Source organism: Roseivivax jejudonensis (assembly GCF_900172265.1).
Classification (GTDB): domain Bacteria; phylum Pseudomonadota; class Alphaproteobacteria; order Rhodobacterales; family Rhodobacteraceae; genus Roseivivax; species Roseivivax jejudonensis.
In genome coordinates, this window is record NZ_FWFK01000004.1 from 55835 (window position 1) to 109898 (window position 54064).

The following is a 54064-nucleotide window of genomic DNA, read 5'->3' on the forward strand; positions in this document are numbered from 1 at the left end:
GGCCGATCACCGCGCGCATGGCCGCGACCTCGGCGGGCCGCCCCGCGGCGTCGATCAGCGCGACCTCTGCCCGGCCGTCCTGGCCCGTCGCCGCGACGGTCCAGCCCAGCGCCTCCTGCGCGGCGCGGCGCTCCTCGTAGACCTGGCTTGCCACGTAGGAATTCTTGGTCTCGAGGCCCGGGAACGTGCGCACCGCGTTCACGGCAAGCGCCACGTTGACCGATATGATGGTGCCGAAGCCCAGCGCGAAGATCGCGAAGACATGGCGGCCGGTCAGGATGCGTTGGCTCATCTGTCGTCTCCGTTGAAGGTGGTGTCGACGCGGGTGGTCGCGTCCGAAGTGACGTCTCGCACCTGGATCTCGATATCGGTGCGTTCGGCGGTGGCGGCGGGATCGCCGGGCGCGGCGGTGACGTAGATCCGCTCGAGCCCCTGGGTGTCGGCCGGGACCGTGACAGTGCCGGTCTCGGCGCTCTCCAGCGTCACGGTCAGCCCCGATCCGCCCGACAGCGTCACTTCCATCTCGCGCGCCTCGGCGGCGCGGTTGCGGATGCGCAGGTCGTAGGCGTTGCGGACCGACCCGTCCGACAGCGTCACGAAGGTCGGGTTGCGGATCGGCGCGATCGTCGCCTCGATCTCGGGCCGCAGCAGCAGCGCGGCCAGAAGCGCCACGCCGAAGAGCGACCAGAGCCCGAAATAGATCAGGTTGCGCAGCCTGAGGATGTGCTGCCGCGCCGGCCGCGGCGTCTCGCCCGCACGCTCGCGCGGGGCATCCGACAGCGCGAGATAGTCGATCAAGCCGCGCGGCTTGCCGATCTTCTCCATCACCTCGTCGCAGGCGTCGATGCACAGCGCGCAGGTGATGCAGGCCATCTGCTGGCCGTCGCGGATGTCGATGCCCATCGGGCAGACGTTGACGCACGCGTTGCAATCGATGCAGTCGCCCGGCGCGTCGCCATAGAATTTCGGCCGCTGGATCACCGCCTTCGTCTCGCCGAAATGCATCGGGATCACCGGAGAGCGGCCGCCGATCTTGGGGCCGGCGGCGCGCGTCGTCGCCTCGGGCGCCTCGATCGTCGTGGTGCCTTCGCCCTTGCGCCGCCGCAGCCCCTTGCCGCGCGGCTCTCCGCGCCAGTCGCGGTAGGCGACGGTCAGCGTGTCCTCGTCCATCATCGCGCCCTGGATGCGCGGCCACGGGCACATGTAGATGCACACCTGCTCGCGCATGAAGCCGCCGAAGATGAAGGTCGTCGCCGTCAGCACCCCGATCGAGCCGTAGGCGACCGGGTCGGCACGGAAGGTCACCAGATCGCGCAGAAGCGTCGGCGCGTCGGAGAAGTAGAACACCCAGGCCCCGCCCGTCGCGACCGCGATCAGCAGCCAGATCGCCCACTTGGTGACCCGCAGCCGCGCCTTGTGCGCCGACCACGGCGCCTTGTGCAGCCGCAACCGCGCATTGCGGTCGCCCTCGACCCACCGCTCCACCGCGAGGAAGAGGTCGGTCCAAACCGTCTGCGGGCAGGCATACCCGCACCAGACCCGACCGAGCGCGGCGGTGAACAGGAACAGCCCCAGGCCGGCCATCACCAGCAGGCCGGCGACGAAATAGAACTCGTGCGGCCAGATCTCGATACCGAAGAAGAAGAACCTCCGGTTCGCAAGATCGACCAGAACGGCCTGGTCGGGCAGGTTCGCGCCGCGGTCCCAGCGGATCCAGGGCGTGACGTAGTAGATGCCGAGCGTGACGATCATGATCTGCCACTTGAGCCGGCGGAACGCGCCGGACACGCGGCGCGGAAAGATCGGTTCGCGCGCGGCATAGAGGGAGGTCTGGCTGGAATCGCTCATGTGTCTGGCCTTGTTGTGCTCGGGCCTCTCTCGCACCGGTCCGGCCGCCGGGCCTTGACCTGAATCAAGCACGGCCGGCGCACGCGGCGCCGGCCGTCATGACCTTGCGTCAGGGTCAGTTCGCGGGCGCGTCGGCCGGCGTTTCCTCGCCCCCGCCAAGCTGGTGGACATAGGCCGCGACGGCGCGCACCTCCGCCTCGCCCAGCCGTGCGCCCCAGGGCGGCATGACACCGTAGGGTCCCTCGGAGATCGACTGGCGCACGCTGTCGGCGTCCGAGCCGTAGAGCCAGATCGCGTCGGTCAGGTTCGGCGCCCCGAGCTCGCGCATCCCGCGGCCGTCCTCGCCGTGGCAGGCGGCACAGTTGTCGGCAAAGAGCTGGCCGCCCTCGCCGGCAAGGGGATCGGTGCCGTCCGGCAGGCTCCGGACATGCGCGACGAGCGTGTCGATCTCCTCCTCGCCGAGGATCTCGCCGAAGCCCGGCATCTCGCTGTAGCGCGCATCGGGGTCGTCCTCGTTGCGGATTCCGTGCCGCACCGTGTAGGCGATCTGCTCGATCTGCCCGCCCCAGAGCCACGCGTCGTCAAGAAGGTTGGGATACCCCTCGGCCCCCGCCGCACCCGAGCCGTGGCACTGCGAACAGTTGTTGCGGAAGACCGCGGCGCCGGCGTTCACGGCGAAGTCGTGCAGCTCGGGGGACTCGTGCAGCCGGGCAAGCTCGGTCTCGACGATGCCGGCACGCATGTCGGCGTTGGCGTCCTCCACGGCCTGGATCTCCTGCGCGACCTGATCGCGCGTCGACCAGCCCAGAACGCCGGCCGTCGCGGTCGACACGAGCGGCCATGCCGGGAACAGGATCGTGTAGATCACGCCCCACACGATCGTCGCGTAGAAGGTCCAGAGCCACCAGCGGGGCAACGGGTTGTTGTATTCCTGGATCCCGTCCCACTCGTGGCCGGTGGTTTCCGGCTCGGCGTTTCGGGTCTTGTCGTGCTTGTGGTCCGCCATCACACGGCCTCCTCGCGGGCTTCGTCGCGGCTGGCGTCATGGCCCGAGGGCGCGCCGTCGCGGGGCGGCCGCGCATCGTCCCGCAGGATCGAGCGCGCCGCGGCTTCGTGGATCCTGCGGCTTCCGGGCCGCAGGACGAACAGGATGCTGCCGACAAAGAAGAGGAAGAGCGCAAGAAGGGCCCAGCTGTCGGCGAACTGTCTCAGCAGCGAATAGGTGTCCATGCGTCCTTCTCCCTACCGGCTGGCGTCGGCCACGAAGGTCGAGAAATCGACCGTGGTGCCGAGCATCTGGAGATAGGCGATCAGCGCATCCATCTCGGTCAGCTCGGGCTGGCCGTCGAAGTTGCGCACCTGCGCGCCGGGATAGCGCTCCAGCAGGCCGTCATAGTCGCCGAACGGATCCACCTGGACGTTGAAGTCCGCCTGCGCGACCTCGATCATCTCGTCGGTGTAGGGCACGCCGACAAAGCGGTGCGTGGCCATGACCTCGTCGATGAACTCGGCCGTGATCGGCGCCCGCAGCAGGTAGTCGTATTTCGGCATGACGCTTTCGGGGACCACCGATTGCGGATCGATGAAGTGATCCACGTGCCACTCGTCCGAGTAGCGCCCGCCGACGCGGGCGAGGTCGGGCCCCGTCCGTTTCGAGCCCCACTGGAACGGGTGGTCGTACATCGACTCCGCCGCCAGGCTGTAGTGGCCGTAGCGCTCCACCTCGTCGCGCATCGGCCGGATCATCTGGCTGTGGCAGACGTAGCAGCCCTCGCGGATGTAGATGTCGCGGCCCGCCAGTTCGAGCGGGGAGTACGGGCGCACGCCCTCCACTTCCTCCACCGTGTTCTCGAGCCAGAAGAGCGGCGCGATCTCGACGATGCCGCCGATGGTGACCACGAGGAACGACGCGACCAGCAGAAGCGTGGCGTTCTTTTCCAGGATCGCGTGCTTGTCGATCAGCTTGGTGTGGTGCGGCAGCTCGTTCGGGATGCCGCCGTCACCCGGCTTCACGACGTTCGGGTCCTGGTCGGAGGGTGTGATTTTTTCGTTTGCCATCTGTTTTTACTCCGCAGGCACGGGGGCGTTGACCGGCCGGGCTTCGGGCTGACGGATCGTCATCCACATGTTCCAGACCATGATCAGCGCGCCGCTGAGGTAGAGGACCCCGCCCAGACCGCGCACCACGTACATCGGGAACTTGGCGGCGACGGTGTCGGCGAAGGAGTTGACGAGGAAGCCGTTGGCATCGACCTCGCGCCACATCAGGCCTTCCATGATGCCCGTGACCCACATCGACGCGGCGTAGAGAACGATGCCGATGGTCGCGAGCCAGAAGTGCCAGTTGATCGCGGCCATCGAGTACATCTGCGCCCGGCCCCAGAGCTTCGGCGTCAGGAAGTAGAGGCAGCCGAAGGTGATGAGCCCGTTCCAGCCGAGCGCGCCGGAATGCACGTGCCCGATGGTCCAGTCGGTGTAGTGGCTGAGGCTGTTGACGGCGCGGATCGACATCATCGGGCCTTCGAAGGTCGACATGCCGTAGAAGGCGAGCGACGCGACGAACATCCGGATGATCGGGTCGGTGCGGATCTTGTCCCACGCGCCCTCGAGCGTCATCAGGCCGTTGATCATGCCGCCCCAGCTGGGCATCCACAGCACGACCGAGAACACCATGCCCAGCGTCGCGGCCCAGTCCGGCAGCGCGGTGTAGTGCAGGTGGTGCGGCCCCGCCCAGATGTAGAGGAAGATCAGCGCCCAGAAGTGGATGATCGACAGCTTGTAGCTGTAGATCGGCCGTTCGGCCTGCTTCGGCACGAAGTAGTACATCATGCCGAGGAAGCCCGCCGTCAGGAAGAAGCCGACCGCGTTGTGGCCGTACCACCACTGGGTCATCGCATCCTGAACGCCGGCGAAGACCTGCACGCTCTTGGAGCCCCAGATCGACACCGGGATCGACAGGTTGTTGACCACGTGCAGCATTGCGACGGTCACGATGAACGCGAGGAAGAACCAGTTCGCGACGTAGATGTGCGGCTCGCGGCGCTTGATGATCGTGCCGAGGAACACCGCCAGGTAGGCGACCCAGACGAGCGTCAGCCAGATGTCGACGTACCATTCGGGCTCGGCGTATTCCTTCGACTGGGTCGAGCCCAGAAGGTAGCCGGTCGCGGCCAGCACGATGAAGAGCTGGTAGCCCCAGAACACGAACCACGCGAGGTTGCCGCCCCAGAGCCGCGCCGCGCTGGTGCGCTGCACGACATAGAAGGACGTGGCGATCAGGGCATTGCCGCCGAAGGCGAAGATCACCGCCGAGGTATGCAGCGGCCGCAGCCGCCCGAAGTTGGCGTAGCCCTCGGACCAGTCGAAGTTCAGCACCGGGAAGGCCAGCTGGAACGCGATGAACGTCCCGGCCAGGAACCCAGCGATGCCCCAGAATGCCGTCGCGATGACGCCGGCGCGGATCGGGCCGTCCATGTAGCCCGTCGTGTCGACGGGAACCCTCGCGTCGTCGTAGCTGCGAATTTCCCAAAGGAGCAGTCCGGCCGCGACCACCATGACGATGACCGCGTGGACGCTGTAGGCCAGATCGCGCCCCCAATCCGCCGCGATCGCGGCGAAGAGGACGATCAGCCCGTAAATGACCATGCGCAAGATGTTCATGTCTGTGCTGTCCCCACGTTGAATGACCGCCATGGCTGGCGGGATCTGGGGCCCGTAGACATGATTCAGCGGGGCGCTCGCCTTGATCTGCATCAACTGGGCGCCGTGCAGCCCGGAAAGAGACGTGGCCTGGGCACGCGATTCGCGCGCAAGACCGGATTAACTCTACGGAAACTCGCGCGACGCATACGGATCCCGGTGCATGGGCAGCGATGATTCGGGATGGACCGCAGGCAACTCGATCGGCGGCTTCGGCGGGCGCGCGCGGCGCATGCGCGCTGGCAGGCGGCGCTCACCGGGGCGGCGCAGGCCGGTGCGCCCGAAGAGCGCCTGCTGCGCCTCGTGCGCGCGCCGGCGGACGATGTCGCCTCTCTTCTGTCCGAGGTCACGCAGACCCCGGCGATGGCCGCGACGCCGCCCGCCCGCGCGGCGCTCGCCGCACATGCCGCGCTGCGGTTCGAGGCGTCGCGCATCGCCGGACTGATCGAGCGGAACCAGACCGCGCGCCTGAGGGCCGAGATCATGGGCCCCGGCCTGCAGCGCCCGGCCCACGCGCTCGGCCGCGCCCTGTCGGATTTGCGCATCGCGGCGGTGCCGTCGCACGCCTGAGCCGTGCCGCGCGTTGGCTCAACAAGCCCTCCGCACCGACTGCTTTTCTAAACCAAAACGCGCGACGCGGATCAGTCGATGGCGCTGCGCGCGCAGCCGTCCGCTTGCGGAATGTCAGACGTCAGCGCCGTGCGCGAAGGCTGTCAGCTGATGACGCCGCCGTCATCGTCATCGATCTCGAGCGCGAGGCGCGCGAAATCGGGAATCCGGACCTCCCGCGCGGAGGGCGTCTCGATCAGGCCGTCGCGGCGCAGTGCCGAGAACTGGCGGCTCGTCGTCTCGATCGTCAGCCCGAGGTAGTCCGCGATCGTCTCGCGCGACAGCGGCAGGTGAAGCTGGACGGGACCCTCCGCCACCGTGCCGTCGTGGGCCGCCGCCTCGCGCCGGGCCAGGTTCACGATGAAGTTGATGACTTTCTCCCGCGCGCTCATCCGGCCGAGGACAACGGCCCAGTCGCGCGCGGCGTCGAGTTCGTCGAGCGTCATCACAAGCATGCGGTGCGCGATGTTGGGCGACCGGTCCATCAACTGCTCGAACGTCCGCCGCTCGAACCGGCAGAGCGTGACCTCGCTCGCCGCCTCGATGTTGTAGGGCGACACCGCCCGGCCGGGCCGGCCGATGAAATCGGACGGCAGAAGAAGCCCCACCATCTGCCGCCGGCCGTCGGCAAAGCTGCGCGACATCGTTGCACAGCCGCTTACCACCGACGACAGGTGATCCAGCGGCTCACCGGCCTCGGCCAGCATCGTGCCGCGCTCCACAGTACGGTAGGATTTTGCCTGTTCCAGAATCGCGAGCTCGTCCACTTCGCACTCCGCGCACACGGCGCGGTGTCGAATGGGGCAGGAACTGCAGGAATTCGCACTCAACTGGATGGTCATGCGAAAACAATACAATCGCCCTTGATCTGCATCAAGGCGACAGGCGCGCGCATCGCGCATCTCCACGTCATGACCGATGATCCGCTCCATTCCGCCCTGCTCGACGCTCGGGTTCCGCGCTACACGAGCTATCCGCCGGCCAACCGGTTCTCTGCCGACGTCGGCCCGAACCAGTCTGGAGACTGGCTCGGCGCGGTCGCGACCGACGCGCCGATCTCGGTCTACGTTCACGTGCCCTTCTGCCGCAGGCTCTGCTGGTTCTGCGCCTGCCGGACGCAGGGCACCACCGCCGATGCCCCGCTCGACCGGTTCCTCGATCATCTCGATCTCGAGGCCGCGATGGTCGCCGCGCGCTTGCCGCGCGACGTGACCGCCGGCGCGCTGCATCTCGGCGGCGGAACACCGACCATCCTGTCGCCCGACCGCATCGCGCGCCTGTCGGAACTGCTCCACGGCGCCTTCACCTTCACCAACGACGCGGAAATCTCGGTCGAGATCGACCCTGTCGAATGCGACGAGGCGCGCCTCTCTGCGCTGGCCGCGCTCGGCACGACGCGCGCGTCGCTCGGGGTGCAGGACTTCGACCCCATCGTGCAGGCCGCCATCGGCCGCGAACAGAGCGTCGCCGCCACCCGCGCGGTGGTCGACGGCGCCCGGGCCCGCGGCATCGAAAGCCTCAACGTCGATCTGGTCTACGGCCTGCCGCACCAGACAGAGGCCCGGATCGCCGCCACGCTCGAGACGGTGCTCGATCTGCGGCCCGACCGGCTCGCGCTCTTCGGCTACGCGCACGTGCCTTGGATGGCCCGGCGCCAGCGCATGATCCCCGAAGACGCCCTGCCCCTGCCGGTCGAGCGGATCGCGCTCGCCGCCCGCGCGCGCGAAATGCTCGTCGCCGCGGGATACCGCGAGATCGGCATCGATCACTTCGCTCTGCCGGACGACGCCATGGCGCATGCCGCCGCGGCCGGCACGCTGCGCCGCAATTTCCAGGGCTACACGACCGATCGCGCGCCGACGCTCATCGGGCTCGGCCCCTCGTCGATCTCGCGCTACGCCGAAGGATTCGCGCAGAACGCGCCGGCGACCGGGGCGTGGCAGGCGCGGATCGCCGAGGGCATGCTCGGTACGGTGCGCGGCCATGCCCTCACCCGCGACGAACGCATGACAGCCGATATCATCGAACGGATCATGTGCGACGCGCGCGTGGATCTCGCCGCGATGGCGGAGCGCCACGATCAGCCGCTGGTGCCGCTCCTGACGCTGGCGCGCGCCGCGCTCGCGGACCTGCCGGGGGTCGGCACGCTCGAGGGCGAAGTGCTGCGCGTCGGTCGGCCCGCCGCGCTGCGCCTCGTGGCCGCGCATTTCGATCCGGGCTTCGCGCCGTCCGCGAACCTCTACAGCCAGGCGAGCTGAGCCCGGCTCAGCCGGGCAGCGCGTCGGTCAGCACGTAGCGCAGGATGTCCACGACCTGCGCGGGTTCGCGCGCGACCGCGAGCGCGGCGGCATCGACCTCCTTGAGCGCGTGGTCGTGCTCCTCGGGCTGAAGGATGATCAGCGACTTGCCCAGCGCGCTGGCGTAGCCGGCATCGAAGGCCGCGTTCCACTGCTTGTACTGCGTGCCGAAGCGCACCACCACGATATCGGCATCGGCGATACCCTTGCGTGTGCGCAGCGCGTTGACCATCGCGCCCTTGTGGTCGTGCCAGTATTTCCGGTCCTCGGCACCGAGGATCGCGACCCCGCAATCGTCCGAGGCCGCGTGATCCGTCACCGGCCCCGAGAACGTCACGTCGAGGCCCTGCGCCCCGTCGATGATCTGGTCGCGCCAGTCAGTGTGAATCTCACCGGAGAGGTAGACGTTGAGGCCCATGACAATCCCTTTCGCTGAACGATGCCCCACGAGGTATCGCGGCCGGCCCGCCGGGCCAAGCCGTCAGCGAAACGCGGTGCCGTCCCAACGAGTGGTCCAGCCCTTGCCGCCCTGCCCGAAGCCCGAGATCGTCGGCCGGGCCCCCGTGCCCACCGTGATGCCGCCGCCGAGAAACTCGGTTTCGAGTTCGAGAAGGTCGCCGCGCCGCAGCCAGATCTTCACCGAGCAGACCTGCGCGCCGCAGAAGCCGCTGCGCCTGGTTTGGCCGCAGACGATGCCCTCGTGCGAGATCAGCAGATCCTGCCGCCCGTCCCCGTCGAGATCGCGCTCGACCAGCCCGCCGTCGAGCCGCGCCCGACCATCAATGCCGGTGCAGGCGGCCGACAGTTCCTGTTCGAGAAGGTAGCGCGCCGCGTTCGAGCTTTGGGCAGACGCCCCGGGAGGATCGGCGCAGATGACGACAGCGGCAAGCAGACCAGCAATGACACGCATGGAAAAGGCTCCGGATCAAATCGACCCGGAGCCTAGCAGCTTTCGGTACGCGAGACGAGCCGTCAGCCGCGCAGCGTGGCCCCGGTGGCCTTCGTCACCTTCTCCACGATCTTCGCGGCCACCGCCTCGATCTCCTTTTCCTTCAGGGTCGCCTCGCGCGGCTGAAGCCTCACGGTCAGGGCCAGGGATTTCTTGCCATCGCCGAGGCTGCCGCCGACGAACTCGTCGAACACGCGGACGTCCTCGATCAGGGCCTTGTCGGCCCCCGCCGCGGCGTTGACCAGGTCGAGCGCGGCGACATCGGCATCGACGACGAAGGCGAAATCGCGCTCCACCGGCTGGAAGTCCGACATCTCGAGCGCCGGGCGCGTGGTCCGCTGCGCCTTCGGCATCGGAACCTCGGCGGGATGCACGACAAAGGCGACCGCCGGCCCCTTCACGTCGAAGGCCTGCAGGATCTTCGGATGGACTTCGCCGAAAGTGGCGAGCACCTTCTTCGGCCCGAGGCACAGCCGGCCATGCCGGCCAGGGTGCCACCACGCCTCGGCGCCGCGCTGCACCTGCATCTTGGAGGGCGCGCCCATCGCGGACAGCACCGCCTCGGCATCGGCCTTGGCATCGAAGGTATCGGCCGCGCGCGCGCCGCCATGCACGTCCTTGGGCGCGGTGCGACCGACGACGAGGCCCGCAAGCTCCAGCGCCTGCTCGCCCGGCTCGCCGCCCGAGAACGCGTAGCCCAGCTCGAACAGCGCGAGGTCCGCCGCACCGCGCGCCTGGTTCCGCGCCGCCGCCTGCAAGAGCCCGGGCAGCAGCGACGGCCGCATGTGGCTCATCTCCGAAGAGATCGGGTTGGCGAGCATCGTCGCGTCGCCACCTCCGCCGAACAACTCCGCCGCGCGGCGGTCGATGAACGAGTAGGTCACGCATTCATTGTAGCCGAGCGTGGCGACCGTGCGCCGCGCCACCTGCTCGCGCTTCTGCAGCGGCGACAGGATCGGCCGCGGCACGCCGGTGTCGACGCGCGGCATGGGCTTGCCCTCGAGCTTGGTCAGCGATGCGATCCGCGCCACCTCCTCCACCAGGTCGGCCTCGCCCATCACGTCGGGGCGCCACGGCGGCACCTTCGCCATGTCGCCGTCCATCTCAAACCCGAGCGCGGTCAGCGTCGCACGCTGGGTCTCGGCCGGGATGTCCATCCCGACGAGGCTGGAGCAGCGCCGGGTGTCGAGCCGGTAGGCGCGGGAATGGTCGGGGATCGCGCCTGCAACGATCACGTGGCTCGCCTCGCCCCCGGCATGGTCGAGGATCATGCGGGTCGCGTGCTCGATGCCGTGCGGCGTCCACTCCGGATCGATCCCGCGCTCGAAGCGGTAGCGCGCGTCGGAGTTGATCTTGAGCGCGCGACCCGTATGCGCCGTGCGCACCGGATCGAAATACGCGGCCTCGAGGAACACGTTCACGGTCTCGTCTGTGACGCCGGTCGCCTCGCCGCCCATGATCCCGCCGAGGCTCTCGGGCCCGCTGTCGTCGGAGATGACGACCATCCCGGGCGCGAGCGTGTAGGTCCGTTCGTCGAGCGCGGCGAGCGTCTCGCCCCCCGCGGCGAGATGCACGCGAAGATCGCCGCTCACCTTGTCGGCGTCGAAGACGTGCAGCGGGCGATTCCGGTCGTAGGTGAAGAAGTTGGTCACATCGACGAGGAACGAGATCGGTCGCAGGCCGATCGCCTTCAGCGCCTGCTGCAGCCACGCGGGCGATGGGCCGTTCTTCACGCCTCGGATCAACCGTCCGTAGAAGACCGGGCAGGCGTCGCGTGCATCGTCGTCGATCGTCACGCCGACCGGGCTGTCGAAGGTGCCCGGCACGGGGTCACAGTCACGCGGCTTCATCGTGCCGAGCCCCCGCGCCGCCAGGTCGCGCGCGACGCCGCGCACGCCCAGAGCGTCGGGCCGGTTCGGCGTGATCGCGATCTCGATCACCGGATCGACCTTGGCGGGATCGTTCTGCGCCAGCCAGTCCGAAAACCGCTGCCCGACCTCGCCAGAGGGCAGCTCGATGATGCCGTCATGCTCCTCCGACAGTTCCATCTCGCGCTCGGAGCACATCATGCCGTGACTCTCGACGCCGCGGATCTTGCCGACCTGGATGGTGGTATCGATGCCGGGCACGTAGGTGCCGGGTCTCGCGACGACGACGGTGATCCCGTCGCGCGCGTTGGGCGCGCCGCAGATGATCTGGGTCTCGCCCGTGTCGGTCATCACCCGGCAGACCTTCAGCTTGTCGGCATCCGGATGCTTCTCCGCCGCGATGACCTTGCCGATGGTAAAGTCGCGAAGCCGCTCGCCGGGGTTCTCGACGCCCTCGACCTCGAGCCCGAGATCGGTCAGCGCCTCCGCGATCTCGTCGACGCTCGCGGTCGTGTCGAGGTGATCCTTGAGCCAGGACAATGTGAACTTCATGGGGCGCGCCTCAGGTCGGTCTGGTCGGGTCGCGGCTGTCCTAGCGGATCGGTCCGAGCGGGAAAAGAGCCCGGCGCACGCGCGCTAGTCGAGGCTGTTGCGCTCTGCCTCGGCCAGGTCCTGGATCCGGCCGATCCGGTACATGTGCACCTCGCGCGCCAGCCGCAGGCTTGGCTTCACGCAAAAAAACACCGACCCGAACACGAAACACCAGATCGCCGCGGTTTCGAGCGCGCTCCAGAAGAACAGGACGGAGCCGACGAGAAACAGGATCGCGGCCAGGAAATCGACCAGCGTGTGCGCCAGCTCGTAGCGCGCGTAGAGCCGGCGGGTCCGGGCCGTGCTCTGGCGAGTGGCGTGACGGAAAAGGCGCATGACGTGTCTGTCTCAGGCCGCCGCGGCGCGCGTCAAGCCGGCCGCCCGGGCCCGCCCGCGCTCCCCGCGTCGGCGCGGGCCAGTTCCGCTTCGGCGGCCTCGGCGCGCTGGCGGAACTTGCGCGCGCGCTGCCGGCCCTTGCGGCGCTTCTCTTCGTAAAGCCCGGGGCGCACGAGGCTCGCCGCCTCCGGCGCGATCTCGAACGGCGCGATCCGCTCGGGGACATCCGCGCCGTCGCGGATGAACAGCAGCGTGTTCTGCGCGAACCACGACAGGACCTCCGGGCTCGCCGCAAAGCGCGCCCGGTAGGCGTCGTAGCAGCGGTATCCGGCGGCCGCGAAGTCCTCGGCCCAGTCGCCCTGCCAGCGGCAATTCACGTGCCCGACACCGCCCTGCCCCGGCACCGCGGCCGAAAACAGGATACGGTCCGACAGCGCGCAGAGATCGGCCACCAAGCCCCGCCCGCGCCCGGGCGACAAATGCTCCGCGACTTCGAGACAGGCGCAGAGATCATAGCGCCGATCCTCCGCCAGCGGCTGCTCGAGATCGTGCACGCGATAATCCTCGCGCGGGTGCGCGGTCTCCTCGTTGTCGATCCAGGGCCCCTCGATCCCGCGCACGGCGATTCCGGCATCGGCGAACGCGGCGAGCAGGTACCCCTTGCCGCAGCCCACGTCGACGAGCGACCCGATCTCCATGTCGGCGCACACCACGTCGCGCATCCGACGCGCCGACGCGAGGCGCCGCTCGGTCTGGGCGTCGTGGTTCTTGAACATACCGGAGTAGTCGGTCATCTGCGGGCTCCGCCTGATGCGCATTCGTGCGCAGCATCGCCGAACCGCCCCGAAACGCAAATGTCCCCGCGACGCCACGCTCGCAAGCGTGGCTGAAGCGCCGCGCTTATCAACGCGCCAGTGATGCGCCATAGATCCGCCGACGAGGACAGGGAGCCCCGAACGGGACACGACATGGGCGATACACGAGTGGCAGTGGTGACGATCTGCCGGGACGACGAGGTGCTGCTGCGGCGCTTCGTCGACTATTACGGCGGTCTCTTCGGACGGCGCGCAATCTACATCATCAGCCACGGCGACACCGACATGGTGCGCGACGTCGCCGCCGGCTGCAGCATCGTGCCGGTGCCGGAGTTCGAGACCGACCGCTTCACCATGCTGCACTGGCGCACCAAGAACCACCTGAAGGATGCGCTGCGGCAATGGTATCACCACGTCATCGTCGTCGACGTGGACGAGTTCGTGGTGATCGATCCCGCGACCGGGCTCGACCTGCGCCAGTGGCTCGAGACCGCGCGCCAGCGCACGGTCTATACCGCGTTCGGCTTCGAGATCGTCCACCGCCGGAGCGAGGAGCCCGACGGCATCGCCGACGGCATTCTCGGGCCCCGGCGCCACGCGCAGGTGGCGCTATGGTACGCCAAGCCCTGCATCCTGTCGCGCGGCGTCAAGCTGTCGCGCGGGGGTCACTTCGCCGATCACCCGAAGCTCGACATGCCCGACGAGCTCTACCTCTTCCACATGAAGTACTGCGACTGGTCGCTCTTCGTGGACACCGCAAACCGCCGCAACGCCTTCATCGCCGAGCAGCAGAGGGCCGGCAGCGGTACCGTCCGCACCAACCCCCAGTGGTTCGCCGACAAGCGCCGCGACGAGGAAACGTTCGCCGCGTTCGAGGCCCGGCCGGTGCGCGAGGATTTCGACCTCGCGCCCATCCGCGAGGCGATGCGCGCGAGCTGGCGCGAGCGCTCGCACGGGCTCTATCACTTCGACAGGATCGAGGTGCCGGAGCTCTTCAAGCTGCCCGAGCGGTTTTCCGGCGCCGACGTCGTCTGAGCGGAGCGCAACGGCGGCGCGACGCGCCGCCGGCGAAGGTCAGCCCGACAGCCCGCCATGCAGCGTCGGGACGCTCAGCGCCGAAAAGCCGTAGTGCCGCAGCCAACGCAGGTCGCTGTCGAAGAACGCCCGCAGGTCGGGGATGCCGTATTTCAGCATCGCGATCCGGTCGATCCCCATGCCAAAGGCGAAACCCTGCCACGCGTTCGGATCCACGCCCCCGGCCTCGAGCACCTTGGGGTGGACCATGCCGGAGCCCAGAACCTCGAGCCAGCCGTCGCCCTCGCCGATCTTGAGCTGGCCGCCCTCCCACGAACACTGGATGTCGACCTCGGCCGAAGGTTCGGTGAACGGGAAGTGAGAGGCGCGGAACCGCGTCTTGATGCCGTCCACCTCGAAGAACGCGGCAAAGAACGCCTCCAGCACCCACTTGAGGTTCGCCATCGAGATGTCCTTGTCGAGGGCCAATCCCTCGACCTGGTGGAACATCGGCGTGTGGGTCTGGTCGTAGTCCGCGCGATAGACGCGGCCGGGCGCGATGATCCGGCAGGGCGCGCCGAACTTTTCCATGTGCCGGATCTGCACGGGCGAGGTGTGCGTCCTCAGGACGTGCGGCGGCCGGTTGTCGCCCTCGGCGCGGTGCATGTAGAACGTGTCCATCTCCGCCCGCGCCGGGTGGTGCGAGGGGATGTTCAGCGCGTCGAAATTGTACCAGTCGGTGTCGATCTGCGGCCCTTCCGCCACCGCGAAGCCCATATCGGCAAAGATCGCCGTGACCTCCTCGGTCACCTGGCTGATCGGGTGGATCGTCCCGGTCCGCCGCGGACGCGACGGCAGCGTCACGTCGAGCCACTCCGTCCGCAGGCGCTCGTCGAGCGCCGCGTCGGCCAGCGCTTCCTTCTTGGCGGCCAACGCGGCGTTGATCTCGTCCTTGAGCGCGTTGAGCTTCGGACCCATCACCTGGCGCTCTTCGGGGCTCATCTTGCCCAGTTCGCGCATCTTCAGGCTGACCTCGCCCTTCTTGCCCACGGCCTCAACGCGCAGCGTCTCGAGCTCGCCCTCGTCGCGGGCCTCGGCAATCCGGCCGAGATAAGTGTCGCGCAGGTCGTCCATGGAGCCTCCGGGATGGGTCGTGCGGGTCGGCGTCTAGCTAGCCGCGCCGCGGCGCGGCTGCAAGCGGCGCGGTCCCGGCCGCGGCCGATCAACCGCCGCCGCGCTTTTCCACGGACTCGCGCACCCGCCGCACGAGGAACCAGACGGCCAGGATCACCGGCAGCGTCACCGCCGCCGTCAGCATGCCGCGCGACACGCCCAGCGCCTCGCCCGCCGGGTAGAGAAGGTAAGCCGCCAGCGACACCGCGTAGTAGCTGATGGCCACCGTCGACAGGCCTTCGACCGTCTTCTGCAGGCGCAGCTGCATCTCGGCGCGCTGGTTCATGCCCTCGAGCAGTTGCTGGTTCTGAGCCGAGCGTTCGACCTCGACCCGCGTGCGCAGAAGCTCCGACGTGCGCATCGCCCGGCCCGACATCGTGCCGATGCGCCGCTCGGTCGATTTCACCGTCCGCATCGCCGGATCGTAGCGGCGGGTCATGAACTCCGCGAAGGTCTGGCGGCCCTGCCACCGGGCCTCGCGCAGGACCTCGATGCGCTGGCCCACGATCGCCTCGTAGGCGCCCGTGGCGCCAAGCCGGAACGACGTCTGCGCCGACAGCGCCTCGAGCTCCGCCGACGTGGCGAGCAGCGATTTCAGCGTATCCTCCGCCGACCCGGTGCCGTGTGTCATCACCTCCATCAGCGTCGACAGCTCCTCGTCGAGATACCCGAGCTTCGGTGAGATCTCGCGCACCCGGGTAAAGCCCAGCATCGACATCGTCTTGTAGGTCTCGATCTCGGTCAGTCGCTGGACGATCCGCCCCACCCGGCGCTCACCCACGCCCGGACGCGCGAACACCGCAAAGCGTTGGTGCCCGGCCGGATCGATTCGGAAATCGCCCGCGATGATCGCGTCATCGTCGAGCACCGCGCTCACCGCGATCGACTCGGGTACGAACCAGTCCTCGATGCGCGACTCGATCGTGTCATCGTCCTCGACGCGCTCATCCACGCGAACGAGCGCCGAGGTGACGCGCACGCCCGGCGCCGCGTCGAGCCATTCGGGCGGGAAGACGTCGAAATCCGCCGGATCGAACGGCCGCTCCGACAGCCCCCTGAGAAAGACCGTGTAGGTGACGAACTCGGTGTGCTGTTCCCATTTCAGCACGTGCTGACCGATCGGGCCGGAGAAGTGCGTGGCCCCCGGCTGCGGATGTTGGGTGCCGTAGCGATCGAGCAGGTCGATCAGGTGCTGCAGGTCGAGCGACTTGTCGCGCGATGCCGCCTGGTGCGGCTTCTTGATCGCGAGATAGACGGCGCGGCACGGCACCTGCAGCGAGGGAAACGGCCGCGCATGAAGCTCGTTGGCCAGCCTGTAGCGCAGCGGATGATCCTGAATCGGCGGCATGTCTGTCCCGGTCGTTTGAGGCGTCGCCGGCGACTAGATACCGCCCCGCGCCGCAACGTAAAGGAAATTGCGACCGAAAATCATGGACTTGTCAGGATGCAGCGGTATGCGCAGCGCGGCGGGACCTGCGATTTCAGGCGCTTAGACCGGAGGGGCGGGCGCAGGAGTCCTGCGCCCGTCAGCGATGAAACGACGACTTTTCCGGCAGATGCCGGTCGCGTGCGGACGGACGGTCGAGCATGATGGCAAGCAGCACCGCGCGCAGCAGCAGAAGCGCGGCCAGGATCGCCAGCGGCACCGACCATGTCCCGATCGTGGGGGCGGCCAGCATCGAAATGCCAACCAGCAGTAGCCCGATCGTGGCCATGGCAAAGATGCGCATGGAGCGGGTTTCGTGGGAAATCATATCGGCACCTTCAGGGTCGGACGCGCCCCATCCCCGGGCGCTCGCAATGGCTATCACTCAAATAGGCGTGGCCCGAGACCGGACCAAAGTGCTCGGCAGAGTATGGCCTGAGAGGCGGCAGCATTCAGCCGGCGCTCCGCCGGCTGCGCCATTTTGGCAAGCGTCCTGTGGGATGTGGGCAACAGCCGCGCGAGCACGGCGCGGGCTCGAATCGCGGTGCCGTGTGCGGCCCTGCAAGGCGAGGAAGGGCGCCCATGCCGCGGGTGCAAAACGCAAAACGCCGCCCCCGCGGCATGCGGGAGCGGCGCGATGACCGGCACGGAATGCGGGTGTCAGGCGACCTTCTGCAACAGGTCGTCCAGCGACTTCTTCGCGTCGCCATAGAACATTCGCGTGTTGTCCTTGAAAAAGAGCGGATTCTCGATCCCAGAGTAACCGGTGCCCTGTCCGCGCTTCGACACGAAGACGTTCTTGGCCTTCCAGACCTCGAGAACCGGCATGCCGGCGATGGGCGAGTTCGGATCGTCCTGGGCCGCGGGGTTCACGATGTCGTTCGAGCCGATGACGATCACCACGTCGGTGTCGGGGAAATCGTCGTTGATCTCCTCCATCTCCAGCACGATGTCGTAGGGCACCTTGGCCTCGGCCAGCAGCACGTTCATGTGCCCCGGCAGACGCCCCGCGACGGGGTGGATGGCAAAGCGCACCTCCTTGCCCTGCGCGCGCAGGCGGCGGGTCAGCTCGGCGACGTTGTTCTGCGCCTGCGCCACCGCCATGCCGTAGCCCGGAACGATGACGACCGAGTCGGCCTCGTCCAGCGCCTGGGCGACGCCGTCGGCGTCGATCGCCACCTGCTCGCCCTCGACCTCGGCCGCCGGGCCCTGGCTGCCGCCGAAGCCCCCGAGGATCACCGAGATGAACGAACGGTTCATGGCCTTGCACATGATGTAGGACAGGATCGCACCCGAGGAGCCCACGAGCGCGCCCACCACGATCAGCAGGTCGTTCGACAGAGAGAAGCCGATCGCCGCCGCGGCCCAGCCCGAGTAGCTGTTCAGCATGGAGACCACGACCGGCATGTCCGCCCCGCCGATCCCCATGATCAGGTGATAGCCGATGAACAGCGCCAGTACCGTCATCAGCACGAGCGGGAAGATCCCGCCGGTGCCGAAGTACCAGAACAGGCAAAGGACCGAGACCACGGCCGCCGTGGCATTGAGGATGTGCCCGCCCGGCAGCTTCGTCGCCGCGGAGGTGACCTTCCCGGCAAGCTTGCCGTAGGCGACGACCGACCCGGTGAAGGTCACCGCGCCGATGAACACGCCGAGGAAGAGCTCCAGCCGAAGCACGTTGATCTCGGCCTGCGTCTTGTGCGCGACGATGGCCGCGAAGCCGCGGAACTGCTCGGCCACGGCCTGCGACATCGCCGCGGCCTCCATCTCGGGCCCGAGCGGAAACGGCACGCCCGCCTCCGCGAACGCCGCCGACACGCGCCCGATCTCGATATGGGCGTTGTAGCCCACGAAAACCGCCGCGAGGCCGACGAGCGAGTGCATCGCCGCGACCAGCTGCGGCATCTCGGTCATCTGCACGCGCTTGGCGACGATCACGCCGAGCACGGCGCCGGCCGCGATCAGGATGATCGACAGCCACCAGAGCCCGGCACCCGGGCCGATGAGCGTGGCGAAAACCGCCAGCGCCATGCCGACGACGCCGTACCAGACCGCGCGCTTGGCGCTTTCCTGTCCCGACAGCCCGCCAAGGCTCAGGATGAAGAGAACGGCTGCGACCACGTAGGCCGCGGTGGTGAATCCGAAGTCCATTGACCCTGCCCCTTTAGGATTTCTGGAACATGGCGAGCATGCGCCGCGTCACGAGAAAGCCGCCGAAGATGTTGATCCCGGCCATGAACACCGACAGCGCGGCCAGCAGCACGACGAGGAACGACCCCGAACCGATCTGCATGAGCGCGCCGAGGATGATGATCGACGAGATGGCGTTTGTGACCGCCATGAGCGGCGTGTGCAGCGAATGGCTGACGTTCCAGATCACCTGGAAGCCGACGAAGACCGCCAGCACGAAGACGATGAAGTGCTGCAGGAACGACGGCGGCGCCACCATGCCCACCAGAAGCATCAGGATGCCGCCGATCGCCAGAAGCGTGACCTGCTGGCGCGTCTGCGCCTTGAAGGCCGCCATCTCCTCGGCGCGCTTCTCCTCCGGCGTCTTCTCCTTTTCCTTGGGCTTGGGCTTCTGGGCCGCGATCGCCTGCGTCTTCGGCTTCGGCGGCGGGAAGGTCACCTCGCCGTCATGCGCGATTGTCGCGCCGCGGATGACGTCGTCTTCCATGTCGTGATTGACCGCCCCGTCCTTCTCGGGCGTCAGGTCGGTCATCAGGTGACGGATGTTGGTAGCGTAAAGCGTCGAGGCCTGCGTCGCCATGCGGCTGGGGAAATCGGTGTAGCCGATGATGACCACGCCGTTGTCGGTCACGACGCGCTCGTCCTTGACCGTCATCTTGCAGTTGCCGCCGCGCTCTGCCGCGAGGTCGACGATCACCGAACCGGGCTTCATGGCCTTGACCATGTCCTCGGTCCACAGCTCGGGCGCCTCGCGGTTGGGGATCAGCGCGGTGGTGATGACGATGTCGATGTCGGGCGCGAGCTCGCGGAACTTGGCAAGCTGCGCCTCGCGGAACTCCGGGCTCGACGGCTTGGCGTAGCCGCCGGACTCCGATCCGTCCTCCTGCTCCTCGTCGAAGTCGAGATAGACGAATTCGGCGCCCATCGACTCCACCTGCTCGGCCACTTCGGGCCGCACGTCGAAGGCGAAGGTGATCGCGCCGAGCGAGGTCGAGGTGCCGATCGCGGCCAGACCCGCGACGCCGGCGCCGACCACCAGCACCTTGGCCGGCGGCACCTTGCCCGCGGCGGTGACCTGGCCGGTGAAGAACCGCCCGAAGTTGTTGCCCGCCTCGATGACCGCCCGGTAACCGGCGATGTTGGCCATCGACGACAGGGCGTCCATCTTCTGCGCGCGGGAGATGCGCGGGATCATGTCCATCGCGATGACGGTCGCGCCCTTCGAGGCCGCGAGCTTCATCAGCTCCTCGTTCGAGCCCGGATAAAAGTGCGAAATCAGCGTTTTGCTCTTGTCGAGCCGGCCGATCTCCTCTTCCGACGGGGGCCGCACCATCGCGATGATGTCCGACTGCTCGAACAGCGCCGCGGCCCCGTCGACGACCGTGACGCCGGCCTCGCGGTAGGCATCGTCGAGAAAGCCGGCCTTTTCGCCCGCGCCGGCCTCGATCAGGCATTCGTGGCCGAGCTTCTGCAGCATCTTGGCCGAGTCCGGGGTCATCGCGACCCTGTTCTCGCCGTGCGCGGTTTCCTTTGGCGTGCCTATCTTCACGTCGATCCCTCTCCCGTGTCTCCGTTCCGCCGGACGCGGGCCCGGCGCTGGATGTGCCATTGCGGGCTTAGAGCATAGCCCTCGGACGAGTTAAAGCCATCTATTCGTTTGTTGCGCATACGCCTGAAACTCGGCAACAAACTTATCCCGCATCCGCGCCTCCTCGGGCAGGACGAAGCGGCGCAAAAGCACCGCGGCGAGCACGGGAACGAGGAACAGCGCCGCCGGCGCGTCGAGGATCAGGCAGGCGCCCGCGAGGATCAGCAGATCCGCGAGGTAGATCGGGTTGCGCGAGCGTGCGAAGATCCCGGTGGTGATGAGCCGCTCGGGCGTTTCGCCGGGCATGATCGTGGTGCGATGCCGCCGGAATTCGCGCGCGGCCAGAGCGATCAGACTGACGCCGATCGCCACGAGCGCGCCGCCAAGGATGTCGCCCGGCCCGCCGATCCGGGGCCACGGCACCGCGCCCGAGATCGCGTAGGCCAGCGCGATGCAGCCCAGCAGCCAGACGGGCGGCGTGTCGATCCACTTCATTTCGGGCCTCGGGGTCAGGGGTCGGGGGCACTTTCGGGGCACTGTGACGAACTGCGCCCGCCACGTCCAACACCGGATCCGCACGGTCAGGGTCTTGTTTCCGATCGGAAACCCGTGTCATCTGCGCCCCGCGGCATAGATCGCCCATTCGAAGGCCCAGACGGAGGAACCCGCCATGTCCGACCGCGTAACCCGCCACGATCTGCAGATCGATCCCGTGCTGTTCGACTTCATCGAGACAGAGGCGCTTCCGGGCTCGGGGGTCGAGGCCGACGCGTTCTGGTCGGCGCTGTCGACACTGGCGCACGAATTCGGGCCGCGCAACGCCGAGCTTCTGCGGGTGCGCGACGAGATGCAGGGCAAGATCGACGACTGGCACCTCAAGCGCCGCAACCAGCCGCACGATCACGAGGCCTACAAGGCGTTCCTGGAGGAGATCGGCTACCTGCTGCCCGAGGGCGGGGATTTCGAGATCGATACCGCCAATGTCGACCCCGAGATCGCGACCGTGCCGGGGCCGCAGCTCGTCGTGCCGATCACCAATGCGCGCTACGCGCTCAACGCGGCGAACGCGCGCTGGGGCTCGCTCTACGACGCGTTCTACGGCACCGACGCGATGGGCACGACGCCGCCGCAAGGCGGCTACGACCGTGGCCGGGGCGCCCGCGTGGTGGCCCGCGCCCGCGTCTTCCTCGACCAGGCCGCGCCGATCGAGGGCGGCAGCCACGCCGACGCCCGGCGCTACCACGTGAGCGGCGGGCAGCTCCTCGTCGACGATCTGCCGCTCGTGGATCCGACGAAGTTCGTCGGCTATCGCGGCCACCCCCGCGCGCCCGAGCTGGTGGTGCTGCGCAACAACGGGTTGCACGTGCAGCTGGTGTTCGACCGCACCCACCGCATCGGCGCCCGCGACCAGGCCGGGCTCGCCGACGTGGTGATCGAAAGCGCGGTTTCGGCGATCATGGACTGCGAGGATTCCGTCGCCTGCGTCGACGCCGAGGACAAGACGCTGGCCTACCGCAACTGGCTCGGCCTGATGAAGGGCGACCTGACCGAGACGTTCCGCAAAGGCGACGGCGAGGTCACCCGCGCGCTCGCGCCCGACGTCACGCTGACCGCGCCCGACGGGTCGGGCGAGGTCACGCTGAAGGGCCGCGCGCTGATGCTGGTGCGCAATGTCGGCCACCTGATGACGAATCCCGCGATCCTCACCCGCGACGGCGCCGAGATCTACGAGGGGCTGATGGACGCGATGGTCACCACGCTCGTCGCCCGGCACGACCTCGCCCGGGAGGGCGGCAACTCTACGGCCGGCTCGGTCTACGTGGTCAAGCCGAAGATGCACGGCCCGGCCGAGGTGGCCTTCACCGACGAGATCTTCGGCGTGGTCGAGGACGCGCTCGGCCTCCCGCGCCACACCGTCAAGCTCGGCATCATGGACGAGGAGCGCCGCACCTCGGTCAATCTCAAGGAATGCATCCGCGCCGCGCGCCACCGCTGCGCCTTCATCAATACCGGCTTTCTCGACCGCACCGGCGACGAGATCCACACCTCGATGGAGGCCGGCCCCTTCAGCCGCAAGGGCTTCATCAAGGACAAGGCGTGGATCACCGGCTACGAGAACCGCAACGTGGATATCGGCCTCGAATGCGGGCTGTCGGGCCGCGCGCAGATCGGTAAGGGCATGTGGGCCATGCCCGACCTGATGGCGGCCATGCTGCAGGCCAAGATCGCGCATCCGCAATCAGGGGCCAACTGCGCCTGGGTGCCCTCGCCCACGGCCGCGACGCTGCACGCGCTGCACTACCACCAGGTCGACGTGCTCGCCGTTCAGAAGAAGCTGAAGGCGGGCGGCCGGCGCGCGCGGGTCGACACGCTGCTGCAGATCCCGCTGGCGACGCACGCCAAGTGGTCGCAAGAACAGATCATCCGGGAGGTCGAGAACAACGCCCAGGGCATCCTCGGCTACGTGGTGCGCTGGATCGACCACGGCGTGGGCTGCTCCAAGGTTCCCGACATCAACGACGTGGGCCTGATGGAGGATCGCGCCACCTGCCGCATCTCGGCCCAGCACATCGCCAACTGGCTGCACCACGAGGTGGTGAGCCGAGAGGAGGCGATGGAGATTCTGCGCCGCATGGCCGAGGTCGTCGACCGCCAGAACGCGGACGATCCCGCCTATCGCCCGATGGCGCCGGACTTCGACGGCATCGCCTTCCAGGCGGCCTGCGACCTCGTGTTCAAGGGGCGCGAGCAGCCCTCGGGCTATACCGAGCCGGTGCTGCACCGCCGGCGCCTCGAACTGAAGGCGTCGTGAGGCCGAGAGCGCGGCGTGGGGGCCAGCCCCCACACCCCCGGAGTATTTCGACCAAGAAGAACGAGGAGGACGGACGACGATGGCCACCCTATCGCTGAGACGGGCGCGGACGATGATCCGCAAGGCGTTCGAGCACGCGCGTGGCGCGGAGATGAAACCGATGGCGGCGGTGGTGCTCGACGCGGGCGGCAACATGATCGCCTTCGAGCGCGAGGACGGAGCGAGCCCGGGGCGGTTCGACATCGCGCGCGCCAAGGCGTACGGCGCGGTGATGCTGGGCATGCCCGGCTCCGCACAGATGGCGCGCGCCGAGGCACAGGCCTACTTCATCGCCTGCGCCAACGGCGCGCTCGGCGGCGGGCTCGTGCCGGTGCCGGGTGGCGTTCTCGTCAAGGATTCCAAGGGCGTGGTGCTGGGCGCGGTCGGCGTCTCCGGCGATGCCTCGGACAACGACGCGGCCGCCGCGAAAGCGGGCATCGACGCCACGGGACTGACGGCGGAGGTCTGAGACGCTTTATCCGGCCGGCCGCGCGCACTAGGTTCCGGATGAAACGGATCCGCACGGCAGCCTCGAAAGGACAGACATGACCCGCCCGGTCATCGGCATCGTCACCAACGCGCACATGATCAACGACGAGTACCCGGCCCATGCCAGCGGCACGATGCTCGCCGAGGCGGTGGCGGAGGTGTCCGGCGCGCTGCCGCTGCTGATCCCGTCCGACCCGGCCTACCTCGACATGGACGCGCTGATGGCGCGCTGCGACGGCTTCCTGCTCCCGGGCGGCCGGCCGAACGTGCATCCCGAGGAGTACGGCGAGGCGCCGACCGAGGCGCATGGCAGTTTCGACCGCGAGCGCGACCGGGTGGTGCTGCCGCTGGTGCGGGCCTGCCTCGAGCGGGGGCAGCCGCTGCTGGGGGTCTGCCGCGGGTTCCAGGAGGTGAACGTGGCGATGGGCGGCACGCTGCACCCGGAGATCCGCGAGCTTCCGGGACGGATGAACCACCGGATGCCGCCGGACGGTACGATCGAGGAGAAGTTCGCGCTGCGCCACAAGGTGAGCTTCGTCGAGGGTGGACCGTTTCACCGGATCATGGGCGCGCGCGAGGTGATGACCAACACGCTGCACGGCCAGGGCATCCTGCGCGCCGGCGCGGGCATCGTGATCGACGGCCGCGCCCCCGACGGCACCCCAGAGGCGATCTACGTCGACGGCGCGCCGGGATTTCTGCTGGCGGTGCAGTGGCATCCCGAATACCGCGCTGCCAACGACCCGGTGTCGCGGCCGCTCTTTTCGGCGTTCGGCGCGGCGGTGCGCGACTGGGCGGCCGGGCTGCGCCCGGCGGCGCGGCGCTCGGCGTGACGCCCCGGCCCCGCCGTCAGGCGGCGGCGGTGTCGCGCAAGGCCAGCTCGGGCCGGATCAGTCCCACCTCGTGACGTTTCAGGCAGGGCCGCGCGGTCGGGCCGTAGCTGCCGGTGCGCAGCTCCGGGCAGGCGGAGAAGAGCGCCGCGCGCGCCGCCTCGTCGAGCGTGGCGAGACCGACGGGACCGGGGTGAAAGCTCTCGGTCGGCGCGCCCTCGGCATAGATCACGTGATGGCGGTCGAGCAGCAGGTGCACGTAGGTCTGCCGCGCCGCGGGCACCCGCCGCACGCCGGCCGCGCCGTCGAGATGGGTGGCCGCGACGAAGACCTCGTCGGCGCCGAGGAGAAGGCCGGCACGCCAGTCGGCCAGCAGCAGCCGGTGCCGCGGCGAGACGCGCAGCGCGCCCGTCTGTCCCGGCAGCGTGCCGGGCGCGAGGTCGAGCGGCGCGAGCGGGCCGGTGGCGTCGACCGTGCTCTGGCCGATCCAGCGCACGGGGCGCGGGCCGGCGTCGCGCGTGACGATCCTGTCGCCGGGGCGCAGCGTCTCGATCGCGCGGGGGCCGGTGTCGGTCAGGATGCGGGTGCCGGGGGCGAAGCAGATGATCGCGTCGATGTTGGAGAACGACACCACCGTGCCGTCGTACATCGTGACGGTGCCGGTGAATTCGCCGTCGCCGGTATCGGTGCGCACGAGGGTCGAGCGGTCGGCGAGGCCGGCGAGGTCGAGCGTGTCGCCGGCCGATTGTTCGAGCGTGCCGCCGTCGATGCTGATCGGCCCGCCGCCGGCTTCGCCCAGGTCGACCAGCCGGTAGACGTCGTCGCCATCGCCGCCGACGGCGGTGTCGCCCTGCCCGATGACGAGCGTGTCGTTGCCCGAGCCGCCCTCGAGATAGTCGGCACCGGTGCCGCCGATGATCGAATCGTCGCCGTCGCCGCCGTAGAGGCTGTCGTCCGAGCCGCGGCCGTCGATCGTGTCGTTGCCGCCGCCGCCGTAGATCACGTTGGTCCAGTCCGGTCCGGACTGGTCGTACCCCGCGAGGCTGTCGCCGAAGTCCGAGCCGATGATGCCGTCGATGCCGCCCTGGCTGACGTCGCCGGTGGCGTGCCCGCCGGCGTAGGTCCCGGAGCCGAGATCGACGCTGACCCCGGCATCGGAGCTTTCGTAGCTGACGAAGTCCATGCCGGCGCCGGCATTGAGCGTGTCCGCCCCGGCGCCGCCTTCCAGCGTGTCGTCGCCGTCGCCGCCGACGAGGGAATCCGCGCCGGTGCCGCCCGAGAGCGAATCCGCCCCGGTGCCGCCGTCGAGCGTGTCGCCGCCGGCCTCGCCGTAGAGGCTGTCGTCGCCCGCGCCTCCGAGGAGCGAGTCGTCGCCGCCCGCCTCCGCCACCGGGTCGAAGGTGACGTCGGTCAGCCAGATCCCCTGCGTGCCGCCCTGGGCGTTCGAGTAGGAAATGCTGATCGAATGCACCGGCCCCGCGATCTCGACCAGGACCGAGCCGTCGGCATCGGCGGTGTCGTTGGCCACGGTGTTGGCGGTGATCGTGTTGCCGGCGACGGTGTCGCCGCCCGACGGCGTGAGCGTGACGGTGACCGGGTTGCCGGCCGCATCCGTGGCCGTGACGGTGACGACATCGGTGTGGTTGCCCGAGCCCCAGTCCACGTCGTTGATGCGGAAGGTGACGTTGCGCACCTCGTCGGTGACGCCGGCGCCCGCGGCGCCGTCGAAGTCGATCGTGGTGCGGGACGTGGCACCGCCGCCATTGCCGAACAAGAACAGCGAGGATTGCGGATCAAAGCTCTCGCCCGGCGCGACGTAGTTGGTGGTGCCGGTATCCACCTCGTAGGTGGGGGCGTTGTTGCCGGTATTGGTGAACGACACGCTGACGTCGACGGCGCCGGTGCTCTGGGTGAATCCGCCGGCGAGGTTGGTGCCGTCGGGCCCCTGCTCGGCCCAGTCGAGCCGCCCCGGCGCGGGCTGCGTGCCCTGCCCGCCGTCGTCGCCATAGACGACGTCGTCGCCGTCGCCGCCGATCACGGTGTCGTCGCCGCGCCCGGCATACACGGTGTCGTCGCCGGCCCCGGCATCGATGCGGTCGCTCGGCGCGCCCGGGCGCCCGTCCACCTGCTCCACGTCCGGGTCGAGGTAGTCGGCGTCGATCACGTCGGCGCCGGCGGTGCCGTCGACCGTGCCGTCGGCCTCGATGTAGTCGGTGTAGCGGAAACTCGTGTCGCCCGTGCTCACGTCCGGCAGCGTGTCGCGCGCCAGTACGGTGTAGTCGCGCCCGGCGACGAGCGGTTCCTCCGACAGCGTGTAGTCGCCGGCGGCCGCGCCGCCTTCGACGTCGAACTCGACGATCTGGAACGTCCGGCCGGTGGTCTCGTCGCGTACGGTCCAGACGATCTCGGCGTCGACCGGCGAGTTCGTTGAGGTGGCGCCGCCAACGGTGACCGTGGCGGTCGCGTTCTCTCCGCCGTCGTCGTCGTCGAGGAATTGCCGGTCCGTGCCGGACTGGTTGTCGGTGAGCGTGGCACTGCCGGTATAGGTCGTCGGCCCTGTCCAGCGGAAGCTGGAACCGGGTCCGCCGATCAGGGATTGCGGGTCCACCGCGTAGAACCGCAGGGCGTAAGTGGGCATGTCGGCCGCTCGTTCCGTTCCGGCCCGGGCCGCGCGGTGCGTCCGGGGCGCGCGCCGCTGGTGTCGCGGCGCAATTAACCAAGGTCCGGAATAGCGGCAGCCTGTGGCCGGAATTCGTGGTTAAAGTGCCTTAACCAAGATCAATTGTGACGCGCACCCGAACCGGCGAGGCCGCGGACACGTCAGCGGCGAATATTGGCAGGGGGTGCGTGCGGCGCGGCCCGTGGCACACCGCCACAATTCGATGATTTGACCAGCGGTGCGGCGCCTGCGCCGGGCCCGCGACGGCCTAGATCTCGCCGCCCGCGACCTGGATCGCCTGGCCGTTGATGGACCCCGAGGCCGGCCCGCAGAGCCACATCGCGGCTTCGGCCACTTCCTCGGGAAGTACGAGCCGGCCGTGCGGATTCACACCCTCCATCGTCTTGCGCGCCTCCGCCTCGGACAGCCCGGTGCGCTCCATGATGCGGGCGACGTTCTGCGGCACGATCTCGGTGTCGACGTAGGACGGGCAGAGTGCGTTGAAGGTGATCTGCTTGCCCAGGTAGTCGGCCGCCAGCCCGCGGATCAGGCCGACCATGCCGTGTTTCGAGGCCGTGTAGACCGGCGCGCCCTTCAGGCCGCGAAGCCCCGCAATCGAGGAGACGGCTATGACGCGGCCCCAATCGGTCTGACGCATCGATCCGAGGGATTCGCGGATCGTCAGGAACGCGCCGTCGAGGTTGATCCCCATCGTGCGCCGCCAGAAGGCGAGATCGGTTTTGTGGATGGCCGAAGGCTCCGCGATGCCGGCATTGGCCACGCAGATCTGGATCGGCCCGCGCGCGTCCACCGCCGCGGCGATGCCGTCGACGACGGAGCTTTCGTCGGCGACGTCCATCTGCAACGGGTGAATGCGCGTGTCTCGGGCGGCTTCGAGCACCTCGGCCCGGCGGCCGGTGATGGTGACCTCCGCGCCTTCGGCGGCGAGCGACCGGGCAATGGCGAGACCAATGCCCGTGCCTCCGCCGGTGATCAATGCGTGTCGGCCCTCGTGCTGCATCCGGCTCCTCCCTCTTCTGCCGGGCGGAGCCTAGCCGGACCCGGTCCCGGAACAAGGGACCGATGCGTCCGCGCCGGGCTTGACCGTGCGGCAGCGCGGCGCTTTCAGCGCGCGGCGGCGACCTTCGATCGGCGGCATCGCTCCGAACAGTAGATCACCTCTTCCCAGACGCGGGCCCATTTCTTGCGCCACGCGAAGGGCTTGCCGCAGACCGGACAGGTCTTTGTCGGCAGGTCGCCCTTGCGTCGCATGCCGCTCACGGCCTCACTCCGAGGTCTGCTCCTGCTCGGGCGTCTGGACGGTGCCGGTCGAGTTGCCGCCGGGCTCGTAGGTCTCTTCCTCGAAGCCCTCGAGCGCCTCTTCGGTCTCCTGTCCCTCGGGCACCATCTCGGTGTTGTCGCTGATGCCGACCTCGCCGGTCTCGTCCTCGCCGCTGAACAGCGACCAGAGCACGAGACAGGTCAGCAGCACCGCGCCGTAGACGAGCGAGGCGCGGATGCCGAGCAGGGCGGGACGGTGACGCTTCTCTTCCTTTTCCGTGTTCGTATCAGGGGCGGACATTCGGTTACCTTTCAGTCTTCGTTCGGGCTGCCGGACAGCTCTTGTTCAATACGTTGCGGTGCGGCAGCAGGTTGCATAACAGGATAGGACTGAGCCCGGTGCCGGCAAATCCGCCGGCACCCGCGCGCCGACGCGCCGGAACGCAAGGAGCCCCGCCCGATGAAGGATTCGAGCCCGCAGACAGTCTATCTGAGCGACTACACGCCGTTCGGCTTCGTGGTCGAGCGGGTGGAGCTGACCTTCCGTCTCGCGCCGGAGAGCACGCGCGTGACGAGCCGGATCCGCTTCGCCCCGAACCCCGAGACGACCGATCGCACGTTCTTTCTCCATGGCGAGGAACTGCGGCTCGTCTCGGCGCGGATCGACGGCGCGGAGGTCACGCCCGACGTGACCGAGCGCGGCCTCACCTGCGCGGTCCCGGACGCCGCGTTCACGTGGGAGGCCGAGGTCGAGATCGCGCCGGCGAAGAACACGGCGCTCGAAGGCCTCTACATGTCGAACGGCATGTACTGCACGCAGTGCGAGGCCGAGGGCTTTCGCAAGATCACCTACTATCCCGACCGCCCGGACGTGATGGCGTCCTTCGACGTGCGGATCGAAAGCGACCTTCCCGTGATGCTGTCGAACGGCAATCCCGGCGCCGCGGGCGACGGTTTCGCCGAATGGCACGATCCCTGGCCCAAGCCCGCATATCTCTTCGCGCTCGTCGCGGGCGAACTCGAGGCGCGATCGGACACGTTCACGACGCGCTCGGGCACCCCGGTCGATCTCAATCTCTGGGTGCGGCCCGGCGACCTGCCGAAAACCGAGTGGGGCCTCGAGGCGCTGAAGAAATCCATGCGCTGGGACGAGGAGGTCTATGGCCGCGAATACGATCTGGACGTCTTCAACATCGTCGCCGTCGACGACTTCAACATGGGCGCGATGGAGAACAAGGGATTGAACATCTTCAATTCCTCGGCCGTCCTCGCCTCTCCCGACACCTCGACCGACGCGAATTTCGAGCGCATCGAGGCGATCATCGCGCACGAGTACTTCCACAACTGGACCGGCAACCGCATCACCTGCCGCGACTGGTTCCAGCTCTGCCTGAAGGAAGGGCTCACCGTCTTCCGCGACAGCCAGTTCACCGCCGACATGCGATCCGCACCGGTCAAGCGCATCGGCGACGTGATCGACCTGCGCGCCCGCCAGTTCCCCGAGGACCAGGGCCCGCTGTCGCACCCGGTGCGGCCCGACAGCTTTCAGGAAATCAACAACTTCTACACGGCAACCGTCTACGAGAAGGGCGCCGAGGTCATCGGCATGCTCAAGCGGCTCGTCGGCGATGACGACTATGCCAAGGCGCTCGACCTCTATTTCGAACGTCACGACGGGCAGGCCTGCACGATCGAGGACTGGCTGACCGTGTTCGAAGACGCGACCGGCCGCGACCTGTCCCAGTTCAAGCGCTGGTACACGCAGTCGGGCACGCCGCGCCTGTCGGTCGAGGAACGCTACGAGGGCTCGGATTACACGCTGACCTTCCGCCAGCACACGCCCACCACCCCCGGCCAGGACGAGAAGGCGCCGCAGGTCCTGCCGATCGCGGTCGGCCTGCTGTCTCCGAACGGCGACGAGGTGGTTCCGACCACTCTTCTCGAGATGACCGAGGCCGAGCAGAGCTTCACGTTTCCCAACATGGCCTCGCGCCCGGTGCCGTCGCTCCTGCGCGGCTTCTCGGCGCCCGTCGTGCTGGAGCGCGAGGCGAGCGCCGAGCAACGCGCGTTCCTGCTCGCCCACGACACCGATCCCTTCTGCCGGTGGGAGGCCGGTCGCGGCCTCGCGCGCGCGGCGCTCATGGCCAGCGTGACAGAGGGCGCGGCGCCGGACGTCGCCTATCTCGACGGTCTGCGGCAGGTCGTGGCGGACCCCGCGCTCGACCCCGCTTTCCGTGCGCTGATGTTGCAGATGCCGACGCAGTCCGAACTCGCGCAGGCGCTGGCCGAGGCCGGAACGACCCCGGACCCCGACGCGATCTTCGCGGCGCAGGAGGCGCTGATGCGCGCGATGGCCGAGCGGTGGCAGGATCTCCTGCCCGATCTGGCCGAACAGGCGCGCGTCACCCAGCCCTACGCGCCCGATGCGGCGCAGTCCGGAAAGCGGGCGCTGGGGGCGGCGGTGCTGTCGCTGCAGACACGGCTCGACGGCGGCACCGCGGCGCGCGCCCAGTTCGACAGCGCCGACAACATGACGCTGCGCCTGTCCGCGCTTGGCTGTCTTGTGCGGGCGGACGCCGCCGACGACGCGCTGGCCGCGTTCGAGGCCGCGTGGTCCCACGACCGGCTGGTGATGGACAAGTGGTTCGGCATCCAGATCATGCTGGCCCCGCCCGCCAAGGCCGCCGACCGCGCGGCCGAGCTGACCGGGCATCCCGCCTTCGAGATGACCAATCCCAACCGCTTCCGCGCGGTGATGGGGGCGCTCGCCTCGAACCACGCGGGCTTTCACCGCGCCGACGGCGCGGGCTACGATCTGCTCGCGCACTGGCTCGGAAAACTCGACGCCAAGAACCCGCAGACCGCGGCGCGCATGGCCACGGCGTTCCAGACGTGGCGCCGCTACGATGCCGATCGCCGGGCGCGGATGCAGACGGCGCTGCGCACGCTTCGGGACCGGCCGGGCCTCAGCGGCGACATGTCCGAGATGGTCGGCCGGCTGCTCGGAGACGGATGATGCACAAAGGGCCGATGCGCGTATGCGCCGACCGAAACGGAACCGGTTTCGCGAAACACGCGTTAGACGTTATTGTGGGGTGTGCCTATCGAGGCGCACGAGGAGGAATGCCACGACTTGCCTGCCCCCGGCCCCGGGGACGCGCGTGTCATGGGACTTTTACGAAACCGTGACTTGAGTGCCGGACATGAAAGAACGCATCGACCCGCTCATCTCGGAACGCGCGCCGTGGCTGTTCTCCAACCGCCTCGGCACCGTCCGGGCGCGGCAGGCTCTCAACGCGATGCTCGGCTACGAGCGGACCATCGCGCTGGCCGAGACCTTCCGTCACGCGCCCTCGGCCGAGATCATGTCGACCATGGGCGATCTTCTGGCGCGCGATGTCCAGATCCGCGGGCTGTCGAACATTCCCCGTAACGGCCCGGCGTTGGTGGTCGCAAACCACCCGACCGGCATCGCCGACGGGATCATCCTGCATCACCTGCTGTCGCCGATGCGGCCCGATGCCTACTACTTTGCCAACCACGACATCCTGCGCGTCCTGCCCCAGATGGAGGACATGATCGCGCCGGTCGAATGGCGCCCCGAAAAGCGCAGCCACGGCAAGACGCGCGAGACCATGGCGTATACCCGTCGCGCCGTCGACCAGAACCGCCTCGGCGTGATCTTCCCGGCCGGGCGCCTCGCCAAGCGGCGCGGCCTCAGCCTGCACGAGCGGCCGTGGATGGCGTCGGCGGCGATGATCGCGCGCAAGTTCGAGCTGCCGGTGATCCCGGTCAACATCCGCGCGCGCAACTCGGTGCTGTTCTACCTGTTCGACCTCATCCACCCGAGCCTGCGCGACATCACGCTGTTCCACGAGACGCTGAACAAGGCGCGGCAGCCCTATCGCGTCACCGTGGGCGAGCCGATCTCGGCGGCAGCGCTGCCCAAGACCTCGGAAGAGGGGATCGACCTGCTGCGCCGGGCGACGCTCGCGCTCGGGGGCCGGCGCGCGCCGGCGGTATCGCTGATCGACAATTCCCGTCGCCCGTCCTGGCTCAAGGCGATGTGACCGGCGCGCCCGGCCGGCGCGCGCTTCTCTTGCATTTTCAGGATGTTACACGTGGCTCCCGGCGCGCTCAGCGCGCCGTGATGTGTCCCTGCGTGCTGATGACCGGCACCGATTGGTCCCGCGCGGCATAGATCGCGGCGGCCTCGGGCGGGCGCATCTTCGGTCGCGTGCCGGGCACGTACTGGCAGATCGCCTGGTTGCGGGTGTAGGCCATCATGTCGGCGCGTTTCCGCGACGAATGGAACGGCCCCCAGTCGGCGGCCACGCCACGCATGCCCCGCGACACGACGCCGTCGCGCGCCACCGTCCGGGCCATGATCCGCAGGCCGCAGGCAAGGTTCGCCGGACCGGACTGCAGCGCCGCGCCCGTCGTCGCGCGGCAGCCGTAGAGCCGCGCGGTCGATGGCAGGATCTGCAAGAGCCCGTGCCAGCGCCCGCCACCACCGACGACGGTCGGCCGCCACGTGCTCTCGTGCTTGGCGAGCGAGGAGACGAGCCCGACCCAGAACGCCTCGCGCAGGCGGCGGTCGTTCCGCGCGTAGGCGGGGCACCACTCGTCGATGTCATGGGGAACGATGTCGACCAGCGGGTTGGCATGCCCCCGAAGCGCCGCGACCGTCGCGCGTGTCCATTGCGTGCCGCGGGCGGTTTCGCCCCACCGCGCCTCGGGCAGACGATCGTCCCGCATCCGCGGGCGCGGCGACGACGCCACGGCCTGGGCAGAGATCTCGGGCATGGCCATCGGCCCGCGCGGCGCCACCTCGGCGCCGCCCTGCGCGCTCACCGGCGCGGCCATCGCGGCCAGAAGCCCGAGAGACACGGCCGCTCCGGTCATGCGCCGGCGCAACGCGGAGGCGACAAAAAGACGGTTCGTCATTGACACTGTCCCATGATCCTTTGGCTCGGTCATCTCCGATTCGCCGTGCAGGTGGCAAGCGCACCCCCCGGCAATGCGCGGAAGACTGCCGGTTCCGGCTGCCATCGATGCGGCCGGCGACGCCGCGAAACTGTCCCGCTTCGGCTGGGGACGTGCCGCATTTGTGCCGAGAACTCAGAGCAGTGTCCGCCGCATGATCTCGGCTCGCACCCTCTTCCGGCGGTCTCCGCCACCTGCACTGCCCGACCCCGTTCCGGAGCCGGAACCGGCGCCGCCGCCCATCGCAGACCCCGGCGTGATCGACATTCCCGTCATCATCCAGAGCGCCGAGGATCGCATCGCCGGGCAGGTCTTCGCGCAGGGCCGGCACATGGCCCGGCAGGAGGAATGGTGCGCGATCGGCACGCTCCTGCGCGGCTACGACGCCGCCCGCGCCCAGAGCCCGGCGGGCCGTCCGCTGGCCGAGATCCTCGCCTCCGGCGCGCGGTCCGACGCGGTCGAGGCCGGTATCGCGGCGGCGAATCGCGGCGACGCGGCGGCGGCGCAGTGCCCGCTCGACCAGCTCCGCGCCGAAGTCGACGCGCTGTGCTGCGATCACGGCCTCGCGCTGGTGCTGGCGCGCGCCCATGCCGAGGTCGGGCTCGCCTGGCGCGGCCCGGACCGCCACGGCGACCACACGCCCGAGGCGCGCGCGGCCTTCCACGCCCATTTCGCCGCGGCGCAACGGCTGGTCGACCGGTTCGATGCCTGCGAGGCGGACGCGCCGTCGCTCGCGGCCATGCGATGCACGCTGCTCGAGGCCGCGCCGCGCCCGGCCGCCCGCATCCTCGACGACTACGCAGACCTGATCGAGCTCGACCCCGAGATGCCGGCCTACATGCGCGCGCTCGGTCGCAACCTCCTGCCCTCGGGGTTCGGCACCTACGACATGCTCGAGGACGGCGCACGCCGGATCGGGGCCGAGACCGCGGACGTCTGGGGCGCCGGCGGCTATGCGTGGGTCTACCTCGATGCGCTGGCGCTCGACCGCGGCGCGTTCCTCACGCTCGACGACGAGCACTTCGTCGCGGGGCTGCACGACATCCTCGCAATGCGCCCGGGACAGGAGACGGCGAACCTGCTCGCGGCCTTCACCGGCTTCTCGCTCGCCCCCGCGCCCGACGCGCCCGCGGCCGAACGTCGGGTCGCCAGTGCCTTCGACTGGATCGTGCGCGATCACCTGCGCGAGGTGCACGCCACCGCATGGGCAGCGGCCCCGGCGCGGACCGGCCCGATCGCCGGGCGCGCCTGCATGTCGGGCGACGCGGCCGACCGCGGCGCCGCGCGCGCGCTGTCGAGCCTCGGTCAGCTGTTCGCCGACGACCTCGCCGCGGGGCGGCGCGTCGCGGTCGACGCCACGGGCTGGCGGACCGCCTGACGCGTCCCCTTGCCGCTCGCGGACGCCTGACTTAGAGCAGGTGCAGCCCGAGACGCGTGGAGAGTGCAGATGCTGGATCTGGCCTACGAGCCGCCGAAGCCCAAGGTCATCGCCGGGGCGACCCATGACTGGGAACTGGTCATCGGCATGGAGGTGCATGCCCAGATTTCCAGCCGCGCGAAGCTGTTTTCCGGCGCCTCGACGCAATTCGGCGCCGAGCCCAACTCCAACGTGTCCTTCGTGGACGCGGCGATGCCCGGGATGCTGCCCGTCATCAACGAGTTCTGCATCGAACAGGCGGTCCGCACCGGTCTCGGGCTGAAGGCGCATATCAACCTGCGCTCGGCCTTCGACCGCAAGAACTACTTCTACCCGGACCTGCCGCAGGGCTACCAGATCTCGCAACTCTACCATCCGCTCGTCGGCGAGGGCGAGATCCTCGTGGACATGGAGCCGGGGATCGCCCGTCGCGTGCGCATCGAGCGCATCCACGTCGAGCAGGACGCCGGCAAGTCGATCCACGACATGGACCCGGCGATGTCCTTCGTGGACCTCAACCGCACCGGCGTCGCGCTCATGGAGATCGTGTCCCGCCCGGACATCCGCGGCCCCGAGGAGGCGGCGGCCTACGTCGCCAAACTGCGCCAGATCCTGCGCTATCTTGGCACCTGCGACGGCAACATGCAGAACGGCAACCTGCGCGCCGACGTGAACGTGTCGGTCTGCCGTCCCGGCGCCTACGAGAAGTATCAGGAGACGCAGGACTTCTCGCATCTCGGGACACGCTGCGAGATCAAGAACATGAACTCGATGCGCTTCATCCAGCAGGCCATCGACCACGAGGCGCGGCGCCAGATCCAGATCCTCGAGGGTGGCGGCGCGGTCGTGCAGGAAACGCGCCTCTACGATCCCGACAAGGGCGAGACGCGGTCCATGCGCTCCAAGGAGGAGGCGCACGACTACCGCTACTTCCCCGACCCCGACCTTCTGCCGCTCGAGATCGAGCAGGCGTGGATCGATGGCATCCGCGACACCCTGCCCGAGCTTCCGGACGAGAAGAAGAGCCGCTTCGTCAAGGATTTCGGCCTGTCCGAGTACGACGCCAACGTGCTGACCGCCGAGGTCGCGAACGCCGTCTACTTCGAGGCCGTGGCGGCCGAGTGCGGCGACGGCAAGATGGCCGCCAACTGGGTCATCAACGAACTCTTCGGCCGGCTGAAGAAGGACGACCGCGACATCACCGAAAGCCCCGTCTCTCCGGCGCAGCTTGCCGGGCTGGTCAACCTCATCAAGGCCGGCGACATCTCGGGCAAGATCGCCAAGGACGTGTTCGAAACGGTCTACACCGAAGGCGGCGACCCCGCGGCCATCGTCGAGGAGAAGGGCCTGAAACAGGTCACCGACACCGGCGAGATCGAGGCCGCGGTGGACGAGGTGATCGCGGCCAACCCCGCGCAGGTCGAAAAGGCGCAAGCCAACCCCAAGCTCGCGGGATGGTTCGTCGGTCAGGTGATGAAGGCCACCGGCGGCAAGGCCAATCCGAAGGCCGTGAACGAGATCGTGAGCGCGAAGCTCGGGCTCTGAGCCCACGCCCCCCGGGACGAGGACGCGTCGATGGCCACTTGGGAATACAAGGTCGTGCCGGCCCCGGTGAAGGGGCGCAAGGCCCGCGGCGTGAAGGGCGCCGAGGCGCGCTTCGCGCTGGCCGTCGAGACGCTGATGAACGAGATGGCGGCCGAGGGCTGGGAATTCCGGCGCGCCGAGACGCTACCCTCCGAGGAGCGGCACGGCCTGACCGCCTCGGTCACCGTCTGGCGCACGATGCTCGTGTTCCGTCGCGAGGCAGCCGCGGCGCCGGCCGATGACGCGACGGCCGGGGATCTGCCGTTGCTCGCCGCGCCGGCCGACGTGACGCCCACGGACGACGCCGAGGACCGGGCCACGTCCACGGCCGACGAGACCGAACGCGACGAGCCCGAGCCCGAGCGCGACGACAGCGGGGCCGGTGACGACGACCCCACGGAACCGGCCGGCCGGTTCGAGAGCGTCCGCTCGCGCGTGGAGATCGGCCCGGGCCTGTCGCCGACGAAACCCGACGCGCCCGAGGGCTGGCGCGAGGACACCGCCGAAGGCGATGCCGACGGCGGATCGCCCCGCGCCTTCTCCGCGATCTTCGCCACGCGCCGAAAGACCCCGACGGACGAAACCTGACCGGGTGGCGTGCGCCTCGGCCCGCTTACGGCGTGCCGAGATCCATCGACAACGCGTGGATCGCGCCCATCAGTTCAGGACCGATCGCCGCATGCACCTGACGGTGCCGGGCGATGCGGCTTTGCCCCTCGAAGGCGGCCGATCGGATCACTAGATGATAGTGGCTCTCGCCGCCCTCCTGGTAACCGGCATGACCCCGGTGGGCCTCGCTGTCGTCCCGGACGACCAGCTCGGTGGGTGCCAGCGCCTGTCTCAGGCGCGTCTCGATTTCCTGTGTTCGCGACATTTTTTCCGCGTCCTACCCCTACACTCTGCCGGGGTTTTGTCTAAACTCCGGCGTCCGAGTCGAAAAGAGGTGCCCCTCATGAGCAGACCCGACCCCTTCGGTTTCGACATGTCCGTGTCTTCGGCCAAGAAGCGGAACCCGCGCGGCCGCCGCGGGATGTCGGGCGAGAGCGAGACCTCCACCCGCATCTGCGACCACGAAGGCTGCAACGAACCCGGCAAGTTCCGCGCCCCGAAGGCGCCGGACGTGCTCGATGACTTCTGGTGGTTCTGCAAGGATCACGTGCGCGAATACAACCTCAAGTGGGACTTCTTCCACGGCAAGACCGAAGCCGAGATGAACGCGCAGTCGAGCTCGGACAAGGTGTGGGACCGCCAGACCAAGGACTGGCGCGACCCCGAGGCGCGCGCCTGGGCCCGGCTCGGCATCGAGGATCCGCATCAGGTGCTCGGCGACAACGCGACGCGCAACCCGGGCAAGAAGAACGGCGGCACCGGCCGCCGCCTGCCGCCGACGGAGCGCCGCGCGATCGAGATCCTCGACGTGGGCGAAAACTCCAGCAAGGCGGACGTGCGCAAGGCGTACAAGGCGCTCATCAAGGTGCTGCACCCGGACATGAACGGCGGCGACCGCAGCCAGGAAGAACAGCTTCAGGAAGTCATGTGGGCCTGGGATCAGGTGAAGGACAGCCGCAACTTCCGGTAGCTACGGGATTCCCCTTATAGGGGACAAAATACGCTCGACACACCCCTCACAGGTTGCGTAAGCTTCCCGTGCAGTCCGAATTTATTGGTGGCCTATCCCTACCACCATCGGTCTTGCACTCACGGACTGGCGGATGTCCGGTCGTCCCCTGTCGGACATCCGCCCACCGAAGTCATGGATCGTCGACACGAAAACAGGGCGATGCCGGCCGGCACCGCCCCGTTTTTCGTCATAGCGCACCGACCTTCGGTCAGGCTTCGCGGAAGGTCAGCGAAACGCCGTTGATGCAGTGGCGCAGGCCCGTCGGCTCCGGCCCGTCCTCGAAGATGTGCCCGAGATGCGATCCGCAGCGCGAACAATGCACCTCCGTGCGCACCATGAACAGCGAGCGGTCGGGCTTCGTGCCGACCGCACTGTCCGCCACGGGCTGCGTGAAGCTGGGCCAGCCGGTGCCGGAATCGAACTTGTCCTCGGACGAATAGAGCTCCTGGTCGCAGCCGCGGCACAGATAAGTGCCTTCGGTCTTCAGGTCGTGCAGCGGCGAGGTGTAGGCACGTTCGGTGCCCTCCTCGCGCATCACGCGGAACTCGGCGTCGGTGAGCATCTCGCGCCACTCGGCCTCGGTGCGGGTGACGGGATAGCTGCCGCTGGCGGCATGGGCCGCGGTGCCCCCGGCGCCGGCAAGGCCGAACGCGGCGGCGGTTCTGGACAGGAAGTCACGTCTCATCATCTCGGGCCTCCGGATCTGTCATTCGGTCGCGAACCGCGCCGCCGCCCTGTCCGGGGAACGCGGACGGGCGACGGCCGGGTCGCCGATCTGCCGGGGATATAGGCGTCGGCGCCCCGTTTGTGGAGCCTCGCCCCCTGTCAGCCCGCCTGCCCGGCCGGCAGAAGCACGCGGTCGATCACGTGAATGACACCATTCGACTGGTCGACGTCGGCGATGGTCACGGTGGCGGTGCGCCCGTTCTCGTCGGTCAGCATGATCTCATCGCCGGACATCTCGGCCTGAAGGGTGCAGCCGCCCACGGTCGGCACCGGGTGCACGCCGCCATCGTCGGCGATCATGCCGGCGATCGCGCCGGACATCGCCTCGGTCGCGACCACGTGGCAGGTCAGGATCTGCGCCAGCTGCTCCTGGTTCTCATCCATCATCAGCGCGTTCAGGCTGTCTTCGGACAGCCGCCCGAACGCCTCGTCGGTCGGTGCGAACACGGTGAACGGCCCCGCGGAATTCAGGGTGTCGACAAGCTCCGCCTGCTGCACCGCCGCCACGAGCGTGGTGTGGATGGGCGAGTTCACGGCGTTCTCGACGATCGTGCGGTCGGCGAACATGTCGGCCCCGCCGACCTGCGGGTTGTCCTGCGCGGCGGCCGCGCCGGCCAGAAGGGTCGCACCGGCAAGGGCTGCGGTAACTGTGCGGATCGTCATGGTTTCCTCCGTTGGTTGGCGTCACGTGTCGTGCGCCCCGCCGCGAAACCGGCGGAACATCAGAACCCACGCGTCTCTCCGTGCGGAGGTTTCGGCCCGAAGGCCACGAATTCTCAATAATACGTGATCGGCGCCGTTCCGAGGATCGGGCCCGTCGGGGCGCCGGTGGTCGATCCGCCCGGCGGCTCCTGGCTCACCGCGAGCGTCGCGTCGGGCAGGAGCGATGCCACCGCCTGCGGCAAGGTGTAGCGGATGCGGTCGGTTTCCTCGGGCACGAGGCCAAGCGACACCGGCGGCCCCTCGCCCGCGATCACCCACAGCTCCAGATCGCTGTCCGCCGGGACGTTGCCGGCCTCGCGGATGACCAGCAGCTCGCCGGCCTCCTCGAACCAGCCGGCATGGATCGCCAGCGGCTGATCCTCAACGGCGATGTCGGCGACCAGCAGCGGCGTGTCGCCCTCGGGGCCGAGCGGCCCGAAGGTGAACGCCACCCACGCCAGCAGCGCCGCCGCGACGGCGCCCAGCCCGTAGGGCACGAGCGCGCGCCAGAACGGGGTGCGCGCGCTGCGCGCGTCGGGGCCGAAGGCGGCGGCCTCGATCCGGCGCTTGACCGCGGTGGCCGGCACTTCGTCCTCGACCCCGTCGGCCAGCATGGCGAGATACTCGGTCCAGGCCACGACCTCCTGCTCGAGCGCCGGCTCGGCGGCGAGGCGCGTCTCGAACGCGGTGGCCTCGGCCTCGGGCATCAGGCCGAGGACGTATTCCGCCGCCAGCGCGGAATCCTCTCCGCCACCACCGCCGCCGGCCGGCATGTCGGTGTCCCCGGGCCCGGTCATCGCGCCAGACACTCCCGCAGCTGGATCAGCGCCCGGCGAAGCCAGGTGCGCACGGTGTTGAGCTTGGTGCCCGTCGCCTCGGCCAGTTCGGCGTAGCTGTCACCGTCGAGATAGACGCGCCGGACCATCGCCGCGCGGTCGTCGGGCAGTTCGCGGATGCACTGGTGCAGCCGCTCGGCCTCGGACCGCTCCGCTGCCATCGCCTCGGGCCCCGGGCCGGCATCGGCCATGGTCTCGGCCAGGTCGAGCGCCTCCGCCGGGCGGGCGGGCCGCTTGCGGCGGCGGTCGATCGCGATGTTGCGCGTGAGCGTGATGAGCCAGGTCATCGGCGAGAACCCGTTCACCCGGTAGGCGTCCGCCCGGTTCCAGATCCGGACATAGGCCTCCTGCAGGGCCTCTTCGGCCTCGGCGCGGTCGACGAGGATGCGCAGGCAGATCCCGAAGAGCTTGGCCGAGGTCCGGTCGTAGAGCGTCGAGAACGCCTTTCGGTCGCCCATGGCGACGCGCGCCAGCAAATCCTCGACCTCTTCCTGCGGCGTCATGTTGAGCACCCTGCCCTGCCTTCCGGCCGCCCCTCCGGCACGGCTCCGTCCCGGTCCCGCCGCGACGGCGGGCCGACGCGGACCCGCGGGCCCGGTCGGTCCGGTCTATCGGGCGCGGCGGGCCCTGTCGATCCTTCCCCTTGCCCCTCTTCGCGATATGTTGCATCCCCGACGGCAATCGCCGGGCGCGGCCCGGCCGCGGAAACCGACAGGACGGGGTGGGCATGGCCGACGGCTCGATCGACATCAACGCGAAACCGACCGAGGAGATCTCGGTCCGCGAGGTCTTCGGCATCGACACCGACATGATCGTGCACGGGTTCTCGGACCGGACCGAGCGCGTTCCCGAGTTCGACAGCACCTACAAGTTCGATCCCGACACGACGCTCGCGATCCTCGCCGGCTTCGCCCACAACCGCCGGGTGATGATCCAGGGCTATCACGGGACCGGCAAGTCGACCCATATCGAACAGGTCGCGGCGCGGCTCAACTGGCCCTGCGTGCGCGTCAACCTCGACAGCCACATCAGCCGGATCGACCTGATCGGCAAGGACGCGATCAAGCTCAAGAACGGCGTGCAGGTCACCGAATTCCAGGAAGGGATCCTGCCCTGGGCGCTGCGCAACCCGACCGCGATCGTGTTCGACGAATACGATGCCGGCCGCGCCGACGTGATGTTCGTGATCCAGCGCGTGCTCGAGGTCGACGGCAAGCTGACGCTGCTCGACCAGAACGAGGTGCTGCACCCGCATCCCTATTTCCGGATCTTCGCCACCGCGAACACCGTGGGCCTCGGCGACACCACCGGGCTCTACCACGGCACGCAGCAGATCAACCAGGGCCAGATGGACCGCTGGAGCCTCGTGGCGACGCTCAACTACCTGTCGATCGACGCCGAGACGGCGATCGTGCTGTCGAAGTGCCCGCACTACAACACCGAGAAGGGCCGCCGGCAGATCCGCCAGATGGTGACCGTCGCCGACCTGACGCGGACGGCCTTCATGAACGGCGACCTGTCGACGGTGATGTCGCCGCGCACGGTGATCGCATGGGCCCAGAACGCCGAGATCTTCCGCGACCTCGGCTACGCCTTCCGGGTGTCGTTCCTCAACAAGTGCGACGAGCTGGAACGGCAGACGGTGGCGGAGTTCTACCAGCGCTGCTTCGACGAGGAACTGCCCGAAAGCGCCGCGCGCGTCGCGGTCCGGTGAGACGGCGCGCCCGCGCGGCGCTCCTCGGGCCGGTGCCGGCCCTCCTCGCGGCGACCCTCGCCAGCGCCGATCCCGCCGACACAGCGGCAGCCCGCTGCGCCGCGCTGTGGGAAGGCTATGCGCGCTACGCGGATCTGTCCGCCTATCTCGACGGCGCCGCCGCGGCGCGCGCCGATGCCCGGCGCTACCGCGACCGCGCCGTGCGCGAGACCGGCGACGCGGACGCGGTCGACGCCTACATCGCGCGCACGGCGCCGGACCGGGTGCGGATGATCGACGCCGCGATCCACGCCGGCGACCGCGCAAGCCGCGAGATCTTCGAGCGGGCGCTGCAGCGCTGTCCGTGACATCGGCGGCGCCGGCGGAGCGAGGGGGCCTCGGCCCCCTCGCGCTCCCCCGAGAGTATTTCGGCCAAGAAGATCGGCGGAGCGTCAGGTCTCGATCATCTCGCGCAGGGCGCGGATGCGGGTGCCGGGCGCGGGATGGGTGGCGAGAAAGGCCGGGGGCCGGTCGGGACGCGCGGCCTCCATCCGCTCCCACAGGCGGATCGCGGCATCGGGCGCGAAGCCCGCATCGGTCATGATGTCGAGCCCGAGGCGGTCGGCCTCCAGTTCCTGGTCGCGACCGTAGGGCAGCGCGAGCCCGTAGCGCAGGCCGAGACCGAGCGCGGCCATGATCTCCTCGTCGAACTCGATCTCGGACTGGCGCAGGACGAACGCCACGAGCCGCTGGAGCGCGCCCTGCGCGCGGGCGTTGCCCATCCGCTCGCGGGCGTGGTCGGCCTCCAGGTGGCCGATCTCGTGGCCGATGACCGCGGCCAGCTCGTCCGGGCTGCCGGCGAGATCGTAGAGCCCGCGATAGACGCCGATCCGTCCGCCCGGGAGCGCGAAGGCGTTCACCTCCGGCGCCTCGAAGGCGACCACCTGCCACGCGCCGGGATCGCCGCCCGCGGCGGTGATCAGCCGCTCCGACAGGGTCGCCACGGTGTCTCGGAAGGCGGAGTCGTCGCTTTCGGGCACCTCCGAGCGGATCTGCTGCCACGCCTCGGCGCCCATCGCCGCGGCCTCTTGCTCGGAGACGAGCACGCGGGCGCGGTCGCAGGCCGGCAGGGTGGCGAGCGGCAGCGCCGCGGCACCGGTCAGGAGCCGGCGCCGGCTGAGGGTCGGAGCGGTCGAGAAACAGGTGCAGGGCATCGCAACCTCCGGCAAGCGCGTCGGGGACAGACGCGGGTGACGCCGCGCGGGTTCCGTCAGCCCGGCGCACAGCGCGGTCAGCGCACGGGCGTCAGGATCTCGTGCTCGGTGACGACGAGATCGAGCGGCGCGTCCGTCGGCTCGACCGGGATCTCGTCCGCCTCCTGCGCGGCGAAGGCGAAGCCCACGGCGAGCACCGGGCCGCGGGCGCGCAGCCCGGCCAGCGTGCGGTCGTAGAAGCCGCCGCCATAGCCCAGCCGGTGGCCGCGGCGGTCGAAGGCAAGGAGCGGCACGATCAGGATCTCGGGCACCACGGGCTCGTGCTGCGTGGGCACCGGTGCGCCGAAGGGGCCCGGCACCAGCGCGCAGCCGGGTTGCCAGCGCGCGAAGTCGAGCGGCCGGCCGCGCCCGCGGATGACCGGCACCGCGACCGGGCCGTGGGCGCTCGCCTCGGCCATCGCCGGCAGCGGATCGATCTCGGTGCGGATCGGCATGTAGCCCGAGACCGGAACGCCGCGATAGCCGGCGAGAAGCTCGGAGAGCCGGCCGGCGGCCCCGGGCGGGCGGCTGTCGTGGGCGCGCGCGCGGCGCTCGGCGGCCGCGCGGCGGGCCGCCGCCTTGGCCTCTGCGAGATCCCCGCTCACAGCAGCACGATGACGGCGAGGCCGAGGAAGGCGAAGAAGCCCACCACGTCGGTCACCGTCGTCACGAAGGCGCCCGAGGCCAGCGCCGGATCGATCCCGAGCTTTTCCAGCACGATCGGGATGCCGATCCCGGCAAGACCGGCGACCACGAGGTTGATCACCATCGCCGCGGCGATCACGCCGCCGAGCGCGCCCGAACCGAACCAGATCAGCCCCACGATCCCCATGATCACGGCAAAGGCCAGCCCGTTGACGAGGCCGACCGCGATTTCGCGCCGGATCACCCGCAGCGCGTTGGAACCGGTGAGGTCGCGTGTCGCCAGGGCGCGCACCGCCACGGTAAGCGCCTGCGTGCCGGCATTGCCGCCCATCGAGGCGACGATCGGCATCAGCACGGCGAGCGCGGTGACCTGCGCGATGGCGCTTTCGAACTGCGCGATCACGAGAGAGGCGAGCACCGCGGTCACGAGGTTGACCGCGAGCCACGGAAACCGCTGGCGCGTCGTCTCGATTACCGTATCCGACAGCGAGCTTTCCTCGCCGACGCCGGCGAGGCGCAGGATGTCCTCCTCGTTTTCCTCGTCGAGGACGGCCATCGCGTCGTCGATGGTGATGACGCCGACGAGGCGCTCGGTCTCGTCGACCACCGGCGCGGAGATCAGGTGATACTGGTTGAACGCGTAGGCGACGTCGCCGTCGTAGCGGGTCACCGGGATGACGTGGAAGCTCTCGTCGGTGATGTCGGCCAGCTTCACGTCGCGGCGCGAGCCCATCAGCCGCCCGAGCGCCACCTTGCCCACCGGCTTCAGCCGCGGATCCACGAGGATGACGTGGTAGAATTGCCCCGGCAGGTCGGCGGCGTTGCGCATGAAGTCGATGGCCTCGCCCACGTTCCAGTGTTCGGGCGCCATCACCACCTCGCGCTGCATCAGGCGGCCGGCGGAGTATTCGGGATAGGTCAGCGACTGTTCGACCGCGATCCGGTCCGGGTCGTCGAGAACCTCGAGGATGGCGTCGCGCTGCGGCTCCTCGAGATCCTCGAGAAGGTCGACAACGTCGTCGGATTCGAGGTCGCGCACCGCGCTGGCGAGGACGCGCGGGTTGAGGATGCCGATGACCTCTTCGCGGATGCCCTCGTCGAGTTCGGTCAGGATGTCGCCGTCGAACTCCTCGCCGTAGAGCTTGATCAGCCGCATCCGGTCGAACGCGTTCATCTGCTCGAGGATGTCGGCGATGTCGGCCGGGTGCATCGGGTCGAGCAGCGCCACGAGCCTGTCGCGGTCGTTCACCTCGACGGCGTAGAGGATCGTGGTGATCGTCTTGGGGTCGAGCGCGTAGGCGTCGTCCTCCTCGCTCTCGGGTTCGGGCGCGATATCGGTCTGGTCTTCGGTCATGCGCCTGCCCCTTCCTGCCTGTTCGGACCCGAGTCTCGCGCGACCTTACGGGAGCATGCGGCCAAGCGACAGGGGCCGCCGGCGGCGGCGCAGGATGCCGTGTCCGGTGCCGATTTACCTCCGGCCCGGGCCTCGCTAGGGTCGCCGCCGGCGCGCGGGCGGGAACGGAGCACGGACAGGATGGCGGACGGAGATCTCCTCATCGGGCGCGTGCTCCGGACCGGGGGCGATCCGTTCGCCGAAGGGCTCGGCGCGCTGCGCATCGAAGGCGACGCCGGCGTCCTCGTCCGCGACGGGCACATCGCCGCGGTCGGTCCGGCGGCGGAGCTGCGCGCGGCGCATCCGCGGGCACGCCTGCACGATCACGGGCGCCACCTGATCTGCCCCGGTTTCGTCGACGCGCACGCCCACTATCCGCAGACGGCGATCATCGCGAGCTGGGGCAAGCGGCTCATCGACTGGCTGAACACATACACCTTCCCAGAGGAGCTTCGCTTCGACGATCCCGCCTACGCCCGCGCGGTGGCCGAGCGCTACCTCGACCTCACGGCGGCACACGGCACGACGAGCGTGGCGAGCTATTGCACGGTGCATCCCGAGAGCGTGGAGGCGATCTTCGCCGCCGCAGCGGCGCGCGGCCAGCGCGTGCTGGCCGGCAAGACCTGCATGGACCGCAACGCGCCCGACGGCCTGCGCGACGACGCGGTGCGCGCCTACGACGAGTCGAAGGCGCTGCTCGCGCGCTGGCACGGGCGGGGCCGCGCGCGCTATGTCATCACGCCGCGCTTTTCACCCACCTCGACGCCGGAGCAGCTCTCGGCGCTCGGCGCGCTCTGGGGGGAATATCCCGACTGCCTGATGCAGACGCATCTGAGCGAACAGACCGACGAGATCGCCTGGGTGCGCACGCTGTTTCCCGAGGCGCGAGACTACCTCGACACCTACGAGGCGCACGGGCTTCTCGGCGCGAACGGCGTCTATGGCCACGCGATCCACCTCGAGCCGCGCGAGATCGACCGCCTGCGCGAGGTGGGGGCGGCGCTGGTGCATTGCCCGACCTCGAACACGTTCATCGGATCGGGGCTCTTCGACATGCGCCTGGCGTCCACGCTGCGCATCGGGCTGGCGACCGATACCGGCGGTGGGTCGTCGTTCTCGATGCTGCGGACGATGGCCGCGGCCTACGAGATCGGCCAGTTGCGCGGCCGCCCCCTGCACGCGTCGGAACTGATGTGGCTGGCGACGGCCGGATCTGCGACGGCGCTGCGTATCGACGATCGCGTCGGGCGCATCGCGCCGGGGTTCGAGGCCGATCTCTGCGTTCTGGACCTCGCCTCCACGCCGGCGATCGCGCAGCGTGCCGGCCGCGCCGAGGACGACTGGGACGAGGTGTTCGCGACCATCATGATGGGCGACGACCGCGCGGTCCGGTCTGTCTGGATCGGCGGATCGGAACGGATCGCTGCGGCCTGAGCGCGGCGCGACTCGGCGGCCGCGGCGCTGCGGTCACGGGGCTCGGAAGACAGGTTGGGGCGGCGGCGCGGCTCAGCAGCCGCGGCGGCCCACGACCATGACCCACACGCCGCCCTGCGCCTTGACCATCGCGTAATCCCGCACGTCGCGTAGCAGCATGTTGCGCCGATGCGCCGGGGATCCGATCCAGCCGCGCACCACGTCGCCGGCGCGACCGTAGCCCTTGGCGAGGTTCTCGGCGACGCGACAGTAGTTGTAGCCGTGCCGCTTGGCGCGCGTGGAAACCTTGCTGCCGTCGGACCCGCGATGCGAGAAGAAGTTGCCGCGCACCATGTCGACCGCATGGTCCTTGGCCACCGCCTCGAGCGTCCGGTCATAGCGCAGCGCCGGAAGCCCGTTCTGCGCGCGATACTGGTTGATGATGTCCGCCGGCCCCGCCTGCACAACCGCAGGCAGAAGAAGGGCGGCCGTCAGGAGAACGGTCAGCCGCATCGTCTGTAGCACCTGTTGTAGAGCTGTCTCTGGTCTTGCCTGTATGTCCTTCGTACAGGCGAGCCGGCCATCCGGCCACCACTCGCCCACGGGTAGAGACAATGTCGGACGATTGTGGCGGAACTCTGCCGCGCCACATGCGTTCTTTCGGCAATTTTCAGACAATGCGGCACGTCTGCGGCGTCGCGCCGCATCGGCAGGTGCGTCGATCCATGTTGGGCGGCGAGGCCGGCGGGTCAGACCCCGCGCAGACGCTCCAGCGCGGCGGCGTGAAGCGTCGGGTTCGCGGCGGCGAGCGCCCGACCGCCGCGATGGGCCGGCGCGCCGTCCCAGTCGGTGACGACGCCGCCCGCGGCCTCGATCACCCCGATCGGTGCCTGGATATCGTAGGGGTTGAGGCCGGCCTCGATCACGAGGTCGATCTGCCCGAGCGCCAAGAGCGCGTAGGCATAGCAGTCGAGCCCGTAGCGCACGAGGCGCACGCCGCCCGCGACACGCTCGAACGCCGCGCGTTCGTCGGCGCTGCCGACTTCGGGAAAGGTGGTCATCAGCGTCGCCTCGGACAGTGACCCGGTCGCCCGCGTGCCAAGGGCGCCGGCGTCGCGCGGGCCGCGCCACCGGGCGCTGCCGAAGCCGCCCCAGAACCGTTCGCCGACATAGGGCTGGTCGATCAGGCCGAAGCGCACGCCCGCCGCGTCCGACAGCGCCACCAGCACACCCCAGGTCGGCGTGCCCGACACGAAGCCGCGGGTGCCGTCGATCGGGTCGATGACCCAGGTCAGGCCCGACGTGCCGGGCGTCGCCGCCTCTTCCTCGCCGAGGATCGCGTCATCGGGCCGGCGTTCGGCCAGAACCTGCCGCATCGCCGCCTCGGCGGCCCGGTCGGCCGCCGTCACCGGATCGAACCCGGTGCCGTCCTTGTTCTCGACGTCGAGCGCGCGCTGCCGAAAGTGCGGCAGGATCGCCGCGCCGGCCGCGTCGGCCATGGCGTGCGCTGTATCGACGATATGGGAAATGTCGCGCGCCGCGACGGCACCGCCTGTCATGATCGGATCTCACGCTCCCGTCCGGAGGCCCTGCTCGGGCTAGCCCGGACGGAAGGGTGGTGCAAGGGGCGGCGTCAGCCGTCCCGCTTTCAGGCGACGTCCGACAGCACCCGGGCCAGTTCGAACAGGCGACGGCGCTGGTGCTCGGGGATCGCGTAGTAGGAGCGCACGAGATCGAGCGCCTCCTTGTCGCCGAGGATGTCGCCGGGCACCGCCTCGGGGGCGGAGTCGTGCCCGGTCTCGAGCCCCTCGAAGAAGAAACCGACCGCCACTTCGAGCGCGTCCGCGATATCCCAAAGCCGGGATGCGCTGACGCGGTTGGCGCCGGTCTCGTATTTCTGGATCTGCTGGAACTTGATGCCGACCTTTTCGGCCAGCTGCTGCTGGGTCATTCCGACGAGCCACCGGCGATGCCTGATCCGCTTGCCGACATGCACGTCCACGGGATGCGTCATTCTTGTCTTCCTTGTCTTCGTCTCGCCCACGCGCAGACGGGCCCGGACGAATCCGGGCTTGTCCTTGCGCACTGTCTGTGTTCACCGAGCACCCCTTCGGCGTGCCGCGTATGTACCCCGAAACAACGCGACCGGGCAAGCCAAACCATCGCAATGGTTGAACAACTGAAACGCGTTCTTGGCAACAATCGGTTGCGCACGCCCCGGAGACGAGGCTAGACGCGCCGGCGGATTTACGCTCCAAAGGTCGCGAATTTCCCACTATACTTGACAAATTCCGGAGGCCGCCAAATGCCCGAGACCACAATTCGCGCTTTGCGTGTCACCGGCGACAGCGGTCGCCCGGAGCGCGATGACGTTGCGTTAACTTCGCCCGGAGAGGGCGAGATCCGCGTCCGGATCGAGGCCTGCGGCCTGAATTTCGCCGACCTGCTGATGCTGAAAGGCACCTATCAGGACATGCCCGACCTGCCCTTCACCCTCGGGATGGAGGTGGCGGGCACCGTCGAGTCGGCCGGCCCGGGCGCCGAGCGTTTCGCGCCCGGCACCCGCGTCGCGGTCTTTGGCGGACATGGCGGCCTCGCCGAGGCCGGCATCTTCGACGCCGCGCGTGCGGTCGTTCTGCCCGACGGCATGGACGCGGTCGATGCCGCGGCGTTCCAGATCGCCTACGGCACCAGCCATCTCGCGCTCGACCATCGCGCAGGGCTCCGGCCGGGCGAGACGCTGCTCGTCCTCGGCGCGGCCGGCGGCGTCGGGCTGACTGCGGTGGAGATCGGCAAGCGCATGGGCGCGCGGGTGATCGCCTGCGCCCGCGGCGCCGACAAGCTCGAGGTCGCGCGCGCCGCCGGGGCCGACCACCTGATCGACGCCGAGACTCAGGACATACGGGAGGAAGCGCGCGCGCTCGGCGGCGCCGACGTCGTCTACGATCCGGTCGGCGGCGACCAGTTCACCGCCGCGCTCCGCGCCTGCCGGCCCGAGGCACGGATCCTCGCCATCGGCTTCGCTTCGGGCGAGGTGCCGCAGATCAAGGCGAACCACCTGCTGGTCAAGAACGTCTCGGTGCTCGGGCTCTACTGGGGCGGCTACCTCGCCTTCGCGCCCGAGGTGCTGACCCGCAGCCTCGATACCCTGCTCGGGTGGTACGTCGCCGGCGAGATCCGCCCCCACGTGAGCCATGTCCTGCCGTTCGACCGCGCCGAGGAGGGACTCGAACTCCTGCGCACCCGCCAGGCGACCGGCAAGGTGGTGATCCGGATCCCGGGCTGAGGGGCGCACCCGGCCCGCACATCCCGGGCGCGCGGGGGGACGGGGCGCGCCGGCGAGGGGCGCTGCCCCTCGCGCTCCCCGGAGTATTTCGGCCAAGAAGAAGCCGGGGACGGGGGACCGCCGGCGGCTCAGGCGGCGGTAGGGTTGGCGGCGGCGGGGGCGGCGTGGCCCATGCCGGCAAAGCCGCGGCGGATCATCGCGGCGAGGTCGTCGAGCGGCGCGGTGCGGGTCGGGCCGGCATGCAGGTTGATCTTGATCGTGCCGAGATCGGGCAGCGCGTCGCCGGTGTCGATCGGTGCGAGTTGCGGCGAGGCGTGGCCCTCGAGCAGCGCGACCACGCCGAGATCGGCCGCCGCGGTCGCATGGCTCGCGCGGTCGCTGTCGGTCTCGATCACCTGCGCCCAGGGGATGCCGGCGGCGTCGAGCCGCCGGATCACCGCCGGGCGGAAGGCGCAGTTGCGGGTCTGGGCGAAGGGCAGCGGACGCGCCCGCCACGCCGTCCCGCCCGGCGCGCCGTGCCAGCGCAGCGGCGCCTCGAGCAGGGTCTCGCCGGCCCGGCCCTCTTCGGTGGTGAGGATCATGTCGATCTCGGAGCGCGCGAGCTTTTCGAGGAGTTCGAAGGTCGGCGCGGTCAGGAGCTGCACCCACATCCGCGGATAGGCGGCGTGGAAGGTGTGCAGGACCCGCGGCACCACCGGGTAGAGGACGTCCTCGGGCGTGCCGAGCAGGATCTCGCCCTCGAAGGCGTCGTCGGTCAGCCGCGCATAGGCCTCGTCGTTGAGCGCGATCATCCGCTTGGCGTAGCTCAGAAGCTGTTCGCCCGCGGGCGTCAGCGCCACGCCGCGGCCCGACCGGTCGATCAGCGCGAGCCCGACGAGATCCTCGAGGCGCTTGAGCTGCATCGAGACCGCCGACTGGGTGAGGTTCAGCATCCGCGCGGCGCGGGTCACGCCGCCGGTTTCGGCCACTGCGGCGAAGGATCGCAGCTGGGTGATGTCGAGGTTGCGCATGTATCACGTTTCCTGATGACGACGCTCACTTACATTCGTTTCACAAATAGCTCGATCCGACGATATCCATCAAGGTGAAAGATGGAACGACGGCAGGACATCACCGAATGGAAAGGATCGTGCTCATGCAAACCGCATCTTCCCGTGCTTCCGGCGCCCGTGGGCGCCTCCGCCTCGGCCGTATGCTGGGCCTTGCCGCCGCCTTGCAGCGCGAGCGCCGGCAGCTCGCCGGGCTCGACGCCGAGCGGCTGCGCGACATCGGCATCAGCGCCGACGCCGCGCGCACCGAGGCCGCCCGGCCGGTCTGGGATGCCCCCGAACGCTGGCGCCGGTGAGGCAACAGCGCGTTTCGGAGCCGTGCGCGCGCGCAAGAATCTTGAAAAGCGCGCGCGCCCTGCCGATATTCGAACCATACTAACGGGTGCGCGTCCGCGCGCCCGCGGGAGGTTCAGAACGGAGGCATGAATGGCTGAGTACAACACGGCACGCGCCGGAACGCGGGCCGGAGTCGGATCCGCGCAGATCGACGAGGGCCTGCGCGCCCACATGAACAAGGTCTACGGCACGATGTCGATCGGGACGTTCATCACGTTCCTGGCGGCATGGGCCATCTCGGGGCTGGCGACCACGACGGATCCGTCCGCCGCGGCCGCGCAGATCGGCGCCGACACCTACCTGACCGGGCTCGGGCAGGCGATCTACGCCTCGCCGCTGCGCTGGGTCATCATGTTCGCGCCGCTGATCTTCGTCTTCGGCTTCTCGGCCGGCATCAACCGCATGTCCGCGGCCACCGCGCAGACCGTGTTCTACGCGTTCGCGGCGGTGATGGGTCTGTCGATCAGCTCGATCTTCCTCGTCTTCACCGGCTACTCGATCGTCCAGGTCTTCCTCGTGACCTCGATCGCCTTCGCCGGCCTGTCCCTCTGGGGCTACACGACGAAGAAGGACATCTCGGGCTGGGGCTCGTTCCTGATCATGGGCGTGATCGGCCTGATCGTGGCGTCGATCATCAACATCTTCCTCGCCTCGCCGGCGATCGCCTTCGCGGTGTCGATCCTCGGCGTGCTGATCTTCGCGGGCCTGACGGCCTACGACACGCAGCAGATCAAGAACGAGTATCTCGAGCACGCCCGCCATGGCGACAGCGAATGGCTCGGCAAGTCGGCGATCATGGGCGCGCTGCGCCTCTACCTCGACTTCATCAACATGTTCATGTTCCTTCTCCAGCTGCTCGGCAACCGCGAGTAAGCCCGGAGACAGGCGCACGACGCCGGGGCCGGTCCCAAGGGACCGGCCCTTTTTCGTGCTTGGCAGTGCGGATCCCCCGGCGACCGTCAGATCGGGCGGCGCATCAGGATCGACGCGAACGCGATGCCGCGCGGCAGCTCGACGCTGAGCGGTCCGACCTCCTCGAATCCCAGGGCGCGGTAGAACGGCGCGGCGGTCAGCGTCGACTGGCAGCGCAGTTCGGCCATGCCCGCACGGCGCGCGTCGGTCATCACGTGGGCGAGGAGCCTGCGGCCGATGCCGCGGCGCAGGTGGCGGTGGTCGGTGACGACGTGGCGTACGTGGCCGACGCCGAGGCGGCTGGCCCGGCCGGACTCGCGAAGCGCCGGCGTCCAGCCCCCCGCCCCGACCACCCGGCCCTCGCGTTCGGCCAGGAAATAGGTGCCGGACCGCAAGAGCGCCGGCTGCGCGCGCGCGAGGATCGGGATCGTCGTGACGCAGACCGAGGGCGGATACTGCGCCCGCAGAAGGCGCGGATAGGAGCGCTGGAACAGGCGATCCACCACGTCGAGATCGTCGGGCGTCGCGGCCCGGATGCTGAGCGCCTCGATCGTTGCCATGCGCAGCCCTCCCGAGGCGATGATAGCGCAACCCGGCGGCGGGGCGACGAAAAAGGCGCGCGCAACGAAAAACGCCGCCCTGCCGGTTTCCCGGCAGAGCGGCGCCCTGTCCCCCGATGTCTCGAGGCCGAAGGCTTACTTGATCTTGCCTTCCTTGTATTCGACGTGCTTGCGCGCGACCGGGTCGAACTTCCGGATCGTCATCTTCTCGGTCATGGTGCGCGCGTTCTTCTTGGTCACGTAGAAGTGGCCGGTGCCTGCGGTGGAGTTCAGGCGGATCTTGATCGTGGTGGGCTTCGCCATCGGTCTCGTCTCCTTCGGGCGGGCGCGGCGGACGGCCCGTGATATCTGTCAGACCCCGCCTTCTACGCATCGCGCGTGCGGAGTCAACCGGCGGGGTGGCCGATTTCGGCGCGCGGTGCGTTTGAAAGGCCGGCAGGCGAGGAAAGCGCGGAGAGCCTATAAGCCGGATTCTGTCTGCACCCCCGATGAAGGGGGCGGAGATGACCATTCCTCTGGGCCGCCGGTCGCCCGGCGGCTCGAGCTGCCAACCCGGATCCCTCGGGCCGAAGCCGCCCTGCGGGGTCGCCCCCGCGCGGGATCCCTATTTGGCATTGCTCCCGGTGGGGCTTGCCATGCGGGCGCCGTTGCCGACCCCCCGGTGGGCTCTTACCCCACCGTTTCACCCTGACCCGGTCCCGAAGGACCGGGCGGTCTGTTTTCTGTGGCGCTGTCCGTCAGGTTGCCCTGCCCGGGCGTTACCCGGCACCGTCGCTTCGGGGAGTCCGGACTTTCCTCGGACAGGCGGGGCCTGCCCGCGGCCATCCGGCTCTCCGCGCGCCGTCGACATAGGCGCGCGCGGGCGCGCGGTCAACGCAGCACGAACGGCGCCACCAGCCAGTCCGACAGCGCGTCGGTGACGTTTTCGGGCGCCTCGAGGCTCGGCAAGTGCCCGGCCTCCTCGATCACGGTGAAGCCGCCCTGCCCGATCAGCTCGGCCATCTGCCGCTGGCGCTTGACCGGAACCAGCGTGTCGTGCGCCCCGGCCAACACCAGGACCGGCGCCTTGCAGCGCCGCAGGACCGGCTGCTGGTCCTTGCGCCGCTGCAGCGCGCGCACCTGCCGGACATAGGCATCAA

Annotated in this window: 56 protein-coding genes and 1 other RNA gene (2 of these 57 cut by a window edge); 18 read left to right on the forward strand and 39 right to left on the reverse strand. The window is 69.2% G+C overall.

The window, feature by feature from the left end:
* The 6 genes from ROJ8625_RS11085 to ccoN form a co-directional block, all read right to left on the reverse strand.
* Window positions 1-292, reverse strand: the 5' portion of a protein-coding gene (locus tag ROJ8625_RS11085) for a FixH family protein (protein ID WP_085791968.1). 158 nt of this gene lie to the left of the window's left edge; only the first 292 of its 450 coding nucleotides appear in the window; its start codon is at window positions 290-292; its stop codon lies off the left edge, out of view.
* Window positions 289-1848 (reverse strand): cytochrome c oxidase accessory protein CcoG, encoded by a 1560-nt coding sequence (gene ccoG, locus ROJ8625_RS11090; RefSeq protein WP_085791969.1) that lies wholly within the window; start codon window positions 1846-1848, stop codon window positions 289-291. The genes ROJ8625_RS11085 and ccoG overlap by 4 nt, the downstream gene beginning before the upstream one ends.
* Window positions 1849-1963: 115 nt before the next feature.
* A complete protein-coding gene (gene ccoP, locus ROJ8625_RS11095; protein ID WP_085791970.1) occupies window positions 1964-2854 on the reverse strand; it encodes a cytochrome-c oxidase, cbb3-type subunit III in 891 nt (296 codons plus the stop codon).
* Complete coding sequence (locus ROJ8625_RS11100; protein WP_085791971.1) at window positions 2854-3078, reverse strand: cbb3-type cytochrome c oxidase subunit 3; 225 nt, start codon at window positions 3076-3078, stop codon at window positions 2854-2856. The genes ccoP and ROJ8625_RS11100 overlap by 1 nt, the downstream gene beginning before the upstream one ends.
* A 12-nt stretch (window positions 3079-3090) precedes the next feature.
* Window positions 3091-3906 carry a cytochrome-c oxidase, cbb3-type subunit II gene (ccoO, locus tag ROJ8625_RS11105; protein ID WP_085791972.1) on the reverse strand — a complete coding sequence of 272 codons (816 nt, stop codon included), beginning with the start codon at window positions 3904-3906 and terminating at the stop codon, window positions 3091-3093.
* 6 nt (window positions 3907-3912) lie between these two features.
* Window positions 3913-5508, reverse strand: coding sequence for a cytochrome-c oxidase, cbb3-type subunit I (gene ccoN, locus ROJ8625_RS11110; RefSeq protein WP_085792419.1), 1596 nt, complete (start codon window positions 5506-5508; stop codon window positions 3913-3915).
* A gap of 222 nt (window positions 5509-5730) precedes the next feature.
* On the opposite strand from ccoN, the gene ROJ8625_RS11115 reads away from it, so the two are divergent.
* Window positions 5731-6117 carry a hypothetical protein gene (locus ROJ8625_RS11115; protein ID WP_085791973.1) on the forward strand — a complete coding sequence of 129 codons (387 nt, stop codon included), beginning with the start codon at window positions 5731-5733 and terminating at the stop codon, window positions 6115-6117.
* A 143-nt stretch (window positions 6118-6260) separates the two neighbouring features.
* Here ROJ8625_RS11115 and fnrL read toward each other — a convergent pair whose 3' ends face one another.
* The gene (gene fnrL / locus ROJ8625_RS11120) at window positions 6261-7088 is read right to left on the reverse strand and encodes a transcriptional regulator FnrL (RefSeq protein ID WP_085792421.1); all 828 of its coding nucleotides are present in this window, start codon (window positions 7086-7088) and stop codon (window positions 6261-6263) included.
* Here fnrL and hemN point away from each other — a divergent pair.
* Window positions 7068-8414, forward strand: a complete 1347-nt coding sequence (hemN, locus tag ROJ8625_RS11125) for an oxygen-independent coproporphyrinogen III oxidase (protein WP_085792420.1) — start codon at window positions 7068-7070, stop codon at window positions 8412-8414. The genes fnrL and hemN overlap by 21 nt on opposite strands.
* Before the next feature lie 7 nt (window positions 8415-8421).
* Here the strand turns inward: hemN and ROJ8625_RS11130 are convergent, their stop codons facing one another.
* The 5 genes from ROJ8625_RS11130 to ROJ8625_RS11150 form a co-directional block, all read right to left on the reverse strand.
* Window positions 8422-8871 (reverse strand): YtoQ family protein, encoded by a 450-nt coding sequence (locus ROJ8625_RS11130; protein ID WP_085791974.1) that lies wholly within the window; start codon window positions 8869-8871, stop codon window positions 8422-8424.
* A 63-nt stretch (window positions 8872-8934) separates the two neighbouring features.
* A complete protein-coding gene (locus tag ROJ8625_RS11135) occupies window positions 8935-9363 on the reverse strand; it encodes a hypothetical protein (protein WP_085791975.1) in 429 nt (142 codons plus the stop codon).
* Between the two features lie 62 nt (window positions 9364-9425).
* Entirely contained in the window at window positions 9426-11822 is a 2397-nt protein-coding gene (gene pheT, locus ROJ8625_RS11140; protein ID WP_085791976.1) for a phenylalanine--tRNA ligase subunit beta, read from the reverse strand.
* Between the two features lie 84 nt (window positions 11823-11906).
* Window positions 11907-12197 (reverse strand): YrhK family protein, encoded by a 291-nt coding sequence (locus ROJ8625_RS11145; RefSeq protein WP_085791977.1) that lies wholly within the window; start codon window positions 12195-12197, stop codon window positions 11907-11909.
* 32 nt (window positions 12198-12229) lie between these two features.
* Window positions 12230-12991, reverse strand: coding sequence for a methyltransferase domain-containing protein (locus tag ROJ8625_RS11150; protein ID WP_085791978.1), 762 nt, complete (start codon window positions 12989-12991; stop codon window positions 12230-12232).
* Window positions 12992-13165: 174 nt separating this feature from the next.
* Here ROJ8625_RS11150 and ROJ8625_RS11155 point away from each other — a divergent pair, with 174 nt between their 5' ends.
* Window positions 13166-14047, forward strand: a complete 882-nt coding sequence (locus ROJ8625_RS11155; protein WP_159456757.1) for a glycosyltransferase family 2 protein — start codon at window positions 13166-13168, stop codon at window positions 14045-14047.
* 39 nt (window positions 14048-14086) lie between these two features.
* On the opposite strand, the gene pheS is transcribed toward ROJ8625_RS11155, so the two are convergent.
* The 6 genes from pheS to ROJ8625_RS11185 form a co-directional block, all read right to left on the reverse strand.
* Window positions 14087-15160 carry a phenylalanine--tRNA ligase subunit alpha gene (gene pheS / locus ROJ8625_RS11160; protein WP_085791980.1) on the reverse strand — a complete coding sequence of 358 codons (1074 nt, stop codon included), beginning with the start codon at window positions 15158-15160 and terminating at the stop codon, window positions 14087-14089.
* 88 nt (window positions 15161-15248) lie between these two features.
* Window positions 15249-16547 (reverse strand): DUF3422 family protein, encoded by a 1299-nt coding sequence (locus ROJ8625_RS11165; protein ID WP_085791981.1) that lies wholly within the window; start codon window positions 16545-16547, stop codon window positions 15249-15251.
* Between the two features lie 178 nt (window positions 16548-16725).
* Window positions 16726-16929: a hypothetical protein gene (locus ROJ8625_RS11170; RefSeq protein WP_085791982.1), complete on the reverse strand. Its 204-nt coding sequence runs from the start codon at window positions 16927-16929 to the stop codon at window positions 16726-16728.
* 356 nt (window positions 16930-17285) lie between these two features.
* Window positions 17286-18776 carry an NAD(P)(+) transhydrogenase (Re/Si-specific) subunit beta gene (locus ROJ8625_RS11175; RefSeq protein ID WP_085791983.1) on the reverse strand — a complete coding sequence of 497 codons (1491 nt, stop codon included), beginning with the start codon at window positions 18774-18776 and terminating at the stop codon, window positions 17286-17288.
* Between the two features lie 13 nt (window positions 18777-18789).
* The gene (locus tag ROJ8625_RS11180; RefSeq protein ID WP_085791984.1) at window positions 18790-20364 is read right to left on the reverse strand and encodes a Re/Si-specific NAD(P)(+) transhydrogenase subunit alpha; all 1575 of its coding nucleotides are present in this window, start codon (window positions 20362-20364) and stop codon (window positions 18790-18792) included.
* A gap of 90 nt (window positions 20365-20454) precedes the next feature.
* On the reverse strand, window positions 20455-20898 hold the full coding sequence (locus ROJ8625_RS11185; protein WP_085791985.1) for a methyltransferase family protein: 444 nt from the start codon (window positions 20896-20898) through the stop codon (window positions 20455-20457).
* A gap of 175 nt (window positions 20899-21073) precedes the next feature.
* Here ROJ8625_RS11185 and ROJ8625_RS11190 point away from each other — a divergent pair, with 175 nt between their 5' ends.
* From ROJ8625_RS11190 to ROJ8625_RS11200, 3 genes are all read left to right on the forward strand, one after another.
* The gene (locus tag ROJ8625_RS11190) at window positions 21074-23215 is read left to right on the forward strand and encodes a malate synthase G (RefSeq protein ID WP_085791986.1); all 2142 of its coding nucleotides are present in this window, start codon (window positions 21074-21076) and stop codon (window positions 23213-23215) included.
* A gap of 79 nt (window positions 23216-23294) precedes the next feature.
* Complete coding sequence (locus ROJ8625_RS11195; RefSeq protein ID WP_085791987.1) at window positions 23295-23723, forward strand: GlcG/HbpS family heme-binding protein; 429 nt, start codon at window positions 23295-23297, stop codon at window positions 23721-23723.
* A gap of 76 nt (window positions 23724-23799) precedes the next feature.
* Window positions 23800-24576 carry a gamma-glutamyl-gamma-aminobutyrate hydrolase family protein gene (locus ROJ8625_RS11200; RefSeq protein WP_085791988.1) on the forward strand — a complete coding sequence of 259 codons (777 nt, stop codon included), beginning with the start codon at window positions 23800-23802 and terminating at the stop codon, window positions 24574-24576.
* Window positions 24577-24592: 16 nt separating this feature from the next.
* On the opposite strand, the gene ROJ8625_RS11205 is transcribed toward ROJ8625_RS11200, so the two are convergent.
* The 4 genes from ROJ8625_RS11205 to ROJ8625_RS11220 form a co-directional block, all read right to left on the reverse strand.
* A complete protein-coding gene (locus ROJ8625_RS11205; protein ID WP_200813310.1) occupies window positions 24593-27211 on the reverse strand; it encodes a Hint domain-containing protein in 2619 nt (872 codons plus the stop codon).
* A gap of 289 nt (window positions 27212-27500) precedes the next feature.
* Complete coding sequence (locus ROJ8625_RS11210; RefSeq protein WP_085791989.1) at window positions 27501-28253, reverse strand: SDR family NAD(P)-dependent oxidoreductase; 753 nt, start codon at window positions 28251-28253, stop codon at window positions 27501-27503.
* 104 nt (window positions 28254-28357) lie between these two features.
* The gene (locus ROJ8625_RS11215; protein ID WP_085791990.1) at window positions 28358-28504 is read right to left on the reverse strand and encodes a DUF2256 domain-containing protein; all 147 of its coding nucleotides are present in this window, start codon (window positions 28502-28504) and stop codon (window positions 28358-28360) included.
* A 13-nt stretch (window positions 28505-28517) separates the two neighbouring features.
* Window positions 28518-28814 carry a hypothetical protein gene (locus ROJ8625_RS11220; protein ID WP_085791991.1) on the reverse strand — a complete coding sequence of 99 codons (297 nt, stop codon included), beginning with the start codon at window positions 28812-28814 and terminating at the stop codon, window positions 28518-28520.
* Window positions 28815-28973: 159 nt separating this feature from the next.
* Between ROJ8625_RS11220 and pepN the strand changes: the two genes are divergently transcribed.
* Window positions 28974-31529, forward strand: coding sequence for an aminopeptidase N (gene pepN / locus ROJ8625_RS11225; protein ID WP_085791992.1), 2556 nt, complete (start codon window positions 28974-28976; stop codon window positions 31527-31529).
* A gap of 187 nt (window positions 31530-31716) precedes the next feature.
* Window positions 31717-32583, forward strand: a complete 867-nt coding sequence (locus ROJ8625_RS11230) for a 1-acyl-sn-glycerol-3-phosphate acyltransferase (RefSeq protein WP_085791993.1) — start codon at window positions 31717-31719, stop codon at window positions 32581-32583.
* 67 nt (window positions 32584-32650) lie between these two features.
* On the opposite strand, the gene ROJ8625_RS11235 is transcribed toward ROJ8625_RS11230, so the two are convergent.
* On the reverse strand, window positions 32651-33460 hold the full coding sequence (locus ROJ8625_RS11235) for a transglycosylase SLT domain-containing protein (RefSeq protein WP_234984247.1): 810 nt from the start codon (window positions 33458-33460) through the stop codon (window positions 32651-32653).
* 295 nt (window positions 33461-33755) lie between these two features.
* Between ROJ8625_RS11235 and ROJ8625_RS11240 the strand changes: the two genes are divergently transcribed.
* The 3 genes from ROJ8625_RS11240 to ROJ8625_RS21195 all read left to right on the forward strand — a co-directional run bounded on the left by ROJ8625_RS11240 (window position 33756) and on the right by ROJ8625_RS21195 (window position 37088).
* Window positions 33756-34877 carry a hypothetical protein gene (locus tag ROJ8625_RS11240; protein WP_085791994.1) on the forward strand — a complete coding sequence of 374 codons (1122 nt, stop codon included), beginning with the start codon at window positions 33756-33758 and terminating at the stop codon, window positions 34875-34877.
* Window positions 34878-34946: 69 nt separating this feature from the next.
* Window positions 34947-36461: an Asp-tRNA(Asn)/Glu-tRNA(Gln) amidotransferase subunit GatB gene (gene gatB / locus ROJ8625_RS11245; protein ID WP_085791995.1), complete on the forward strand. Its 1515-nt coding sequence runs from the start codon at window positions 34947-34949 to the stop codon at window positions 36459-36461.
* Between the two features lie 30 nt (window positions 36462-36491).
* Entirely contained in the window at window positions 36492-37088 is a 597-nt protein-coding gene (locus ROJ8625_RS21195) for a DUF4177 domain-containing protein (protein WP_200813311.1), read from the forward strand.
* A gap of 25 nt (window positions 37089-37113) precedes the next feature.
* On the opposite strand, the gene ROJ8625_RS11255 is transcribed toward ROJ8625_RS21195, so the two are convergent.
* The gene (locus ROJ8625_RS11255; protein ID WP_085791996.1) at window positions 37114-37374 is read right to left on the reverse strand and encodes a BolA family protein; all 261 of its coding nucleotides are present in this window, start codon (window positions 37372-37374) and stop codon (window positions 37114-37116) included.
* A 78-nt stretch (window positions 37375-37452) separates the two neighbouring features.
* Here ROJ8625_RS11255 and ROJ8625_RS11260 point away from each other — a divergent pair, with 78 nt between their 5' ends.
* Window positions 37453-38079, forward strand: coding sequence for a DnaJ domain-containing protein (locus tag ROJ8625_RS11260; protein ID WP_085791997.1), 627 nt, complete (start codon window positions 37453-37455; stop codon window positions 38077-38079).
* A 250-nt stretch (window positions 38080-38329) separates the two neighbouring features.
* Here ROJ8625_RS11260 and msrB read toward each other — a convergent pair whose 3' ends face one another.
* From msrB to ROJ8625_RS11280, 4 genes are all read right to left on the reverse strand, one after another.
* Window positions 38330-38809, reverse strand: a complete 480-nt coding sequence (gene msrB, locus ROJ8625_RS11265) for a peptide-methionine (R)-S-oxide reductase MsrB (protein WP_085791998.1) — start codon at window positions 38807-38809, stop codon at window positions 38330-38332.
* Between the two features lie 137 nt (window positions 38810-38946).
* Window positions 38947-39510, reverse strand: coding sequence for a fasciclin domain-containing protein (locus ROJ8625_RS11270; RefSeq protein WP_085791999.1), 564 nt, complete (start codon window positions 39508-39510; stop codon window positions 38947-38949).
* Window positions 39511-39623: 113 nt separating this feature from the next.
* Window positions 39624-40346: an anti-sigma factor gene (locus ROJ8625_RS11275; protein WP_085792000.1), complete on the reverse strand. Its 723-nt coding sequence runs from the start codon at window positions 40344-40346 to the stop codon at window positions 39624-39626.
* Window positions 40343-40888 (reverse strand): sigma-70 family RNA polymerase sigma factor, encoded by a 546-nt coding sequence (locus tag ROJ8625_RS11280; RefSeq protein WP_085792424.1) that lies wholly within the window; start codon window positions 40886-40888, stop codon window positions 40343-40345. Before ROJ8625_RS11280 ends, ROJ8625_RS11275 begins: the two co-directional genes overlap by 4 nt.
* A 224-nt stretch (window positions 40889-41112) precedes the next feature.
* Between ROJ8625_RS11280 and cobS the strand changes: the two genes are divergently transcribed.
* A complete protein-coding gene (cobS, locus tag ROJ8625_RS11285; RefSeq protein ID WP_085792001.1) occupies window positions 41113-42099 on the forward strand; it encodes a cobaltochelatase subunit CobS in 987 nt (328 codons plus the stop codon).
* Window positions 42096-42446 carry a hypothetical protein gene (locus tag ROJ8625_RS11290; protein ID WP_085792002.1) on the forward strand — a complete coding sequence of 117 codons (351 nt, stop codon included), beginning with the start codon at window positions 42096-42098 and terminating at the stop codon, window positions 42444-42446. The genes cobS and ROJ8625_RS11290 overlap by 4 nt, the downstream gene beginning before the upstream one ends.
* Window positions 42447-42530: 84 nt before the next feature.
* Here ROJ8625_RS11290 and ROJ8625_RS11295 read toward each other — a convergent pair whose 3' ends face one another.
* The 3 genes from ROJ8625_RS11295 to mgtE form a co-directional block, all read right to left on the reverse strand.
* The gene (locus tag ROJ8625_RS11295) at window positions 42531-43292 is read right to left on the reverse strand and encodes a M48 family metallopeptidase (protein ID WP_085792003.1); all 762 of its coding nucleotides are present in this window, start codon (window positions 43290-43292) and stop codon (window positions 42531-42533) included.
* Between the two features lie 77 nt (window positions 43293-43369).
* On the reverse strand, window positions 43370-43936 hold the full coding sequence (locus tag ROJ8625_RS11300; RefSeq protein WP_085792004.1) for a 5-formyltetrahydrofolate cyclo-ligase: 567 nt from the start codon (window positions 43934-43936) through the stop codon (window positions 43370-43372).
* A complete protein-coding gene (mgtE, locus tag ROJ8625_RS11305; protein WP_085792005.1) occupies window positions 43933-45330 on the reverse strand; it encodes a magnesium transporter in 1398 nt (465 codons plus the stop codon). Before mgtE ends, ROJ8625_RS11300 begins: the two co-directional genes overlap by 4 nt.
* Window positions 45331-45510: 180 nt before the next feature.
* Here mgtE and guaD point away from each other — a divergent pair, with 180 nt between their 5' ends.
* Window positions 45511-46803 (forward strand): guanine deaminase, encoded by a 1293-nt coding sequence (guaD, locus tag ROJ8625_RS11310; protein WP_085792006.1) that lies wholly within the window; start codon window positions 45511-45513, stop codon window positions 46801-46803.
* Between the two features lie 72 nt (window positions 46804-46875).
* On the opposite strand, the gene ROJ8625_RS11315 is transcribed toward guaD, so the two are convergent.
* From ROJ8625_RS11315 to ROJ8625_RS11325, 3 genes are all read right to left on the reverse strand, one after another.
* Window positions 46876-47295 carry a CAP domain-containing protein gene (locus tag ROJ8625_RS11315; protein WP_143535103.1) on the reverse strand — a complete coding sequence of 140 codons (420 nt, stop codon included), beginning with the start codon at window positions 47293-47295 and terminating at the stop codon, window positions 46876-46878.
* A 236-nt stretch (window positions 47296-47531) separates the two neighbouring features.
* On the reverse strand, window positions 47532-48341 hold the full coding sequence (gene hisN, locus ROJ8625_RS11320; protein WP_085792007.1) for a histidinol-phosphatase: 810 nt from the start codon (window positions 48339-48341) through the stop codon (window positions 47532-47534).
* Window positions 48342-48430: 89 nt separating this feature from the next.
* Window positions 48431-48796, reverse strand: a complete 366-nt coding sequence (locus tag ROJ8625_RS11325; RefSeq protein WP_085792008.1) for a helix-turn-helix domain-containing protein — start codon at window positions 48794-48796, stop codon at window positions 48431-48433.
* Window positions 48797-49087: 291 nt separating this feature from the next.
* Between ROJ8625_RS11325 and ROJ8625_RS11330 the strand changes: the two genes are divergently transcribed.
* Window positions 49088-50068, forward strand: coding sequence for an NADPH:quinone oxidoreductase family protein (locus ROJ8625_RS11330; RefSeq protein WP_085792009.1), 981 nt, complete (start codon window positions 49088-49090; stop codon window positions 50066-50068).
* Window positions 50069-50196: 128 nt separating this feature from the next.
* On the opposite strand, the gene ROJ8625_RS11335 is transcribed toward ROJ8625_RS11330, so the two are convergent.
* The gene (locus ROJ8625_RS11335) at window positions 50197-51078 is read right to left on the reverse strand and encodes a LysR family transcriptional regulator (protein WP_085792010.1); all 882 of its coding nucleotides are present in this window, start codon (window positions 51076-51078) and stop codon (window positions 50197-50199) included.
* Window positions 51079-51185: 107 nt separating this feature from the next.
* Between ROJ8625_RS11335 and ROJ8625_RS11340 the strand changes: the two genes are divergently transcribed.
* Together ROJ8625_RS11340 and ROJ8625_RS11345 are read left to right on the forward strand one after the other, a co-directional pair.
* The gene (locus ROJ8625_RS11340) at window positions 51186-51413 is read left to right on the forward strand and encodes a YjiS-like domain-containing protein (protein ID WP_234984248.1); all 228 of its coding nucleotides are present in this window, start codon (window positions 51186-51188) and stop codon (window positions 51411-51413) included.
* A gap of 130 nt (window positions 51414-51543) precedes the next feature.
* Window positions 51544-52326: a Bax inhibitor-1/YccA family protein gene (locus ROJ8625_RS11345; protein WP_085792011.1), complete on the forward strand. Its 783-nt coding sequence runs from the start codon at window positions 51544-51546 to the stop codon at window positions 52324-52326.
* Between the two features lie 86 nt (window positions 52327-52412).
* On the opposite strand, the gene ROJ8625_RS11350 is transcribed toward ROJ8625_RS11345, so the two are convergent.
* The 4 genes from ROJ8625_RS11350 to ROJ8625_RS11365 all read right to left on the reverse strand — a co-directional run.
* Window positions 52413-52925, reverse strand: coding sequence for a GNAT family N-acetyltransferase (locus ROJ8625_RS11350; protein WP_085792012.1), 513 nt, complete (start codon window positions 52923-52925; stop codon window positions 52413-52415).
* 135 nt (window positions 52926-53060) lie between these two features.
* Window positions 53061-53228 (reverse strand): 50S ribosomal protein L33, encoded by a 168-nt coding sequence (rpmG, locus tag ROJ8625_RS11355; protein WP_005856346.1) that lies wholly within the window; start codon window positions 53226-53228, stop codon window positions 53061-53063.
* A gap of 143 nt (window positions 53229-53371) precedes the next feature.
* Window positions 53372-53762, reverse strand: an RNA gene (gene rnpB / locus ROJ8625_RS11360) — RNase P RNA component class A.
* A gap of 33 nt (window positions 53763-53795) precedes the next feature.
* Window positions 53796-54064, reverse strand: partial view of an alpha/beta fold hydrolase gene (locus ROJ8625_RS11365; protein WP_085792013.1) — the end only. Its footprint extends 442 nt past the window's final position; 269 of the gene's 711 nt are visible here — the last part of the coding sequence; the start codon falls outside the window, past its right edge — the gene reads right to left on this strand; it ends in the stop codon at window positions 53796-53798.

Bases quoted from the DNA above. Each gene is read 5' to 3' on its own strand.
- ccoG (WP_085791969.1), bottom strand. From the start codon at position 1,848: ATGAGCGATTCCAGCCAGACCTCCCTCTATGCCGCGCGCGAACCGATC.
- ccoP (WP_085791970.1), bottom strand. From the start codon at position 2,854: ATGGCGGACCACAAGCACGACAAGACCCGAAACGCCGAGCCGGAAACC.
- ROJ8625_RS11100 (WP_085791971.1), bottom strand. From the start codon at position 3,078: ATGGACACCTATTCGCTGCTGAGACAGTTCGCCGACAGCTGGGCCCTT.
- ccoO (WP_085791972.1), bottom strand. From the start codon at position 3,906: ATGGCAAACGAAAAAATCACACCCTCCGACCAGGACCCGAACGTCGTG.
- ccoN (WP_085792419.1), bottom strand. From the start codon at position 5,508: ATGAACATCTTGCGCATGGTCATTTACGGGCTGATCGTCCTCTTCGCC.
- ROJ8625_RS11115 (WP_085791973.1), top strand. From the start codon at position 5,731: ATGGACCGCAGGCAACTCGATCGGCGGCTTCGGCGGGCGCGCGCGGCG.
- hemN (WP_085792420.1), top strand. From the start codon at position 7,068: ATGACCGATGATCCGCTCCATTCCGCCCTGCTCGACGCTCGGGTTCCG.
- fnrL (WP_085792421.1), bottom strand. From the start codon at position 7,088: ATGGAGCGGATCATCGGTCATGACGTGGAGATGCGCGATGCGCGCGCC.
- ROJ8625_RS11130 (WP_085791974.1), bottom strand. From the start codon at position 8,871: ATGGGCCTCAACGTCTACCTCTCCGGTGAGATTCACACTGACTGGCGC.
- ROJ8625_RS11135 (WP_085791975.1), bottom strand. From the start codon at position 9,363: ATGCGTGTCATTGCTGGTCTGCTTGCCGCTGTCGTCATCTGCGCCGAT.
- pheT (WP_085791976.1), bottom strand. From the start codon at position 11,822: ATGAAGTTCACATTGTCCTGGCTCAAGGATCACCTCGACACGACCGCG.
- ROJ8625_RS11145 (WP_085791977.1), bottom strand. From the start codon at position 12,197: ATGCGCCTTTTCCGTCACGCCACTCGCCAGAGCACGGCCCGGACCCGC.
- ROJ8625_RS11150 (WP_085791978.1), bottom strand. From the start codon at position 12,991: ATGACCGACTACTCCGGTATGTTCAAGAACCACGACGCCCAGACCGAG.
- ROJ8625_RS11155 (WP_159456757.1), top strand. From the start codon at position 13,166: ATGGGCGATACACGAGTGGCAGTGGTGACGATCTGCCGGGACGACGAG.
- pheS (WP_085791980.1), bottom strand. From the start codon at position 15,160: ATGGACGACCTGCGCGACACTTATCTCGGCCGGATTGCCGAGGCCCGC.
- ROJ8625_RS11165 (WP_085791981.1), bottom strand. From the start codon at position 16,547: ATGCCGCCGATTCAGGATCATCCGCTGCGCTACAGGCTGGCCAACGAG.
- ROJ8625_RS11170 (WP_085791982.1), bottom strand. From the start codon at position 16,929: ATGCGCATCTTTGCCATGGCCACGATCGGGCTACTGCTGGTTGGCATT.
- ROJ8625_RS11175 (WP_085791983.1), bottom strand. From the start codon at position 18,776: ATGGACTTCGGATTCACCACCGCGGCCTACGTGGTCGCAGCCGTTCTC.
- ROJ8625_RS11185 (WP_085791985.1), bottom strand. From the start codon at position 20,898: ATGAAGTGGATCGACACGCCGCCCGTCTGGCTGCTGGGCTGCATCGCG.
- ROJ8625_RS11190 (WP_085791986.1), top strand. From the start codon at position 21,074: ATGTCCGACCGCGTAACCCGCCACGATCTGCAGATCGATCCCGTGCTG.
- ROJ8625_RS11195 (WP_085791987.1), top strand. From the start codon at position 23,295: ATGGCCACCCTATCGCTGAGACGGGCGCGGACGATGATCCGCAAGGCG.
- ROJ8625_RS11200 (WP_085791988.1), top strand. From the start codon at position 23,800: ATGACCCGCCCGGTCATCGGCATCGTCACCAACGCGCACATGATCAAC.
- ROJ8625_RS11205 (WP_200813310.1), bottom strand. From the start codon at position 27,211: ATGCCCACTTACGCCCTGCGGTTCTACGCGGTGGACCCGCAATCCCTG.
- ROJ8625_RS11210 (WP_085791989.1), bottom strand. From the start codon at position 28,253: ATGCAGCACGAGGGCCGACACGCATTGATCACCGGCGGAGGCACGGGC.
- ROJ8625_RS11215 (WP_085791990.1), bottom strand. From the start codon at position 28,504: ATGCGACGCAAGGGCGACCTGCCGACAAAGACCTGTCCGGTCTGCGGC.
- ROJ8625_RS11220 (WP_085791991.1), bottom strand. From the start codon at position 28,814: ATGTCCGCCCCTGATACGAACACGGAAAAGGAAGAGAAGCGTCACCGT.
- pepN (WP_085791992.1), top strand. From the start codon at position 28,974: ATGAAGGATTCGAGCCCGCAGACAGTCTATCTGAGCGACTACACGCCG.
- ROJ8625_RS11230 (WP_085791993.1), top strand. From the start codon at position 31,717: ATGAAAGAACGCATCGACCCGCTCATCTCGGAACGCGCGCCGTGGCTG.
- ROJ8625_RS11235 (WP_234984247.1), bottom strand. From the start codon at position 33,460: ATGACGAACCGTCTTTTTGTCGCCTCCGCGTTGCGCCGGCGCATGACC.
- gatB (WP_085791995.1), top strand. From the start codon at position 34,947: ATGCTGGATCTGGCCTACGAGCCGCCGAAGCCCAAGGTCATCGCCGGG.
- ROJ8625_RS21195 (WP_200813311.1), top strand. From the start codon at position 36,492: ATGGCCACTTGGGAATACAAGGTCGTGCCGGCCCCGGTGAAGGGGCGC.
- ROJ8625_RS11255 (WP_085791996.1), bottom strand. From the start codon at position 37,374: ATGTCGCGAACACAGGAAATCGAGACGCGCCTGAGACAGGCGCTGGCA.
- ROJ8625_RS11260 (WP_085791997.1), top strand. From the start codon at position 37,453: ATGAGCAGACCCGACCCCTTCGGTTTCGACATGTCCGTGTCTTCGGCC.
- msrB (WP_085791998.1), bottom strand. From the start codon at position 38,809: ATGATGAGACGTGACTTCCTGTCCAGAACCGCCGCCGCGTTCGGCCTT.
- ROJ8625_RS11270 (WP_085791999.1), bottom strand. From the start codon at position 39,510: ATGACGATCCGCACAGTTACCGCAGCCCTTGCCGGTGCGACCCTTCTG.
- ROJ8625_RS11275 (WP_085792000.1), bottom strand. From the start codon at position 40,346: ATGACCGGGCCCGGGGACACCGACATGCCGGCCGGCGGCGGTGGTGGC.
- ROJ8625_RS11280 (WP_085792424.1), bottom strand. From the start codon at position 40,888: ATGACGCCGCAGGAAGAGGTCGAGGATTTGCTGGCGCGCGTCGCCATG.
- cobS (WP_085792001.1), top strand. From the start codon at position 41,113: ATGGCCGACGGCTCGATCGACATCAACGCGAAACCGACCGAGGAGATC.
- ROJ8625_RS11295 (WP_085792003.1), bottom strand. From the start codon at position 43,292: ATGCCCTGCACCTGTTTCTCGACCGCTCCGACCCTCAGCCGGCGCCGG.
- mgtE (WP_085792005.1), bottom strand. From the start codon at position 45,330: ATGACCGAAGACCAGACCGATATCGCGCCCGAACCCGAGAGCGAGGAG.
- guaD (WP_085792006.1), top strand. From the start codon at position 45,511: ATGGCGGACGGAGATCTCCTCATCGGGCGCGTGCTCCGGACCGGGGGC.
- ROJ8625_RS11315 (WP_143535103.1), bottom strand. From the start codon at position 47,295: ATGCGGCTGACCGTTCTCCTGACGGCCGCCCTTCTTCTGCCTGCGGTT.
- hisN (WP_085792007.1), bottom strand. From the start codon at position 48,341: ATGACAGGCGGTGCCGTCGCGGCGCGCGACATTTCCCATATCGTCGAT.
- ROJ8625_RS11325 (WP_085792008.1), bottom strand. From the start codon at position 48,796: ATGACGCATCCCGTGGACGTGCATGTCGGCAAGCGGATCAGGCATCGC.
- ROJ8625_RS11330 (WP_085792009.1), top strand. From the start codon at position 49,088: ATGCCCGAGACCACAATTCGCGCTTTGCGTGTCACCGGCGACAGCGGT.
- ROJ8625_RS11335 (WP_085792010.1), bottom strand. From the start codon at position 51,078: ATGCGCAACCTCGACATCACCCAGCTGCGATCCTTCGCCGCAGTGGCC.
- ROJ8625_RS11340 (WP_234984248.1), top strand. From the start codon at position 51,186: ATGGAAAGGATCGTGCTCATGCAAACCGCATCTTCCCGTGCTTCCGGC.
- ROJ8625_RS11345 (WP_085792011.1), top strand. From the start codon at position 51,544: ATGGCTGAGTACAACACGGCACGCGCCGGAACGCGGGCCGGAGTCGGA.
- ROJ8625_RS11350 (WP_085792012.1), bottom strand. From the start codon at position 52,925: ATGGCAACGATCGAGGCGCTCAGCATCCGGGCCGCGACGCCCGACGAT.
- rpmG (WP_005856346.1), bottom strand. From the start codon at position 53,228: ATGGCGAAGCCCACCACGATCAAGATCCGCCTGAACTCCACCGCAGGC.